This is a genomic window from Allofournierella sp. CML151, assembly GCF_027853465.1.
Lineage (GTDB): Bacteria > Bacillota > Clostridia > Oscillospirales > Ruminococcaceae > Allofournierella.
Map to the genome: position 1 here is coordinate 1 of NZ_JAPNNW010000024.1, position 48,471 is coordinate 48,471.

Consider the following 48,471-nt stretch of genomic DNA (forward strand, 5'->3'; position numbering starts at 1 on the left):
AAACAGCAGCCCCCTGCCGTGCAGGGGGCTGCTGTTTTGTGTTTCTTTACTTGCTCTCTTCGGTCTTGGGTCCGAGACGGCGGCGGATGTCGTCGATGATCTCGGGGCAAACGAACTCGGAGATATCGCCGCCCATGGTGGCCACCTCCCGCACGATGGAGGAGGAAAGATACATGTACTTGATATCGGTGGTCATGAACATGGTCTCCAGGGTGGGGCAGAGCTTTTTATTGGTGAGCGCCATCTGGAACTCGTATTCAAAATCGCTCACCGCCCGCAGGCCCTTGATGAGGGTGCAGGCACCCACGTGGGAGGCGTAATCTGCCAGCAGACCGCCGAAGAAGTCCACCCGCACATTGGGCATATCCTTGGTGACGCGGCGGGCCAGCTTCACCCGCTCGGCGGGGGTGAAGGCGGTGTTGCTCTTGGAGTAATTCACCAGGATCAGCACGATCACCTCGTCAAACAGGCTCGAGGCCCGGCGGATGATGTCCAAGTGGCCCTTGGTGATGGGGTCAAAGCTGCCGGGGCAGATGGCGATGCGTTTTTCCATAAAGCGTTTTCCTTTCCGCTGGGGCCGCTGGGCCCGCTGTTGGCTGTTTTCCCGCCGCAGTGCACGGCGGGCGCCATTAAGTATACCCCCCAAAAAGCAGCCTTGTCAATTGCATTTTGCCGACTGTCAGTCCTGCTCGCACAGCTCGCAGAGCTTCTGGTAGAAGGGGGTGTTGTCCAGTGTGGCGAAGTAATCCATGGGGGTTTCGGCCCGGCGGATTACCTCATGGCTGCCGTCCTCGTGCAGCAGCACCTCGGCGCTGCGCAGCTTGCCATTGTAGTTGTAGCCCATGGAGAAGCCGTGGGCGCCGGTGTCATGAATGACCAGCACGTCGCCGATGCCGGTCTCGGGCAGAGCCCGGTTGATGGCGAACTTGTCATTGTTCTCGCACAGACCGCCGGTCACATCGTACACATGGTCGCAGGGCTCGTTTTCCTTGCCCAGCACGGTGATGTGATGGTACGCGCCGTACATGGCCGGGCGCATCAGGTTGGCGGCGCAGGCATCCAGGCCCAGGTAATCCTTCTGGATGTGCTTTTCGTGGAGCACAGTGGCCACCAGATGGCCGTAGGGGGCCAGCATGAACCGGCCCAGCTCGGTGAAGATGGACACATCGCCCATGCCTGCGGGCACCAGAATCTCCTCGAACTTTTTGCGCACGCCCTCACCGATGGCGGCAATGTCGCTGGCGGGCTCCTCGGGGCGGTAGTCCACGCCCACGCCGCCGGACAGGTTGATGAACTTGATCTTCGCGCCGGTGGCCTTGTTCAGCCGCACCGCCAGCCGGAACAGAATCTCGGCCAGGGCCGGATAATAGTCGTTGCTGGTGGTGTTGCTGGCCAGGAAGGCATGGATGCCGAACTGCTTTGCGCCCTTCTTCATCAGCTTTTCAAAGGCGGAGGCCATCTGCTCCTCGGTCATGCCGTACTTGGCCTCGCCGGGGTTGTCCATGATGTCGTTGCCCATGCTGAACACGCCGCCCGGATTGTAGCGGCAGAACACGGTCTCCGGCACGCCGGCCACCCGCTCCAGAAATTCCACATGGGTGTAGTCGTCCAGGTTGATGTAAGCGCCCATCTGGCTGGCCTTTTTCATATCCTGGGCGGGGGTCACATTGGAAGAGAACATCACGTCCTGGCCGGTAAAGCCGCAGGCCTCGCTGAGCAGCAGCTCGGTATAGGTGGAGCAGTCCACCCCGCAGCCCTCCTCCTGCAGGATTTTCAGCAGCGCCGGGGTGGGCGTGGCCTTCACCGCGAAGTATTCCTTGTAGCCCTCGTTCCAGGCAAAGGCCTCGTTCAGGCGGCGGGCATTTTCCCGAATGCCCTTTTCGTCGTAGATATGAAAAGGCGTGGGCACGTCCTCGATGATCCTCTGGGCCTGCTCCAGGCTGACGAACGGATGCTTTTGCATGGTGATCTTGTCTCCCTTTCCCGCGGGGCTTGATTCGCCCGGTTTGCTTGCGCAGCGTTTATTTTAGCACAGTATAACACAAAAGGGACCCACTGCGCAACGACATGTTTTGCAGGCAGCAAAAAAGCCCTTCAAACGAACTGTTTGAAGGGCTTTGACCATGGAGCTGCTAAGCAGATTTGAACTGCTGACCTCATCCTTACCAAGGATGCGCTCTACCGACTGAGCTATAGCAGCAAGATGGCGACCCGGATGGGGCTCGAACCCACGACCTCTAGCGTGACAGGCTAGCGTTCTAACCAGCTGAACTACCGGGCCATCTTTTGCGTTGCCTTGTGGCGACTCTTAGTATTATACAGACAGTTTCCCGAATTGTCAACCACTTTTTTAAAAAATTTCAAACTTTTTTTACGCCGATTTTTTGCCCCCAAAAACCGGCGGCGGGCGGGGTGTTTGAGCCCCTCGCCCGCCGCACGGAGCAGAGCGTTTACCGCACGGTTTCCAGCAAACCGCACCCGGCCAGCAACCTCTGGTACTCCAGCAACATGGCCTTGTTTCCGCCGCCCAGCTCGGCGATCACCTGGTCCGCCACCCGGCCGCAGCTGCGCACCCCGTCAATATAATAGACGCACAGCGCCTCCTGCATCTCCTTATCCGGCTCGGCCTCATGGCGGCGGTTATACTCCCGCACCAGGGCCAGCTTGTCCGGCTCGTCCAGCATCCGCTTTTCCAGCGACTCCAGCGGGTCGCCGAAGAGGCGGCGGTACACCGGCCCCTCCTCGGCCCACTGCACCCTGCCGGGCAGCAGAGCGTTCAGCCTTGCCAGCGGCTTTGCCGGGTCCAGCCCCGCCTGCTCGCACAGCCGCCGGGCGGCTTCGGTGTAGAACTCCTTCAATGCGCCCAGCTGGGCTGCCAGCTCCCTGGGGTCACTGTGCGCCAGCATGGCCCGCCGGGTGATGGCCTCCATCCGGGCCATGAGCCGGGTGCACTGATGGTTCAGAATCAGCCGGGCATCCCGCTTATGCAGGTCGCACAGAGTATACACGTACACCGCAGCCAGCAGGGTGGAGAATTTCAGCACGTTCATATCCAGCCGCTCGATGGTGTCGGCGCTGGTGTGGTAGTATTTGTCCGGCCACTGGCCCAGCATAATGCTGGGGATGCCCACCTGCGGGTCGCTGAGAATGAAGTGGTCACTGCCCAGGCCGAAGGGCACCGCATCGGTGCGCACATTCTGCAGCAGCAGGTCCTCCCGGCTGTTCACCTCCTGCTTGAGCTCCTGCAGCAGCAGCGTGGCCAGATCCCCCTCAAAGCTTGGCATGGCGAAGGGCAGGCCTGTCACGGTGATGGGGCCGGTGGTGTCCTCCTGTTTGGCGCCGATCATGTCCAGATTGATGCCCGCGGTATAAAGGGTTTTGTCCCGCCCGTCGTTCAGATAATTGTAGGTGCCGGTGAACTCGGGCACCAGAATCATCCGGATGGTTTTCTTCAGCGGCGGCAGCTGGCCCGCCTCCACCGCTGCGTGGATGGCTGCCATCAGGGTCATGGCTCCGGCCACACCGGAGGCGTTGTCGTTGGCACTGGCGCAGGGGTGGCACAGATGGGCGCAGACCAGCACGCTCTCCTCGCTCTCGCCGGGCAGCACCGCCTCCACCACCTCGCTGGTACCGTTTTCCAGCGTGGCCTCCACATAGGCGTTCAGTGCAAGATAGGGGCTTTCGCACTCCCCTTTTTCAAAGGCCTGCCGCCGCTGGCGGCACAGCTTCTGCAGCCGCAGCGAGGTGCGGGGCGATACCACAAACCCGAAGGCCTGCCGCTCACCGGGGGTATGTTCCCACCAGAAGGAGGTGTAGTTCAGCGCATCCAGCAGCTCCTCCGGGATGCGCACGTGGGGCGTTTCGTTCAGATAATCCGAAACAATGCCCAGCACGCCCCGCTTCTGGATGGCCCAGCTGAACTTGTTGATGTGCTGGTGGGTAAACAGCACCTTGCCCTCCAGGTCCCAGCCCTCGTAGGCTTCTTCCTCGCAGCCCTCGGTCATCTCCACCAGGTCCAGCGTTTGCTCCCGCCAGTCGCAGGCGCAGCTTTTCTGGATCAGCGAGATGGGCTCCACCGAATAGTCCGCCAGCACAAAGCCCTCCGGCCCGGCCAGGCGGCACCAGCCCGCGGCGCAGTTCCATTCCTGGAACAGCCGGTAGCTGCCCGCATAGCCCCCCGCCGGAGCGGGATAATGGAGCACCCTGGCCTGCACGCCCCGGCTGTTCAGCCAGTCGCAGCACCAGTTGGCCGCAGCCCGGAAGCCGCCGCTGGCCTGGATGCGGTGGAAGCTGCTCACCTCTTTCACAATCTGATACAGCCCCCGGGTCTGTATCCGCTCCTTCATTACATTAATCGTCTGTTGCATCATCTGCCGCGCACCCCGTTTCGTTTTTTGTTCCATTATACCACCCTGCCGGGACAATTTCATCCGCTATCGCAAAAAAGTGTTTTGTGCAAAAGCAAAGCCCCCGAAGCGGTACCTCGGAGGCTTTGGAAAGAGCGTTGAAAAACGGCTCAGTTGAAGCCGAAGATCTTCTGGCTGATCTTGTAGGCGGTCACCGCGAAGGCGCGGCCCACACGGCTGTTCCAGTTCATGGCCTGGCCCATGATACCCCGGCGCAGCCGGTAGTAGGCCCAGGGGTCGTTGGCCTTGATGTGGTCCCACAGCTCCTGCTTCTTGGCCAGGTTTTCGGCGGTGCCGCTGCGGATCAGCAGAATGGAGGACACCACGGTGATGATCTCCAGATAATTGTACAGGTACTGGCGCAGGCGGGCATTTTTGATGCCCTGCAGCCGCACCTGCTGCAGCATCAGCTTGTTCACCTTGATCTGCTGGTCGATGCGCTTGATCATCACGCTCTCGTTCACCGACTGATCGTCACGGCCGATGAAGTAGTGGTAGAAGTCCACATTGATGTAGTAGATACTCTTCACGCACTGCATGGGCACATACACAAACAGGTTATCCACATAGAAGGTGTGGCGGGGCAGATCCAGGCCGCTGTCGATCAGCAGCTGAGTGCGGTAGATCACCGAGTGCATCAGGATGTACTGACCCTTGTGGAAGCGGCCCACCTGATCCCAGCCGATCACCTGCTCTTCGGGCAGGGCATTGCCGTAGCTCATCACCTTTTTGTGGCGGGCGCCCACCTTGTCGTACACAAAGTTGCTCACCACCAGGTCCACCTCCTGCTCCGACTGCACGAAGCCGCGCAGGGCGCACAGGATCTTGGCATAGGCCTCTTCATCCACCCAGTCGTCGCTGTCCACAACCTTGAAGTAACGGCCCTTCGCATTCTTCAGCCCGGCCATTACCGCCGCGCCGTGGCCGCCGTTCTCCTGGTGCACCGCACGCACGATGCCGGGATACAGCCGTTCGTATTCGTCGGCAATGACTGCGGTATTGTCCTTGGAGCCGTCGTTTACAATCAGGATCTCCACCTCATTGCCGCCGGTGAGCAGAGTATCCACGCAATGGCGCATGTAGTCCTGCGAGTTGAAGCAGGGCACTGCGATTGATAACAGTTTCATGATTCACACACCTTTATATTGATTTGCCACCCGCCACCCAAACGGGAGGAATCGGGCCGGTCCGCAAGTTACTTTGGGCCAGTAAATTGACACAATGTTACTCGTATATCATCGCGCGAACAATGTTCAAAGTCAAGTTAATCCCACAAATTTATGCGACTTTTCTCCATTTTTTTCAACTTTTACACCAAAACGGCGCATCCCGGCAAAGGGATGCGCCGTTTTTCAATCCATTTTCAGAAGGAAAGCTCCCCTGCCCGGTCAGCAGGTGGCGCCGCCCTTCATGTGCTTCTGGGCGGCCAGATTCTCCTGCTTGCGGGCCAGCAGACCGCTGTCCAGCAGCTGGCGCTGCACCTCCTCGAAGCCGATGCGGGCCACGGTGTCGGCAAAGCGCTCGCCGGTGATGCCCTGCTCACGGAACAGCAGAATGGCCTTTTCGATCACATCCAGCACCTCCTGGCGGTCGGTGAAGACCTTGTCCAGGTAACGGCCCTGGGCAACCTTCTTGCCCCAGCGGCCGCCGATGTAGATGCGGTAACCGTCAATGTGGTCCTCCACAGCCTTGAAGGGGCACTTGCCCACGCAGCGGCCGCAGTGATTGCAGGCCTCGGGGTCAATGTGGATTTTACCGTTCTCCATCTTTGCCACGTGGATGGGGCAGGTTTCCTCGATCTGGCAGACCTTGCAGCCGCGGCACTTGTCCAGCTGAATCTGGGGAATGCGCTGGCCGATCACGCCCAGGTCGTTCAGGTCCGGCTTGACGCAGTTGTTGGGGCAGCCGCCCACGGCGATCTTGAACTTGTGGGGCAGCTTGACCTCGTGGTAGCCCTTATAGAACCGCTCGTGAATCTCCTGAGAGAGATCGAAGGTGTCGATCAGGCCGTACTGGCAGGTGGTGCCCTTGCAGGAAACCACCGGGCGCACCTTGCTGCCGGTGCCGCCCATTTCCAGGCCGGCGTTCAGCAGGTACTCCCGCAGCGGCTCGATGTTGGCAAAGGGCACACCCTGAATCTCCAGGGTCAGACGGCTGGTCATGGTCACCTCGCCGCTGCCGAACTTCTCGGCGGCCTGCGCCACTGCCATCTGCTCGGCAGCGGTGAGCTTGCCGTTGCGGGTGATCACGCGGCCGTTGAACTTATCCGGGGTTCGCTTGTCCCACAAGAAGCCCAGAGCCTTCACCCGGGTGACCTCAGCGGGAGACACCTTCGCGCCCACAGACTCCACCCGCACGTCGTTGAAGAAGGTAGCGCCCTCCAGCACCAGGGTGTTGGTGTAGCCGTAGCTGCGCAGCCGGTTCTGCATGAAGTAGGCCCGCTTGCCCTTGCTGCACACGATCAGCAGCTTGTCGTCCTTGTCCAGACCTTCCACCGGACCGTTCAGGGTCTCCAGCTGCACAAAGGTGGCGCCGTGAACCGCGGGAGCCGGGGCGGCGTCCACCACCCGGTAGCCCTTGGCCGCGCCCGCCTGATACTCGGCGGGGGTGATGCTGGCGATCTTGCCCTCCAGCTTGTTCTCCAGCAGATACACCGCCTGCACAAAGGGATGGATGGCGGTGGAGAAGGGCGGCGCATAGGCCAGGTCCAGATTGTCGAAGTCCTCCAGGGCTGCGCCCATGGAGATGCCGGTCACCGCGATATCCACCATCTTGTCCACCGCGCCGGGGCCCAGCACCTGGATACCCAGCAGCTTGTGGGTGGCCTTGTCGGCGATGAGCTTGGTGGCAAACCAGGCGGAATCCGGGTAGTAGTGAGCCTTGTCGTCGCTGACCATCAGGGCGGTGACCACGTCATAGCCCGCCTGACGGGCGGCGGCCTCGGTCAGGCCGGTGCGGCCGCAGTTCAGGCCGGGCAGCTTGACCACGCCGGTGCCCAGCACGCCGGGATAACGCTTGTTCTCGCCGGTCAGGGCCAGAGCCAGGGTGCGGCCCTCCATGTTGGCGGAGGAGCCCATGGGCGACCACTGGGCCGCGCCGGTGAGCCGGTTGGTCACCAGGGCGCAATCGCCCGCGGCGTACACATCCGGCAGGTTGGTGCGCAGCTGGCCGTCCACCGGGATGGTGCCCTTGACCATCTCCAGGCCGCTGCCCTCCAGGAAGGCAGTGTTGGGGCGGATGCCCGCGCTCACCACCACCACGTCGGCAGGCAGGGTGCCCGCCTCGGTCTTGACGGCGGTGACCCGGCCGTCGCCCAGAATGGCCTGGGCCGCGGTGCCGGTCATCACCCGGATACCGGCTGCCTGCAGCTTCTTACGGGCAAAGCCGGCCATTTCCTCGTCCAGCACGCCGGGCATGATCTGGCCCGCCACGTCCAGCACGGTTACATTCAGGCCCTGGGCCAGCAGGTTCTCCGCTGCCTCCAGGCCGATGAAGCCGCCGCCGATGACCACCGCGTTCTTGGCGGCGTTCTGCTCCAGATAGCCGCGCAGGGCGATGGCGTCGTCCGGGGTGCGCAGCTTGAACACGCCCTGCTGGGCTGCGCCCTCAATGGGCGGAATCACGCTGGACGCACCGGTGGCGATGATCAGAGAATCGTATTCGTAGGTTTCGGTCTCGCCGCTGGTCAGGTTCTTGGCGGTCACGGTCTTGGCGGCCGCGTTCAGGCCCACGGCCTCCCGGCCGGTGAGCACCTTGGCCCCGGTGAGGGCGGTGTATTTCTGGGGAGTATTCACGATCAGCTCGTCGCGAGTTTCGATCAGGCCGCCCACATAATAGGGCAGACCGCAGCCCGCATAGGAGATGTCCCGGTCCTTGACCAGAATGGTCACATCCGCGGACTGGTCCTGCCGCTTGATCTTGGCGGCAGCCTTGGTACCGGCGGCAACGCCGCCCAGAATCAATACCTTCATTGTTCTTCCTCCTTGTTTCTCAAGCCGTTCGTATGCTCAGCTGTGGCAATGGCCGCCGCAGCTGTGGGAAGCGCCGTGGCTGCCGCAGTCGTGGCCTTCGCCCTCCTCATGATGATGGTTGCAGGTCACATCGCCGTTCTGGGGCAGAGCGCCCTGCAGCAGCTGTTCCACCGCCGCGTCGGTGCTGCCCGCCGCGCCCGCGTACACCGCGATGCCCGCCTGGGCCAGCGCCTGGCGCGCGCCGCCGCCGATGCCGCCGCAGATCAGCACCTGCACGCCCTGGGCCTGCAGAAAGCCCGCCAGAGCGCCGTGGCCCTGGCTGTTGGTGCTCACCACCTGGCTGCCGGTAATCTGCTTGCCCTCGGCCTCATACAGCTTGAACTGCTCAGTGTGGCCAAAGTGCTGGAATACATTGCCGTTTTCATAAGTAACCGCGATCTTCATTCTTCTTCAACCTCTTTTACGCAAAGAAACGGCCGCCCGCGGGCAGCCAAAAGCCCCGGTCCGACCGCGCTTTGATAATTTTATATTTCTATATTACGCCTTTCGGGGCAGCTTTTGCAATTGACAAAGTCACAAAAGCTGCCCCGAATCGCTTTATTTGTGCGCAGGCGTAAAATAATATTCCCCCGCTTCATCCCGGTGGCCGCGCACGCCGAACACCCGGTCGATGCGGCCGGAGCGGAACATCTGCTCCGGCGTTTCAAAGGCCACCAGCTGCCCGGCTTCCATCAGCGCGATGTGATGGCTCACCCGCAGCGCCTGGGCCAGGTCGTGCAGCACCATTACAATGGTCTTTCCCTGCTCGTTCAGCCGCTGGAGAAGGCTCAGAATCTCGAACTGGACGCCCAGGTCCAGATAGGTGGTGGGCTCGTCCAGCAGGATGATCTGGGTATCCTGCGCCAGAGCCATGGCGATGTAGGCCCGCTGGCGCTCGCCGCCGGAAAGCTCCCGCAGGTCCCGCCCGCGCCATTGCTCCACTCCGGCGGCCTGCATGGCTCCGGCCACCTTCTGCCGGTCCTCCGGGCGCATGCGGCGGGAAAGGCCCAGATAGGGAAACCGCCCGTGGGCCACCAGGCTTTCCACCGTGATGGCAGGCACGTCCCGCACCTGGGGCATCAGGGAGGCAAACCGGGCAAACTCCCGGCGGTCGTAATCCTCCGCCGGGCGGCCCGCCGCCAGTACCTGACCAGTGGAAGGAGTCAGCTGCCGGGCCGCCACCCGCAGCAGGGTGGTCTTGCCGCAGCCGTTGGGGCCGATCAGGGTGGTGATGCGCCCTGCGGGAATGGTGAGCGATACATCCCGCAGGACCACGCCGCCCTGATACCCGGCGGTGATGTGCTTCAATTCAATCATAGACCCGGCTCCTTTTCTGACGCAGCAGCAAAAACAGGAAAAACGGCCCGCCCAGGAAGGACATGAGGATGCCCACCGGCAGCTCGAAGGGGGCAAACAGCACCCGGCCCAGGCTGTCGCACGCCAGCACAAAGGCCATTCCCAGCAGCGCCGAGGCGGGCAGCAGAAACCGGTTTTCGCCGCCCACCAGCCGCCGGGCCGCATGGGGCACCAGCAGGCCCACGAAGCCCAGCAGGCCCGCAAAGCTCACCGCCGCGCCTGCCAGCAGGCTGGAGGCCAGAATACACAGAAAGCGCACCAGGCCCACCCGCATGCCCAGCGAGGAGGCAGTCTCCTCCCCCAGCTGCAAAAGGTCCAAGTCCGCCGCCAGAAACAGTGCCAGCACAAAGCCCACGCCGATGTAGGCCGCCGCGGGCCACAGAGAGCTGAGGGCCACGCCGGAAAAGCTGCCGGTCATAAAGCCGGTGGCTCCCACCACCTGGTCCGGATAGAGCAGGGTGATGGTGTCGATTCCGGCGGAGAGGATGCCGCTCACCGCGATGCCCGCCAGCACCAGCGTCACCCGGGAAAGCCCCGCCTTTGCCGCCAGGCCGTAGATGAACAGGGTGGTGAGCAGCGCCCCCAGAAAGGCGGCCGCCGCCATGATTCCCGGCGCGCCGGGCAATAAAGTGGCCGCCGCGATGGCGAAAAAGCCTGCACCGGAGTTCACGCCGATCACGTTGGGGCTGGCCATGGCGTTGTTCAGCACCCCTTGAATGAGGGCACCCGCCACCGCCAGCGCAAGACCCGCCAGCATGCAGGCCAAAGTACGGGGCAGGCGCACATACACAAAGATGCGCCAGGTGGTGGAGCCGGTGTCGCCGGTGCGCAGCACCTGCCACAGCTGGCCCAGCGAAAGGGCCTGGCTGCCGCTGCACAGGCTGATGGCCGCAGCAACGACCGCAGCCACCGCCAGCACGGCCAGCACCGTCAGCTTGCCTTTAGCCGATCTGGCCGGCAAACTCCGGGTAAAGGATCTTGGCAAGATATTCATAGCTCTCCCCCCAGCGTGCATTGGGCTTGTAGTGGAACAGGTCCTTGGGCAGGGTCAGGCAGCGGTCGTTCTGCACCGCGGTCAGCTGCTGCCAGGCCGGATTGTTCTCCACATTCTGGGCCATGTAGTCCATGGCCTGCTGTTCCGAGCCCATGGTGGTGATGAAGATGTAGTCCGGGTCCTCGGCGATGATCTCCTCCAGGTTGATGTCCTCCAGAAGCGACTCATGCCGGGCAACCATGTTGTCCGCACCCAGGTCCTCCAGCATATAGCCCACCATGTTATCGGCGCCCTTGGCCTTCACACCGGTGGAGTAGGCCCGCAGCAGCAATACCGTGGGACTTTCCTCGTCCTTTACCAGCTCACGGATCTGATCGATCTGTTCTTTGACTGCCAGTCCGTTCTGCTCGTACAGGTCCTGACGGCCGGTGAACTGACACAGCTGGGCCAGCATATCCAGGTATTCCTCAAAGGAATCCACCCGGTAGTAGGCATGGGTGATGCCCGCCTGGGTGAGCGCCTGGTCCATGTCCACCTGGCTGGAGGTGTCCGCGTTCATAATCACGAAGTCCGGGTCGGCGGCGATGATCTCCTCCAGATTGGGCTCCTTCACAGTGCCAATGATGGCCACCTCCTCGCCCAGGTCCATGCCCCGTTCCTCAATGGCATCCTGGGTGGCGCCCACCAGGGTACCGCCCGCCAGGGTCCAGGTCTCGGCGTAGCTGCCGTAGGTGGCCACCACCCGTTCGGTACTCTCCACCGTGACCGTGTTGCCCACCGCATCGGTGAAGGTGTAAGCCCCGTCGCTCTGGCTGGTGCTGCCCGGCTGAGCCTGCTGGGAGGCCGCACTGGCCGCCGCGCTGCTGGCCGTACTGCTGCCGCTGCTCTGGGCCGTGCCGCAGCCCGCAAGCAGGGCGGCGGAAAGAGCCGCAGCCAGCACAGCCGCGCCGATCTGTTTGCCTGTTTTCATGTTTGATTCTCCTTTGTGCGTGGCAATAAGCTTAGTCAAAAATCTGCCGGGCCACGTCCGCCGAGCATTTGGCATCCTTCACGTAGTAATCCGCACCGATCATTTTAGCGTAGTCCGGCGTGAGCACCGCGCCGCCCACCATGATCTTGCAGTCCACTCCGGCCGCGCGCAGCGCCTCGATGGTCTGCTGCATGGCGGGCAGGGTGGTGGTCATCAGGGCGCTCAGGCCCACCAGCTTTGCGCCGTGGCGGCTGGCCGCCTCCACCACCGCTTCCGGCGGCACGTCCCGGCCCAGGTCGATCACCCGGTAGCCGTAGTTTTCCAGAATCACCTTTACGATGTTCTTGCCGATATCGTGGATGTCCCCCTTCACAGTGGCCACCACAATGGGGCCCTTCTTTTCGCCGGAAACGCCCTGCTTTTCGATGGCGGTTTTCACCTCGTCAAAAGCAACCTGGGCCGCCGCCGCGCTCTGCAGCAGCTGGGGCAGGAAACAAGTTCCCTTTTCAAAGGCGTCGCCCACCTGGTCCAGCGCCGGGATCAGCACCCCGTTCACCAGCTCCTGGGGATCGGTGGTCTCCAGCGCCAGCCGGGCTGCTTCGCCCGCCTGGGCCTTCAGACCCAGAACCACTGCGTCCTTCAGGTCCACCGGCGCACCGGGCTGGGCCGCAGTCTGCACCGGGGCGGCGGTCTGGCCGCCGTAGGCCGCGATGTACTCCGCCGCGCCCTCGTCCTGCGCGGTGAACACCCGGAAGGAGCGCACCGCCGCCATCATGGAGGGCTCGTTGGGATTCATGATGGGCAGGTCCAGCCCGTGGGCCAGGGCCATGCCCAGGAAGGCCGTATTCAGCTGGGGCCGCACCGGCAGGCCGAAGGACACATTGGAAACGCCCAGCACGGTCTTCAAACCCAGCTCCTCCTTTACGGTGCGCACCGCCCGCAGGGTGTCCCACACGTCCTGCTGCTGGGCGCTGGCGGTCAGGGTCAGGCAGTCGATGTACACATCCTCCTTGGGGATGCCCGCAGCCAGCGCCGCGTCCAGGATGCGGCGGGCCATCTCCACCCGGTCCTCCGCCCTGGCGGGGATGCCGCTATCGTTGAGGGTCAGGCCAACCACCGCCGCGCCGTACTTTTTGCACAGGGGCAGCACCGCCGCCAGCACCGCGGGCTCGGCGTTCACCGAGTTCACGATAGGCTTGCCGTTGTAGACCCGCAGGCCTGCCTCCAGCACCTCGGGGCGGGTGGAGTCCAGCTGCAGGGGCAGCTCAGTCACGCCCTGGATGGCGGTTACCGCCCGGCGCATCATCTCCGCCTCGTCAATCTCGGGCAGGCCCACGTTCACATCCAGAATCTGTGCGCCCGCCTGGGCCTGCTCCACTGCCTGGCCCAGCAGGTAGTCCATGTCACCGGCCCGCAGAGCTTCCTTCATCTTCTTTTTGCCGGTGGGGTTGATGCGCTCGCCGATCACGGTGCCGGGGCGCACCTTCACCGCCTGCATGGCCGAGCAGACCCAGCTTTCCGGCTGGTAGGCCGCCCGTTTGGGGGCACAGCCCGCAAAGCATTCGGCCAGTTCTTTCAGATAGGCCGGGCTGGTGCCGCAGCAGCCGCCCACCGCGGCCACGCCCAGGCGTTTGTACTGGTCCATCTGCTCCCGGAAATCCGCCGGGTGCAGGTCGTACAGGCCGGTGGCCGGGTCGGGCAGGCCCGCGTTGGGCTTTGCAAACACCGGCAGACGGCAGGCGGCGCAGAGCCGCTCCACCAGAGGCATGATCTCGGCGGGGCCCAGCGAGCAGTTGATGCCCACCGCGTCCGCGCCCAGGCCCTGGGCGGTCACCGCGAAGCTTTCCACCTGGCAGCCGGTGAAAGTACGGCCGGTGGACTCAAAGGTCATGGAGGCCATCACCGGCAGCTCGCAGGTTTCCTTGGCGGCCAGAATGCCCGCCTTCACCTCCAGCAGGTCGGTCATGGTCTCGAAGTACACCGCGTCCGCACCGGCGGCAGCGCCCGCCGCCACCACCTCCTTGAACAGGTCACAGGCCTGCTCGAAGGGCAGGGTGCCCATGGGCTGGAGCATCTCGCCCAGAGGGCCGATGTCCAGCAGGATTTTCGCATCGGTGCCCTCGGCGGCCTTTTTCGCGCACTGCACCGCAGCAGTGACCACTTGGGCCACCGTGTAGCCGCAGCCCGCCAGCTTTTTGCCGTTGGCTCCGAAGGTGTTGGTGCTGATGAAGTTGGAGCCCGCTTCCAGATAGGCCTTGTGGATGCCGGTCACCACCTCCGGATGGGTCACGCTCCACACATCCGGGATCTCGCCGGGAGCCAGACCCGCCTGCTGCAGCATGGTTCCCATGGCCCCGTCCAGAATCCAGACGCGGCTCTCGTCAAACAATTTATTGGGCACAGGGTTTGCCCTCCTTTCGTTTTGTGCAGGTATCCCGCAATGCGCAGGTGGCGCAGCCCGCCAGCTTTCCCTTCACCGGGTGGTCCGCCGCGCCGCACAGGGCGGTGATGCTTTTGCCCGGGGTGAGCACACAGCTGGCGGTGGAGCAGATCCCCGCCTGACGGCCCGCGTCCAGCCACTGCACAAAAGCAGGCTGCACCGTGATGGGCCAGTCGCCGTAGCCGGGGGAAAACCGGCCGGTCAGGTAGCGTCCCTCAGACTCCAGCAGCGCCCGCTGTTCATTTTCCAGATCGTTTGCCAGCTGCTCCACCAGGGTACTTGCGGCGGCATCTAAAACCACGCCGTAGGCCATATCGGTGGCCATGGCCCGGCGCAGGGCGCTGTCCACCCCGGCGCCCAGGGTCACCGCCAGCAGAAGGCCCTCGTCGCAGCCCTTCAGATGGGCGGCAATGTCCCGCCCGGCCAGCAGGGGGGCCAGCTTGTCCGCGCTCACCCGGCGCACAGCAGCCCGGGGCGCGGCGGTGCGCCACAGCTCGGCAACGGCTTTGTCCAACAGAGCATCCACCGCCGGGGGAACCTCTTTGCCCGCGCCGCCCAGGTACCGCAGCGCTTCGGCCCGGTCCAGCGCCGGGGGCAGCGGCCGGATCACGCCTTTGCCTCCGGCAGCAGGTCCCGGATGCCCTCATACACCCGGCGTGCCACCTCGGGGTTGTTCATGGCGTACAGGTGCACGCCGTCCGCGCCGCCCTCGATCAGGTCCCGCAGCTGCTCGATGGCATAGTCGATACCCGCGTCGAACAGGGCGGCCTCGTCGCCGTCGTACCGGCTGATCATCTTGGTGAACCGGGGCGGCAGGCTGGCACTGCTCAGGGCCACGGTGCGCTGCACCTGCCGGGCGGACACAATGGGCATGACGCCCGCCTGCACCGGGGCCTGGATGCCCGCCTTGCGCACCAGATTCATAAAGCGATAGTAGCGGGCGTTGTCAAAGAACAGCTGGGTGACCAGATGCTCCACCCCTGCGTCCAGTTTATATTTCAGGTTCTCCACGTCCTGGCGCAGGTTCTCACTTTCCACATGGCCCTCCGGGTAGCAGGCACCCGCCAGGTAGAAATCGCCCTTGCTCTTTACAAAGGTGGCCAGGTCGCTGGCATGGAAAAAGTCCTTGCTGCGGGGAGCGTCGGGGCAGATGTCGCCCCGCAGGGTGAGCACGTTCTCAACGCCTGCATCCTGCAGTGCCTGCACGGTTTCGGCCACCTGCTCGCAGGTGGAGTTAATGCCGGTCAGATGGGCCAGCGGCTCCACCCCCAGCTCCTGCTTCAGGTGCTTGGCGATCTGCACGGTGGACAGGCCCGCCTTGCCGCCGCCCGCGCCGTAGGTCACGCTGATGTAATCCGGCGAGAAGCCGGCCAGCTTCTCCAGCGTGGGATACAGGCTTTCGGGTGTGGCCCCGTTCTTTTTGGGTGGAAACACCTCGATGGAAAATACACATTCTTTTTGCCGGAACACCTGCGACAGACGCATAGCGCTAGCCCTCCCCTTCTATTTGCTTTGGTTTTGTATTGCATTAGCAGTAACAATTGTTCTATTATAGCATAGATGCCCGGTCGGAAAAAGCGGCCGCAGGATTTTTTCTTCCCGTGTGCAATAATCCGGCCCACCCGTGCGTATTCCGTGCAGCAGGCGCAACAAACCGCCCCCGCCCGGGCATACTAGGCAGTGCGGCGGCCCGGCGGCCTGCATTGGTTCAACACAAGGCAGCACCGCACAATTTCAGACGGTGGAGCGCGCCGGAAATTTTTTGTGAGATGAAGCAAAAAGCGCAGCCAATCCTTGGTGGATTGGCGAGCATTTTTGAAAAATATCACGGAAAATTCTGGTGCGATACGCCGCCTGAGCAGTTAGGCGTAAATTGTGCGGTGTTGGCAAAAGAAAAAGGAGTTATTTTTATGAAAAAGCTTGCAATCACCCTTACCGCCCTGACCCTGGCCCTGGCTCTGGCCGCCTGCGGTTCCACCGCCGGCAGCTCCTCCAGCACCGCCTCCTCCAGCGCGGCTTCCTCTTCCGCTTCCTCCTCTGCCTCCTCCGAGAGCAGCTCCACTGCCGCTGTGGACACCAGCGACCTGACGGCTGTGATGGACGCTCTGTTCAGCGGCATCGCCGAGGACCAGATGCCCATGCTCATGCCCCAGGAGGACGGCAGCAAGTACGCTCCCCTCACCGAGGAGAATTCTGAGTACAACACCGGCGTTGCCCTGAGCGCCTATAAAGAGGGCATCTGCGCCGAGGCCGCCATGAGCGCCCAGGCCCACTCCATCTGCCTGCTGAAGGCCAACAGCGCCGAAGAGGCTGCCCAGCTGGCCGAGGACGTGGCCGCCAATGCCAACCCCAACAAGTGGATCTGCGTAAGCGCCGAGCGCACCATCGTTGCCTACTCCGGCGACACCGTGCTGCTGGCCATGAGCTTCAACGATCTGGCCCAGACCGTTCTGGACAACTTCACCGCTCAGTTCGGCGCGGAGAACGTGACCGTTGTGAAGGACGAGACCGGCGCCGACATGGCCATGCCCGAGGGCGGCGACGTGACCTCCGACCCCGTGGCCGCTATGCCCGAGGATGCTTCCGGTGCGCTGTAAGCCGGTTGCGGTAAGCTGCGCGGCGGCCGCCCTGCTGCTGGCCGCCGTGCTGGCCCTTCCGCTGGCTGCCCAGCACCGCCAGCCGGACGAAAACGGCATGTATCAGCAGGAGGGCTACTGGGTGCAGTATCTGGGCGAGCGCAACGAAAAGAGCGCCGATTCCTTTGTAAAAAAGGTAAACAGCCTGTGCGACGCCCTGCTCACCAAGGAGAATAACGTCTACTGCGCCATCGTGCCGGATAAATCCCACTACCTGCCGGACGAGGGCTGGCCGGTACTGGACTACGATGCCATGGCCAGCCAGGTGCAGGCCGGGCTGGATGATTCCATCACCTGGGTCAGCCTTGCGGACCGCCTCACTTTGGCAGACTACTACAAAACCGACGCCCACTGGCGGCAGGAAAAGCTGCAGCCGGTGGTAAATGCGCTGGGCGAAGCCATGGGCTTTTCCCAGGATCTTTCCGGCTGGGAGCAGAATGTGTTTGACGGCTTTGTGGGCAGCTACGGCAAGTACATCCCTGACGGGGCCGAGCCGGAAACGCTGGTTTATCTGACCAGCCCGGCCACCGAAGCCGCCCGGGTGGACAACTTCCAGTACCCGGACGCCACCGCCGTTTACGATGTTTCCAAGCTCAGCGGCGTGGGCAGCTACGATGTATTTCTGAACGGGGCCACCCCGCTGCAGACCATCGAGAACCCCAACGCCGCCACCGACCGGGAGCTGGTGATCTTCCGGGATTCCTTTGCCAGCAGCCTGGCCCCGCTTCTGTGCGAACAGTACCGCACCATCACCCTGATCGACCTTCGCTACATGGTCAGCGGTCTGGTGCCTCAATACGTGACCTTCACCGACCAGGATGTGCTGTTTTTGTTCAGCAGCTGGGTGGTGAACGAGAGCGCCATGCTGCGCTGAAACAAGGCCGCTTTTCCGCCCCGGGAAGCCCCGGAACGGAGGGCGGCCTTTTGTGCGCCCGGTTTGCAAAAGAGGATGGATTATGGTAGGATATCCATAAGAGAATTTTCGCCCGGAAAGGGGGCTTTTGCCATGAAGATCATGGAATCCGCCGAGGATTATCTGGAGACCATCCTGGTGCTTCTGCACCGGAAGGGCCATGTGCGCTCCATCGACATCGCCAACGAGATGTCCTATTCCAAGCCCAGCGTTTCCACTGCCATGAAAAAGCTGCGGGAAAACGGTTACATCCATGTGGACGAGATCGGCCTGATCACCTTGACCGACGAGGGCCGCGCCATCGCCGAGAGCGTGTATGAGCGGCACACCCTGCTCAGCCAGGTGCTCATCGACCTGGGCGTTCCCGAGGACATCGCCCGCGAGGACGCCTGCCGTTTGGAGCACGACCTGCATCCGATCAGCTTCGAGCGGATCAAGGAATGCTATCACCGCCACAAAAAGGAGGCCTGAACAGGGCCATGCCGCGGGCAGCCCATCACTCACCGGGCTGCCCGTCTTATTTCAATTAATACCACAGATACGAGGTGTTGTTTGCATGAATTACGAAGAAATCTGCGCCCAGAGCGCACAGGCCGTTCGGGAGCTGCTGGCCGCCGCCAAGCTGCGGCCGGGCAGCATTCTGGTGGTGGGCTGCTCCTCCAGCGAGATCGTGGGCAGCCAGATTGGCTACGGCTCCAGCCTGGAGGCCGCTCAGGCCGTGTATGAGGGCATTGCGCCGGTGCTGCGCGAGGCCGGGGTCTTTCTGGCCGCCCAGTGCTGCGAGCATCTGAACCGGGCCATCATTCTGGAAGCGGAGGCCCTGCCCGCCGGGGCCGAGCCGGTGAACGTGATTCCCCAGCCCAAGGCAGGCGGCAGCTTTGCCACCACCTGCTGGCAGCGGTTTGCCCATCCGGTGGCGCTGGAGGCCATCCGGGCGGACGCGGGCATGGACATCGGCGACACCCTGATCGGCATGCATCTGAAGGCGGTGGCGGTACCGGTTCGTCTGAGCTTGCGCCGCATCGGCGAGGCCAATCTGGTGTGCGCCCGCACCCGTCCCAAATACATTGGCGGCAGCCGGGCTGCCTACGCCGAAGCGTAAAGGAGGCCGCCGCAATGAACGAACTGCATGAACAACTGGCCCAGCGCACCGCCCAGGTGCGCCGCCGCATGGAGGAAGCCTGCCGTGCCGCCGGGCGTGCGCCCGAATCGGTGCAGCTGTGCGCCGCCAGCAAGACCCAGACCGCAGACACCGTGCGCGCCGCCTGGGACGCAGGCATTGACGTATTCGGCGAAAACCGGGTGCAGGAGCTGGTGGAAAAGCGGGCCGCCGGGGCCTACGGCTCTACCCCGCTGCATTTCATCGGCCATCTGCAGACCAACAAGGTGCGCCAGGTGGTGGGCGCGGCGGATCTGATCGAGTCGGTGGATTCCGAGCATCTGCTGCTGGCCGTCCAGAAGGAGGCCGCCCGCCAGGGCATCGTGCAGCCGGTGCTGCTGCAGGTGAACATCGGCGCGGAGGCCAGCAAGGGCGGCGTTGCCCCCGAGGGGCTGACCGCACTTTTAAACCAGGCGGACGGGATGGAGAACATTCTGGTCAAGGGCCTGATGTGTATTCCTCCGAAGGAGACCGACCCTGCCGCCCAGCGCCGCTGGTTCGCCGCCATGCGCGCGCTCTTTGATGAGGCCGCCGCCCGCAGCTGGACCCGCACCCGCATGGAGATTCTGTCCATGGGCATGAGCGGTGATTTCGAGGCCGCCATCCAGGAGGGCGCCACCCTGGTCCGGGTGGGCACCGCCATCTTCGGGCCAAGGGCCTATCCGCTGCCCGCCGAGTCCTGAACCCGCACCTCTTTCCCTTGCAAAACAGCCTTTCGCCCCGGCCGGTTGCCGGGGCTTTTTTGCGCCCGTCTCCCCCACCGCAATCTGGCAATATACCACAATAAAGTGGTAGCAAAACGCACTATTCTTCCGCTTTTTCCACAAAACAGGGGCAATTTTCTGCATCTTTTCACCAAGCTTTTTGCCATGGATTTGCCCCCACCGCACACAATTGCCGAACCTTGCCCCAAACCCTTGCAATGCAGCCAAAGCGTTGTATACTTTTATTTATATTGCAAAATCGTTCTGTCCTTTTGAACAAAGGCGTTTGGGAGCGATGGGAAAGGCGGTCGTTTTGGATGAAACAGTTTAAGGTGCCGCGCAGGCTGAGGAACCTGCTGCTGGTGCTGGCGGGCAACGCCCTTTACGCCCTGGCGGTGGACATGTTTGTGCTCCCCTGCGGGCTGATTACCGGCGGTACCACCGGCCTGGCCCTGATCGGCCAGCACTGGCTGGGCATTTCCATCTCCACCTTCGTGATGATCTCCAACGTGATTATGTTCATTCTGGGCGCGGCGGTCATGGGCCGCTGGTTTGCCTTCAACACGGCGGTGTCCACCTTCTGCTACCCCATCTTTCTGGAGCTATTCAGCTGGATTCCCGGCATCGGCGACATGACCCGCGACCCCATGCTGGCCACCGTGTTCGCCGGTGTGATGATCGGTGCGGCCATCGGCCTGGTGATCGGCGCGGGCGCTTCCAGTGGCGGTATGGACATTCCGCCCATTGTGGCCAACAAGTTCTGGGGTGTGCCCATCTCGGTGGTCATGTACGGGCTGGACTTTGCCATCCTCATCGGGCAGATGTTCTTCGCCGAGAACCGGGAGCAGATTCTCTACGGCATCCTGCTGGTGCTGCTCTACACCATCGTGCTGGACAAGGTGGTGCTGATGGGCCACTCCAAGATCCAGGTGAAGATCCTCAGCGAAAAGAGCAACGAGATTCGCCAGCTGATTCTGAAGGTACTGGACCGGGGCTGCACCCTGCTGCACGCCCAGACCGGCTACGCCCGCAACGAGTGGGACATGGTGCTCACCGTCATCACCAACCGGGAGCTGGCCAAGCTGAACCATCTGGTGCAGGAGGTGGACCCCCAGGCCTTCATCATCATCGACTCGGTGAACGAGGTGCACGGCCGCGGCTTCACCCTGCGCAAACAATATAAATAACGCTTTTGGATGCGTCCCGTTTGGGGCGCATCTTTTTTGCTTTTTTCTGAGCAAAACTTTATTATCTTGCATTTTTTTGCTTGTTATCTTGACATTTTGCTCCGGGTATGGTAAAAAGAATCAGGCGTTTGTTAGTCAAAGCTAACCAAATGCAGTTTAAACTAACCACATACAGTCGCGGCTAACCGCCGCGTGACCACTATCACCAGGAGGACACACTGCCTTGATGATCAACAAACGGCTGATCGGGATGGTCAGCGATTCCAAACAGCACATTGCAAAAAACGTGGCGTTCCAGTGGGCGGCGCTTGCGGCGAACATCGCCATGCTGCTCACCATCGCCCGGTATCTTTCCCGGCTGCTGGCCGGGCAGCCCGCCTCGCTGGCGGCCACCCTGCTGGTGGCGGCAGCGGCCGCGGCGGTCCGCTTTGTCTGCGCAAGGCAGGCGGCGGTCTGCTCCTACCGGGCCAGCCGCAGCGCAAAGCAGGCACTGCGCCGCACCATTCTGGAAAAGCTTTTGCGGCTGGGGCCGGGCTATTCCAGCCGGGTCTCCACCTCCGAAGTGGTGCAGGTGACGGTGGAGGGCGCCGAGCAGCTGGAAAGCTACTTCGGCGCATATCTGCCCCAGTTCTTCTACAGCCTGCTGGCCCCACTGACATTGTTCTGCGTGCTGGCCCCTATCAGCCTTTCGGCGGCGGTTGTGCTGCTGATCTGCGTGCCGCTGATTCCGGTTTCCATTGCGCTGGTGCAGACCTTTGCCAAAAAGCTGCTGGCCCGCTACTGGGGTCAGTACACAGCCCTGGGCGACAGCTTTCTGGAAAACCTGCAGGGCCTGACCACCCTGAAAATCTATCAGGCGGACGAGGAGCGCCACCGGCGGATGAACGAGGAGGCCGAGCGCTTCCGGCGCATCACCATGAAGGTGCTCACCATGCAGCTGAACTCCATCACCATCATGGATCTGGTGGCCTACGGCGGTGCGGCGCTGGGCATCATCGTGGCCGCCCGGCAGTTCGCCGCCGGACAGATCGGCCTGTTCGGCTGCTTTGCCATCATCATGCTCTCGGCGGACTTCTTTCTGCCCATGCGTCTGCTGGGCTCCTACTTCCACATTGCCATGAACGGCATGGCCGCCTCCGAGAAGATCTTCAAGCTGCTGGATCTGCCGGAGCCCCAGGCCAAAACCGGCGTGATCGACCCCGCCGACTGCACCCTGCGCTGTGAGGATGTGCGCTTTGCCTACGATGCCGAGCGCCCCATTCTGAAGGGCGTGGATCTGGAGTTGCCCCGCACCGGCCTGGTGGCCCTGGTGGGCGAATCCGGCTGCGGCAAGTCCACCCTGGCGGGCCTGCTGGCCGGCCGGCTGGAGGGCTATGCGGGCAGCATCACAGTGGGTGGTCAGCCCCTGAGCGAGATCAGCCTGGAAAGCCGGATGAAGCAGATCACCACCGTGGGCTTTGCCGCCCGGCTGTTCAAGGGCACCGTGGCCGAAAACCTGCGCATGGCGAAGCCCGATGCCAGCGACGAAGCCCTGTGGCAGGCGCTGGAGCAGGTGAAGCTGGCGGATTTCCTGCGCAGCGAACAGGGGCTGGAGACCCCGGTGGCCGAAAAGGGCGCCAACTTCTCCGGCGGTCAGTGCCAGCGGCTTGCCCTGGCCCGTGCCCTTCTGCACGACAGCCCCATCTATATTCTGGACGAAGCCACCTCCAACATCGACGTGGAGAGTGAAAATCAAATCATGGCCCTGGTGCACCGGCTGGCCGAGACCAAGGCGGTGCTGCTCATCTCCCACCGGCTGGCCAACGTGACCGGCGCACAGCGCATCTACGCGCTGGAGGAGGGCCGGGTGGCAGGCTGCGGCACTCATGCCCAGCTGCTGGCCGCCAGCCCCTGCTATCAGCGGCTGTGGAACAGTCAGCAGGCGCTGGAACACTACACCCCCGACACCCAACAGGAGGCTCTTGCATGAAAAAACGTTCTGATCTGGCGGTAATACTCCGGCTCGTGGGGCTGGTCAAGCCGCTGATGGGCTTCATGGCCCTTGCCATCGCCATGGGCGTGGCGGGCTTTCTGTGCGCCCAGTTCATCCCCATCTTCGGCGGCTTCGCCATCGTGAAGGCGCTGGGCGGCACCGGCCTGCCCGCCCTGGGCGTGCTGTTCACCTGCATGGGCGTATTCGCTCTGGCCCGCGGCGTGCTGCGCTACGCCGAGCAGGCCTGCAACCACTACATTGCCTTCAAGCTGCTGGCCCTCATCCGGGACAAGGTTTTCGGCGCGCTGCGCCGCCTGGCCCCCGCCAAGCTGGACGGCCGGGACAAGGGTGATCTGATCGCGGTGATCACCTCGGACATCGAGCTGCTGGAGGTCTTTTACGCCCACACCCTCTCCCCCATCGCCATCGCGGCCATCATGTCGGTGATCATGACCGTTTTCATCGGCAGTTATCACTGGCTGCTGGGTCTTGTCGCCGCTCTGGGCTTTTTCGCCGTGGGCGTGGTGGTGCCGGTGCTGGCCGCCCGCTTCGGCGGCAGCCGGGGTCTGGAATACCGTACTCAGGCCGGTGCGCTGAGCGCCTTTGTGCTGGACAGCCTGCGCGGCCTGGGCGAGCTGCTGCAGTACGACGCGGGCCAGCGCCGTCTGGACGAGCTGGATGCGCGCACCGGCAGCCTGCTGGCCACTGAGAAAAAGATGAAAACCGCGCTGGGCACCGCCACTGCCTGCACCGGCGCGCTGATCTGGCTGTTTTCGCTGGCCATGCTGGCGGCGGGCAGCCTGCTCTACACCAATGGTCTGATTGGCTTTGACGGGGTGCTGATTCCTCTGATCGCCATTCTCAGCTCCTTCGGGCCGGTGGTGGCGCTGGCCAATCTGGGCAGCACCCTGCAGCAGACCTTTGCCGCCGCCAACCGGGTGCTGGACATTCTGGACGAGGAGCCGGTGGTGGCGGAAAACACCACCGGGCGCACCATCCCCTTCACCGGCGCGGCCTGCGACAATGTGAGCTTCACCTACGAGGCCGAGCCGATTCTGAAGAATGTGAGCCTGACCCTGCCGGAAAACAAAATCATCGGCATCACCGGCCGCAGCGGCAGTGGCAAGTCCACCCTGCTCAAGCTGCTCATGCGCTTCTGGGACGTGGGCGACGGCCAGGTTGCCATTTCCGGCGAAAACGTGAAAAACATCCGCACCGCCAGCCTGCGCAACCTGCAGAGCTACGTGACCCAGGAAACCTACCTGTTCCACGACAGCATTGAGGAGAACGTGAAGCTGGCCAAGCCCGACGCCACCCATGAAGAGGTGGTGGAGGCCTGCAAAAAGGCCTCGGTGCACGACTTCATCATGAGCCTGCCCAACGGCTACGACACCAACGTGGGCGAGCTGGGCGACACCCTCTCCGGCGGCGAGCGGCAGCGGCTGGGCATCGCCCGGGCCTTCCTGCACGATGCGCCCCTCATCCTGCTGGATGAGCCAACCAGTAACCTGGACAGCCTGAACGAAGCGGTGATCCTGCAAAGCCTGCACCGCCAGCGCAAGGGCAAGACGGTGGTGCTGGTCAGCCACCGGGCATCCACCATGCGCATTGCCGACACCACCTACAGCGTGGAGCACGGGCGGCTCAGCTGAGCCGCTCCACTCCGGCGCCACACAGAAAGGATTGTTTGTTTATGAAATACCTCTACATTGCATTGGGTCTTGTCTGCCTGGCGCTGGGCGCCGTGGGTGCGGTGCTTCCCCTGCTGCCCGCCACTCCCTTTCTGCTGGGCACCTGCTTCTTCTTCGCCAAGGGCAGCGACCGGCTGAACCGGTGGTTTCTGTCCACCAAGCTGTACCAGGAGAACTTCAAAAGCTTCCGGGAGCAGCGGGCCATGACCTGGCGCACCAAGATCGGCATCATGGTCACCGTGACCCTGACCATGAGCATCGGCTTTGTGATGATGCACGAGGTGCTCATCGGCCGCATTGTGCTGGGCTGCGTGTGGCTGTTCCATGTGTATTACTTCATCTTCCGCATCCGTACCCTGGACGCGGAGTAAACAAAAAACGAGTGAGTTCACCGCGGGTACTCACTCGTTTTTCTGTATTCAAAGGCTGCAATCAGCCCAGCTCTTTTTTCACCAGCTCGGCCAGATGGTCGGCAATGGCCTGGATCTCGCTCTCGTCCTGGCCCTCCACCATCACGCGGATCAGCGGCTCGGTGCCGCTGACCCGAACCAGCACCCGGCCGGTATCACCCAGGGCCTCCTTCTGCTGGCGGATGGCCTCCTTGATCACGTCGTTGTTGTAGAATTCCAGCTTGCCCTCGGCGCTCACGGTCACATTCACCATCACCTGAGGCAGGCGGGTCATCACCTTGGCCAGCTCGGACAGGGGCTTTTTGCACCGCTTGAGCAGGCACAGCAGCTGGATGGCGGTGAGCTGGCCGTCGCCGGTGGTGGCAAAATCCCGGAAGATGATGTGGCCGCTCTGTTCGCCGCCCAGGGTGTAGCCCTCCAGCTCCATCTCCTCCAGCACGTAGCGGTCGCCCACCTTGGTGGCGGCAAACTTCATGCCGTTGGCCTCGCAGAAGCGGGCAAAGCCCAGGTTGGTGAGCACGGTGCCCACGATGGTGGACCGGCGCAGCTTGCCCCGCTGCTGCATATCCAGGCCGCAGATGGCCATGATGTAGTCGCCGTCCACCACTTCGCCGGTCTCATCCACGAACAGGCAGCGGTCCGCGTCGCCGTCAAAGGCAACGCCCGCGTCCACCTTGTGGGTGCGCACGTAGTCCTGCAGCTGCTCCAGATGGGTGGAGCCGCAGCCCTCGTTGATGTTCACGCCATCCGGCGCATCGTGCAGAATCACCGCATTGGCCCCCAGCTCCTCAAACAGGGTGCGGGCGGTGGCGCTGGCGGAGCCGTTGGCGCAGTCCACCACGATGTTCATGCCCTCCAGCGAATAAGGGATGGTGCTTTTCAGGTGCTCGATGTAATCCCGGGCAGCGGTGGTGCAGTGGCTGATCTGACCCAGATTCTCGCCCTTGGCGTAGGTGAAGTCGTTTTTCTCGATCAGGTGCTCGATCTGCTCCTCCAGCTCATCCGGCAGCTTGAAGCCGTCGCCGTTGAAGATCTTGATGCCGTTGAAGGCGTAGGGGTTATGGCTGGCGGAGATCATCACGCCCGCGTCCGCCTTGTACTTGCCCACCAGGTAGGCCACCGCCGGGGTGGAGATCACGCCCAGGTCGATCACGTCCGCGCCCACCGAGCACAGGCCCGCGGCCAGTGCAGCGCCCAGCATGTCGCTGGAGATGCGGGTGTCCTTGCCCATCACCACCAAAGGACGGCGGCGGCGGCCATAGGCCAGCACGGTGGCGGCGGCACGGCCGATGGCCATTGCCAGCTCACAGGTCATATCCTCACCGGCAATGCCGCGCACGCCGTCGGTTCCAAACAGTCTGCCCATATTCCAAACACTCCTCTGTTTCTTTGTTATGTACGGGGTACGATGTGCTGCGCGTCCTTATAGATATGGCCCGGGGCCACCACGCCCCGCACACAGCTGGTGGGATAAATCTGGCAGCGGCGGCCCAGCACCGAGCCGGGGCACAGCACACTGTTGCAGCCCACCTCGGCCTCATCGCCCACCAGAGCGCCCAGCTTCTTGCGGCCGGTTACCAGAATCTCGTCCTCCTGGCGGATGCACACCAGGGATTTGTCGCTCTTCAGGTTGCTAGTCACAGCGCCCGCGCCCATGTGGGCTTTGTAACCCAGGATAGAATCGCCCACGTAGTTAAAGTGGGGCACCTGCGCGCCGTCGAACAGAATGCAGTTCTTCAGCTCCACGCTGTTGCCCACCACGGCGCCCGCGCCCACCAGGGCGCTGCCCCGGATAAAAGCGCAATGGCGCACCTCGGCCTCCGGGCCGATGATGCAGGGCCCGGCCAGCGATGCACTGGGGGCCACCTTTGCGGTTTTCGCCACCCACACACCGGGGGCGGGCTGGTCATATTCCTCGCTGGGCAGGCTTTTTCCCAGCTGCTCAATAAATCCTTTCAGTTCGTCCAGCACCTCCCAGGGGCGCTCCTTCCCCTCAAACAGGGGCGCGGCCAGGGTGTGGGAAAGATCGAACAACGCTTCGGTACGGCAGACATCCATACAACAGATGCTCCTTTCAAAAATTCACTTGAGTAAATTATAAGCATCGGATTTTCAAAATACAACCCGAAAATATAAAAAACGCGGACGAAAAAGCAAATTCGGTGGAAGTTACGAAATTTTCGGCGAAGACGCGCCCAAAATTGTCACAAAAATCCTCATAATTTTAACAATCAGACACTTGCTTGCACAAAAAGAGCCCCACATTTTTGCGCAAATGCAGGGCTTCTTTTATGACATTGAAGTCGGAATTCTTATTTCTGCGGAGCTTTTGCCCCGGCAGCCAGCCAGCGCATCCGGCTGAGATAGACCACCAGGCTGGCCAGAGGGCCCAGGATATCCGAGATGGGCTCGGCATAGAAGGCTGCCATACCCCCAAACAGCGCAGGCAGAATGAACAGCGGCACAAAGTAGGCCAGCTTGCGGAAGAAGGAAAGAGGCAGCGAATAGCGCATCATCCCCATGCCGGTGAAGCCGTCGATGATGGTGTACTGCAGCCCCAGCGGGACCACTGCCAGCGTGCAGATGCGGATGGCCCGCACAGCCAGAGGCAGTACCTGGGCATCCTGAGTGAAGATGGAGGCAAAGGCCCCGGGCAGCAGCTGGCCCGCCGCGCAGAGCAGCGCCGTATAGGCGAGGCTCAACGCCAGGATGAATTTCTGTGCCTGGAGGATGCGGTCCGGGCGTCCCGCACCGTAGTTGAAGCCCAGGATCGAGCCGGTACCGCCGGTGATGCCGCCCAGCGGCATGGTGACCACCAGCATGAAGCTCTGGGAGATGGTAGCTGCCGCCACCATCAGGTCACCCTCGGTGGGGCCGCCGTACTTCTGCAGCAGAGCGTTCAGGGCAATGATCATCACATTGTCGAAGGCGATGATGGCAAAGGGGGTGAAACCGGTGGCCAGTACCCGCCCCATCACCCGCAGGTCATAGCCACCGAAGGTGATGCGGATGGGCGGTGTTTTGCTGAACAGAAAACGCAGCACGAACAGACAGCTGCCCAGCTGGCTGAGAATGGTGGCCAGCGCCGCGCCGGTCACGCCCATATCCAGTACAAAGATGAACACCGGGTCCAGCAGAATGTTCAGCACCGCGCCCAGCATCACCGACTGCATGCCTTTTTTGGCAAAGCCCTGACAGATGATGAACTGGTTCATGCCGGTGGAAAGCAATGCAAAGGGGGTACCCAGCAGATATACAGTGTAATATGCCATGGCGTAAGGCAGCGTGGAGCCGCTGGCGCCGAAGAGCAGCAGGGTCTGTTCCCGGGTGGCCAGAGCCAGCGCCATGAGCACCACCGAAAGGCCGCAGAGCATTAGAAAGCAGTTGGCCAGAATCTTCCGGGCGGCTTTCTGATCGCCCGCGCCCATGCGGATGCTCATCAGGGGCGAACCGCCCACGCCCACCAGGAAGGCCACCGAGCCGATCATGGTCACGATAGGCCCGCAGACGCCCGCGCCTGCCAGGGCCAGCTTGCCCACCTCGGCGATATTGCCGATGTACATCCGGTCCACCACGCTGTACAATACGCTCACAAACTGCGCCAGCATGCTGGGGATGGCAATGCGCAGCACCAGCTGCGGAATGGGGTCCCGCCCCAGATCGTTTTCCAGTTTTGCGGCCTGTTTCGCCATGGGTTTTTCCACTCCTGTTTTGCTATACTTGCCTGCGCAGTCAAGCGCCGCCCGGCTATTATAGCACTCCCCCCAATGAAAGTAAAGGCGCCGCCGCGCAATTCGTGGGAAACACCTAAAACGGGCCGCCGCCGGGAAAATCCGGCAGCGGCCCGCTTGATTTTTCTTTTGCTATATTACAGGTTTTGCAGGATGGCGTCGCCCATTTCCGAGCAGCTGACCAGAGTGCAGCCCTCGGCCATCATGTCACCGGTGCGCAGGCCCTCATCCAGCGCCTTATTGACCGCGGCTTCGATGGCGGCGGCCTCCTCGTCCAGATCGAAGCTGTATTTCAGCATCATGGCGGCGGACAGGATGGTGCCGATGGGATTGGCCTTGTTCTGGCCCGCAATGTCCGGCGCGGAACCGTGGATGGGCTCGTACAGTCCCCGGCTGCCCTCGCCCAGGCTGGAGGAGGGAATCATGCCGATGGAACCGGTAATCATGCTGGCCTCGTCGGACAGAATGTCGCCGAACATGTTCTCGGTGACCACCACGTCGAACTGGCTGGGGTCCTTCACGATCTGCATGGCGGTGTTGTCCACCAGCATGTCGGCATACTCCACGTCCGGGTATTCCTCGGCCAGCCGGTGCATCACCTTACGCCACAAACGGCTGGTGTCCAGCACGTTGGCCTTGTCCACACTGGTCACCTTGTTCCGGCGCTTGCGGGCGGTCTCAAAGGCGATGCGGCCGATGCGCTCGATCTCGTGCTCGGCGTAGCTCATCACGTCGGTGGCCTTCTGCTCACCGCCGCATTCCGCGGTGGTGTGGCTGCCAAAGTAGACGCCGCCGATCAGCTCCCGCACCACGATGAAGTCGATGCCCTTTTCCACGATCTCCGGCTTCAGGGGGCTGGCGGCCGCCAGCTGGGGCCAGAGCTTGGCCGGCCGGTTGTTGGCATACAGGCCCATGCCCGCGCGCAGGGCAAGCAGGCCCTTCTCCGGGCGCTTGTCGCCGGGCAGGCCGTCCCACTTGGGGCCGCCCACCGCGCCCAGCAGCACGCTGTCCGCCGCGAGGCACTTGTCCAGCATGGCGGCGGGCAGCGGCTCGCCCCATTTGTCGATGGCGATGCCGCCCATATCCACGTCGGTATAAGTAAAGGTGTGGCCGTATTTTTCGGCCACCGCATCCAGCACCCGCAGGGCCTGGTCCACGATCTCAGGGCCGATGCCGTCGCCCCGGATCACTGCGATTTGTTTTTCCATGGGAATCGTTCCTTTCTTTCCTCTTGCTCACTGCCTGATGCTGTTCATCAGCCCGCCTGCCTTGATGATCTCCTGGATGAAGGGCGGGAAGGGCTGGGCCTGGAAGGTCTGGCCGGTGGTCTCGTCGGTGATGACGCCGGTGTCGAAATCCACATGCACCTTGTCCCCCGCCTGGATGGCCTCGCTTGCCGCCGGGCATTCCAGAATGGGCAGGCCGATGTTGATGGCGTTGCGGTAGAAGATGCGGGCGAAGGTGGCCGCAATCACGCAGGAGACCCCCGCTGTTTTGATGGCCAGGGGCGCGTGCTCCCGGCTGGAGCCGCAGCCGAAGTTGGCGCCGCCCACCATGATGTCGCCGGGCTGGACCTTCTTCACGAAATCGGGGTCGATGTCCTCCATGCAGTGAGCCGCCAGCTCCTTTGCGTCGGGGGTGTTCAGGTACCGGGCCGGGATGATCACGTCGGTGTCCACATTGTCCGGATATTTATGTACAAAACCGTTTGCCTGCATTGGTGATTCCTGCCTTTCTTATTCCGCAATGGTGCGGGGGTCGGTGATATAACCGGTGAGGGCGCTGGCCGCCGCGGTGGCGGGGCTGGCCAGATAAACCTCACTCTCCACATGGCCCATGCGGCCCACAAAGTTCCGGTTGGTGGTGGAGATGCAGCGCTCGCCCTGGGCCAGAATGCCCATGTAGCCGCCCAGGCAGGGGCCGCAGGTGGGGGTGGAGACCACGCATCCCGCGTCGATGAAATCGGTGGTCCAGCCCCGCAGGATGCACTCTTTATAAATGGCCATGGTGGCGGGGATGATGATGGCGCGCACGCCTGGGGCGATGTGCTTGCCCTTCAATACCTTCCAGGCGGCCTCCATATCCTCTAAACGGCCGTTGGTGCAGCTGCCGATGACCACCTGGTCGATCTTCACATCCTTGCCGTCGGCGGCGGGCTTGGTGTTTTCGGGCAGGTGGGGCCAGGCCACAGTGGGCTCCAGAGCGGCCAGGTTGATCTCGATGGTCTGCTCGTACTCCGCGTCCTCGTCCGCCTCGTACACGGTCCAGGGGCGCTGGCTGCGGCCGGTAAGGTATTGGATGGTCACCTCATCCACCGGGAAGATGCCGTTCTTCGCGCCCGCCTCAATGGCCATGTTGCAGATGCAAAGCCGGTCGTCCATGGTGAGACTGGCCACGCCGGGGCCGGTGAACTCCATGCTCTTATACAGCGCACCGTCCACGCCGATCATTCCAATGATGTGCAAAATCAGATCCTTGCCGCTCACCGGGGGCTGCAGCTGACCTTTCAGCACAAAGCGGATGGCGGCGGGGACTTTAAACCAGCATTTGCCGGTGGCCATTCCCGCGGCCATATCGGTGCTGCCCACACCGGTGGAGAAGGCGCCCACCGCACCGTAGGTGCAGGTGTGGCTGTCCGCGCCGATGATGCAGTCACCGGCGGTCACGATGCCTTTTTCCGGCAGCAGGGCATGTTCAATGCCCATCTGGCCCACATCGTAGAAGTTCAGAATGTCGTATTTGTTGGCAAAGTCCCGGCACTGCTTGGACTGCTGGGCGGCCTTGATGTCCTTGTTGGGCACGAAGTGGTCCAGCACGATGTTGATGCGGGTCTTGTCGAACACACTGGTGAAGCCCGCCTTGTTGAACTCGTTGATGGCCACCGGGGTGGTGATGTCGTTGCCCAGCACCTCGTCCAGCCGGGCGCTGATCAGCTGGCCCGCCTCCACCTTGTCCAGCCCGGCGTGGGCGGCCAGAATCTTCTGCGTCATTGTCATTCCCATGATTGTTTCTTCCCCTTTATTTGTTGTTGGCCGCGCTGACCATTGCCTTGATGCCCGCGCGGATGATGTCGGTGTCGGTTCCGGCGCCCCAGGTCACGGTGCCGTCGCCCCAGCGCAGGCCCACATAGGCCGCTGCTTCACTGGTTGAGCCATGCTGCAGGCTGTGCTCGGAGTAGGTCTCGATGGTGAAATCCTGGCCGGTGGCCGCCTTCAATGCGTTGCACACCGCGTCCAAGCGGCCGTTGCCCTGGGCACTGCTCTCTTTGGTGGAGCCGTCCGGCATGGTGACGGTAATGGCCGCGAAGATACCGTTTTTCTGGATGAAGTGAGCGTCCGGGATGTCAACCGGGGTGCATTTGTTCAAATAGGTATCGTAGAACACCTGGGCCACCTCGTCGGGCGAGAGCTCCTTGTGGGCGTGGTCCGAGATGGATTTGACCGTGTAGCCGAAATGCTCCCGCATCTTTGGGGGCAGATCGTAGCCGAACTTCTGCTGCAAGAGGAAGCCGATGCCGCCCTTGCCGCTCTGGCTGTTGATGCGGATCACGTCGCCGTCGTAAGTACGGCCGATGTCGGTGGGGTCGATGGGGATGTAGGGCACGTTCCACTGATGCAGGCCCTTTTCCTTGCGCCAGTTCATGCCCTTGGCGATGGCGTCCTGATGGCTGCCGCTGAAGGCTGCAAAGACCAGTGCGCCTGCGTAGGGGGTGCGCTCGTACACATGCATCCGGGTCACCCGCTCATACAGCTCCACGATGGCGGGCATGTCGCTGAAATCCAGCTTGGGGTCCACGCCATGGGTGTACAGGTTCATGGCCAGGGTGATCAGGTCCACATTGCCGGTGCGCTCGCCGTTGCCGAACAGGGTGCCCTCCACCCGGTCCGCGCCGGCCAGCAGGGCCAGCTCGGTATCGGCCACGCCGCAGCCCCGGTCGTTGTGGGGGTGCAGGCTGAGCACCACACTGTCCCGGTATTTCAGGTTGTCGCTCATGTATTCAATCTGGTTGGCGTAGATGTGACTCATGCTCATGGCCACGGTCACCGGCAGGTTGATGATCATGGGCTTTTCCGGGGTGGGCTGCATGATGTCCAGCACCGCGTTGCAGACCTCCAGAGCGTATTCCGGCTCGGTGCCGGTGAAGCTTTCCGGGCTGTATTCGAACCGGAAGTTGCCCGGATACTCGGCGGCCAGCTGCTTGACCAGGGTCGCGCCGTCGGTGGCGATCTTCTTGATCTCCTCCTTGCTCTTTTTGAACACCTGTTCCCGCTGGGCCACGCTGGTGGAATTGTAGAAATGGATCACCGCACTGGGCGCGCCCTGCACCGCCTCGAAGGTCTTGCGGATGATGTGGTCCCGGCACTGGGTGAGCACCTGTACGGTCACATCCTCGGGGATCATGTTCTGCTCGATCAGGGTGCGCAGGAATTCATATTCCGTCTCGCTGGCGGCGGGGAAGCCCACCTCAATCTCCTTGAAGCCGATCTTCACCAGCAGCTGGAAGAACTCCAGCTTTTCCTCCAGGCTCATGGGCACGATCAGGCTCTGGTTGCCGTCCCGCAGGTCCACGCTGCACCAGGCCGGGGCCTTTTCGATGTGATCCTTGTGCACCCAGCGGTACTCGGTCTTGGGCGGGTTGTAGTAACCGATCTGATACTTGGTAACGTCCATCATAAAACAATCGCTCCTTATTTTGTTTTGTCTGCGGGGCGAATGCAGACAAAAAGGCCCTCGTCTCTCAAGGGTCTTTGCCCCTGAGAGACGAGGGCCACATCGTTCATGTAAGCTCCCGCGGTACCACTCTCGTTGCTGTGTGTCAGCCGCTCTGTACGGTCGGCGGGCAATGCCGCGAACCGCGCCCCGGATAACGGTGGGGTTCCGCCCTGACCTACTGACCGTCTCCTAAAACGGGGTTCCGCCGGGTGCTCAGGGGCCAGTATACAGATTCCGCGCCGCTGCCTTGCACCGACCGGCAGCTCTCTGAAGGCGTATGGGCTCTGCTTTTTCCCCGTCCACGCATTCGGATTTTTATCTTGGTAGTAGTTTAACGCATTAAATCCAGTTTGTCAACCCTGTTTTTCGCCGCCCAGCATCCATTTTACCAGCTCCACCGCCGGAATCACCGCTGCAGCCAGCGCCAGACTCAGACCGTACTGGGCCGGACGCAGGGCTGCAAAGCCGAAGGCAGCTGCTGCCGGAGGCCAGAGCAGCACCCCGGTGGTGAGGGCCAGACTTCCCGCCAGCGCTGCCCAAAGATAGGGGTTCTCGCCCTGCTGATTAAAAATGCTGCCCCGTCGGCTGCGCAGGTTAAAGCTGTGGAAAAGCTCGGCCATGCTCATGGTGAGAAAAGCCATGGTCCCCCCCAGCTGGCTTTGCGCCACCTGCCAGAGGCCGGTCTCCAGCCGCGTCCCCGCAAAGTATGCCCCCAGCGTAAGCGCCGTGACCAATGCCCCCTGCCACAGCACATCCACGCCCAGGCCCCCGGCAAAGATGCCCTGCCCCCGGGGGCGGGGCGGCCGGTGCATGCTGCCCGGCTCCGCCTGCTCCATGCCCAGCGCCAGCGCCGGGAAGCAGTCGGTGATCAGATTGATCCAGAGCAGGTGCACCGGCTCCAGCAGCCGGATGCCCAGCAGGGTGGCCAGAAAGATGCTGGCCACCTCGCTCATGTTGGAGGCCAGCAGAAACTGAATGGCCTTGCGGATGTTTTCGTAAATGCGCCGCCCCTCGGCCACCGCCGCGGCGATGGTGGCGAAGTTGTCGTCCGCCAGCACCATATCCGCCACATTCTTGGTCACGTCGGTGCCGGTGACGCCCATGCCCACGCCGATGTCCGCCGCCTTCACCGCCGGGGCGTCGTTCACCCCGTCGCCGGTCATGGCGGTCACACAGCCCCGCTGCTGCCAGGCCCGCACGATGCGCGCCTTGTGCTGGGGCTGCACCCGGGCGTACACCGAAAACTCCGGTGCTCTGCGCCGCAGCTCCTCGTCGCTCATGGCATCCAGCGCCGCACCGGTGACCACCTGCCCCGCGCTGCTTACCAGCCCCAGCGTGCGGCCGATGGCGGCGGCGGTATCCGGATGGTCGCCGGTGATCATCACGGTGCGGATGCCCGCCGACCGGCAGGCCCGCACCGCCCCCGGCACCTGGGGCCGCACCGGGTCCAGCATGCCCACCAGCCCCAGAAACACCAGCTGATTTTCCGCCGCGGCGGGCGTTAAGGGCGCGGGCAGTTTTTCCCACCGGCGGCAGGCCGCCGCCAGCACCCGCAGCGCCTGCGCCGCCATCCGCCGGTTCTCCGCCAGAATTCGGGCACGGTCCGCCTGGGTCAGGGGACGGGGCTGGCCGTCCTGCATCCAGTGGGTACATTTTTGCAGCAGCACATCCGGCGCACCCTTGGTGTACTGGACGATTCCTCCCCCCTGCCTGTGAAAGGTGCTCATACACTTGCGCTCGCTGTCAAAGGGCAACTCGGCCACCCGGGGCTGGGCCGCTGCCAGGGCCGCCTTGCGCAGCCCCAGACGGGCGGCGTATTCCACCAGTGCACATTCGGTGGCCTCCCCCTGTGCCGTGCCGTCCGGCAGAAGCTCCGCGTCGGTACACAGGGCCAGCGCGGTGGCCAGCGGCTTCTGTTGGCCGTGGCAGCTCTGCACCTCCATCCGGTTCTGGGTGAGGGTCCCGGTCTTGTCGGTGCAGATCACCTGAGCACAGCCCAGCGTCTCCACCGCCGTCAGCCGCCGGATCACCGCTCCCTGGCGGCTCATGCGGGTCACCCCCACCGAAAGCACGATGGTCACCACCGCGGCCAGGCCCTCCGGCACTGCGGCCACCGCCAGACTCACTGCCACCAGAAAAGTGTCCAGCACGGTGGGAAGATCCACACTGCCATTTCGCCACAGGCTGAACCCGAACAAAAACACACAGATGGCCAGCACCAGCGCGCTCAGGGTCCGGCTCAGGCCCGCCAGCGTCTGCTGCAGAGGCGTTTTGCCCTGGGCGGTCTCGGCCAGGGCTCCGGCAATGCGGCCCATCTCGGTGTTCATGCCGGTGGCGGTGACCAGCAGCTTGCCCCGGCCATACCGCACCGTGCTGCCCAGATAGGCCATGCACCGGCGCTCGGCCAGCGGGGTGTTTGCCGCCGCCGGGCGGGTGTTCTTTTCCACCGGCAGACTCTCGCCGGTGAGGGCCGCCTCCTCGGTGCGCAGGCACACGCATTCCAGCAGCCGCCCGTCCGCCGGGACCGCGTCCCCCGCCTCCAGTAATACCACATCCCCCGGCACCAGCTCCTCGCTGGCCACCTCCAGCGGACGGCCGCCCCGCAGCACCCGGCTATGGGCCGCCGTCAGCTTCTGCAGCGCCTGGATGGCCTGCTCGGCCTTGTGCTCCTGATAAACGCCCAGCACCCCATTGATGACCACCACCGCCAGGATGATGAACACATCTGCGAAGCTCTCCCCTGCCACGGCCGCCGCCCCGCCGGACACCGCCGCCGCGGCCAGCAGCACCACGATCATGGGGTCGGCCATCTGCTGCAAAAACCGCTGGAACAGCCCGGCCTGCTTTTGCTCCTTCAGGCGGTTGGGGCCGCACTCGGTCAGACGGCGGGCGGCCTCTGTTCCGCTCAGCCCCTGACGGCTGCTTTTTGCCCGCCCCAGCGCGGCCTCGGTCTCCAGCTGATACCATTCCATTCCCTCGTCCTCCTTTTTCCGCAACCGGTTCCTTTCAGTGTATGCAGCAAAAAGACGGGGCATGAATGGGGAAAAGCGCCCATTTTTGATATATTCTAATCAATTTATACAATCCGTATACCGAATAAGCAAAAGAAAACCGCCCCGGCCTTAGCCGGGGCGGCAAAAATGCAAAGCTTATTTGATGCGCAGAATGCTCTGGATGAGCAACACGCCCACCAGGATGGGCAGCACGAAGGTCACATAGCCGCGCACCCAATTGGGCACCTTGGGACCAACGCCCTGGTTGGCCTCCTCCTGGTAGTTCTTGAAGCCCCAGCCAATGCGGCTGACGCAGAACAGCAGGTAGACCAGCGAGCCGCCGGGCAGCAGGATGTTGCTGACCAGATAGTCCTCCAGATCCAGCACCGCGGTACCGGCCTCAAAGGGCACGAAGCCGCTCCACACATTGTAGCCCAGGATGCAGGGCATGGAAATGATGGCCACGATGATGCCATTCACCAGCGCGGCCTTTTTGCGGCTCCAGCCGGAAAGGTCGATGGTGCAGGCCAGAATGTTCTCGAACACCGCCACGACGGTGGAGAAGGAGGCGAAGCTCATGAACAGGAAGAACAGAGTGCCCCACACACGGCCCGCCGCCATGGAGTTGAACACGTTGGGCAGGGTCATGAAGATCAGCGGAGGGCCGCTGTCCACCGGAACGTCGTAGGCAAAGCAGGCCGGGAAGATGATCAGACCGGACACAAAGGCCACGAAGGTATCCAGAATGGCAATGTTGATGGACTCGCCCAGCAGCCGCCGCTCCCGGCCCAGATAGCTGCCGAAGATCAGCATGGCGCCGATGCCCAGGCTCAACGTAAAGAAGCTCTGGTTCATGGCGGCGGTGATGGTGCCCAGAATGCCGGTCTCCTGCACCTTGCTCAGATCCGGCACCAGATAAAAGCGGATGCCCTCGGAAGCGCCGGGCAAAAACAGGCTATTCACCGCCAGCACCACCATGATGACCAGCAGGGCCACCATCATCCATTTGGTGATGCGCTCCACGCCCTTCTGCAGGCCGAAGGAGCAGATCACAAAGCCCAGCACCACGATGATGAGCATCCACACGGTCATGGTCACCGGCTGGCCCAGCATGCCGGAAAAAGCATCGTCAATGCCGGCCTTGTCCAGCCCGCTCATCTCGCCGATGAGGAACCGGTAGAAGTAATAAAGCATCCAGCCCGCCACAGTGGTGTAAAAGGCCATGAGCACATAGTTGCCCAGCATGGCGAAGATGCCGTGCCAGTGCCACTTGGACCCCTTGGGCTCCAGCTCCTGATAGGCCTTGATGCAGCTTTTGCGGCTGGCCCGGCCGATGGCAAACTCCATGGTCAGCACGGGAATGCCCACCACTGCCAGGAAAAACACATACAGCAGTACAAACAGGCCGCCGCCATTCTGGCCGACCACATAGGGGAAGCGCCACACGTTGCCGATGCCGATGGCGCACCCGGCACTGAGCAGCAGAAAGCCCAGTCGGGAACCGAATTTTTCACGTTGCATAATTCTCTTCCTCTCGCCGTTCGTTGATCCGCACCGGGCGTCGCGCTCCGCAATCACTTTGCCGCAGTACCTCTTTATTATACATTCACAGTACAGTGACTACAAGCCGTCCACCGTATTTTGTGACTTTTTGTGACAAACAAAAATCGCCGTGCCCGCCCGGGCAAAATGCCCAAAGCAGGCACGGCGCGCGGCAGGTTCAGTTCAGCTCGAACATGCCGTGATACAGCTGATAGTATTCGCCCTTCTGGTCCAGCAGCTCCTGATGGCTGCCCCGCTCCACGATCTGCCCCTGCTCCAGCACGATGATGGCATCCGCGTTGCGCACGGTGGACAGGCGGTGGGCGATCACAAACACGGTGCGGCCCTCCATCAGCCGGTCCATGCCCTTTTCAATCAAGGCCTCGGTGCGGGTATCGATGCTGCTGGTGGCTTCGTCCAGAATCAGCACCGGCGGGTCCGCAATGGCCGCCCGGGCGATGGCCAGCAGCTGCCGCTGCCCCTGAGAAAGATTCTTGCCGTCGCCGGTGACCGGGGTGTCATACCCCTTGGGCAGGCGTCGAATGAAAGAGTGGGCGTTGGCCAGCTTGGCCGCAGCCACCACCTCCTCATCGGTGGCGTCCAACTTGCCGAAGCGGATGTTGTCCGCAATGGTGCCGGTGAACAGGTGGGTATCCTGCAAAACCACCGCCAGCGACCGGCGCAGGTCCGGCTTCTGGATGCGGCGCACATCAATGCCGTCGTAGGTGATGCGCCCGTCGGTCACGTCGTAGAACCGGTTGATCAGGTTGGTTACGGTGGTCTTGCCCGCGCCGGTGGAGCCCACAAAGGCAATCTTCTGGCCGGGTTTTGCATAAAGGCTGATATCCTTCAGAATCAGGCGGGAGCTCTCGTAGCCAAAGCTCACATGCTCAAAGCGCACATCGCCCCGCAGCGGAGTCTGATTGCCGTTGGCCTTATCTTTCCAGACCCAGGCGCCCTGTGTACCGGTCAGCTCCACGCTGCCCTTATCCACCTCCGGGGTCTCCTCCATGGCGTTGAAGATGCGCTCCGCGCCTGCCAGCGCCGCCAGCAGAAAGTTGGACTGCTGGGTGAACTGGTTGATGGGCATGGCCGCCTGGCGCACAAACACCAGATAGCTGGTCAGGCTGCCCACGTCGGTCATGCCGTGAATGGCCATCAGGCCACCCAGCACCGCCACAATGGCGTAGTTCACATAGGAGATGCTCACCACGGTGGGCACCATGGTGGCCGCGTAGCCCTGGGCGTTGGTGGCCGCCTGGCGCAGCGCCTCGTTCTGGGCGCAGAAGGCCTCCACATTCTGGCGCTCATGGTTGAACACTTTGATCACCTTCTGGCCGCTGATCATCTCCTCAATGGTGCCGTTCAGCTTGCCCAGCACCTGCTGCTGGCTCTGGAAATATCGCTTGCTGCGCTGGCCGCTGTAGCGCACGGTGGCGAACATGGCAATATAGCCCAGCACCACCACCAGCGAAAGCTGCCAGTTCAGCACAAACAGTAGTGTCAGGGTGCCCACGATCTGGATAAAGCTCTGGATCACCATGGCAAAGCTGTTGTTCAGCGCGTCGGCAATGGTGTCCACGTCGTTGGTGAAGCGGCTCATAATGTCGCCGTGGCTGCGGGTATCGAAGTAACGCAGCGGCAGGGTCTGCACATGGCCGAACAGGTCCCGTCGGATTTCATACACGATCTTCTGGGCCGCCTTCACCATCAGCTGGGTATAGCCGAAGGCGGACACCACGCCCACCGCATAGATGGCCGCCACGATGCCCACCGCTGCCAGCAGGCCGTTTGTATTGGCGGGCAGGATGTAGCGGTTCACCAGAGGCTTGAGCATAAAGGTACCCAGCAGATTGGCGGCGGCGCTCAGGCTCACCAGTACCGCAACCAGCGCCATGATCAGCTTATGGTGGCCCATGTAGGCCAGCAGTACCTTCAGGGTATGGCCCAGGTCGTTGGGCCGCCGGGCCGTAAACTGCCGTCTGCTCATTCTTCGCCGCCTCCTTTCATCTGGGATTCATAGATCTCCCGGTAGATGGCATTCTCCTCCAGCAGCTGGATGTGGGTGCCAATGCCGTTCACCCTGCCGTCCTCCAGCACCAGAATCTGGTCCGCCTCCATCACCGAGGTCACCCGCTGGGCAATGATGATCTTGGTGGTATCCTTCAGCGCCGCCAGCCCTGCCCGGATGCGGGCCTCGGTGGCGGTGTCCACCGCGCTGGTGGAATCGTCGAAGATCAGCACCTTGGGCCGCTTGAGCAGGGTGCGGGCAATGCAGAGACGCTGCTTCTGGCCGCCGGACACGTTCACGCCGCCCTGACCCAATTCGGTGTCCAACCCTTTGGGCATCCGGCTCAAAAATTCATCGGCACAGGCGGTGCGGCAGGCCCAGTCCAGCTCCTCGTCGCTGGCCTGCTCGTTGCCCCAGAGCAGATTTTCCCGGATGGTTCCGCTGAACAGCACATTCTTCTGCAGTACGATGCCCACGGCATCCCGCAAGGCCTCCAGCCGGTACTCCCGCACATCCCGGCCGCCCACCTTGACGCAGCCGCCGGTCACATCATACAGGCGGGGGATCAGCTGCACCAGCGAGGTCTTGGCCGAGCCGGTACCGCCCAGAATACCCAGAGTCTGCCCCGCCGGGATATTCAGGCAGATGTCCTCCAGCACATTTTCCCGGGCCGCGGCGCTGTATTTAAAGTCCACATGGCAGAATTCCACGCTGCCGTCCGCGATTTCTTCCTGGGCCTCGGCCCCGTCGGTCAGGCTGGGGGAATGGTCCAGCACCTCCATCACACGGGCCGCGCTGGCCAGCGAACGGGTGAGCATCAGAAACACGTTGGAGATCATCATCAGCGAGTTCATGATCTGCAGCACATAACTCAGAAAGCCGGTGAGCTTGCCCACCTGCATACTTCCCGCAATGACCATATTACCGCCGAACCAGAGCAGCAGCGTCACCGCCGCATACATGGTGAACTGGAAGGCGGGCAGGTTCATCACCGCATAATGGAAGGTGCGCTGGCTGGTCTGCATCAGGCCGCTGTTTACCCGCTCGAACTTCTTCTCCTCATACTCGCCCCGCACGAAGGCCTTTACCGCCCGGATGGCGGTCAGATTCTCCTCCACGATCACATTCACCCGGTCCACAGCCGCCTGCAGCCGGCTGTACATGGGCGCCACCTTATATACGATAAAGGCCAGCACCGCCGCCAGCACCGGCACGCAGCACAGAAAGATCAGGCTCAGCCTGGCGTTCATGAAGAAGGCCAGCCCCACGCCCATGATCAGCATGGAGGGACCGCGCACCATGGGCCGCAGCCCGCCGCTCACCGCATTCTGCAGTACCGTGATGTCGGTGGTCATGCGGGTGATCAAAGAGGATGTCTCGAACCGGTCCAGATCCGAGAAGGAATACTCCTGGATTTTTTGGTACTGCTCCTGACGCAGAATCGCGCCGAAACCACAGGCTGCCCGGGCCATGTAACGGGCATAGAGCATGCCGGTCACCAGCGAGAGCAGGGCGCACACCCCCATCTGCACGCCTTTGATGAGGATGTAATTCACATCCCGGTTGGCCACGCCCACGTCGATGGTGTCAGCCATAATCACCGGAATGAACATTTCCAGGCCGGTTTCCAGCACCACAAACAGCACTGCCAGAATAAATTCCTTTTTATAGCGGCCCAGATGCGCAAAAACACGCTTCAGCTGTTCCATTCGCAGCTCCTCCTTTTTCTTATTTACCGGGGAACAAAACGGCCCCCCGGGCAGATTCCGGTCAGGCCGGAATCGCCCAGGGGGATTTTGTCTTTGGGCGATCAGCCCAGCTTGCTTACGTTCATATCGGTGGGTTTGGGGATACCGGGCACCGAGCCGGTGCTGCTGTACTGCCAGATATCGTAGTTGTAATCGAAGGACAGCTCATTCCGATACTGAGCAATCCAGATGCTGTAAGGCGAGAGGCTGGCCATGTTCAGCTGATTGTAGAACCAGCTGGCATAGCTGTAAACGCCCGCCTTGTAGCCGGAGTTGCGAATGGTCTCGCAGAAGGCCACCGCATTGGCGGTGCGCTGGGCACGGCTGATATTATCGGCCCGGCCGGTGTCCCCCGCCACCTTCTCGGTATCGAAGTAGATGGGGTAGCTGATGTTGTAGCCCTGGCACAGGCTGATCACCATGCTGGCCTCCTCTACGGCCTCAGTCTCATTGATGGCCTGGCTGTAGAAGTACAGGCCCACCTTCAGGCCCGCGGCCGTAGCGCCCTTGATGTTCTGACGGAAGGTGGAGTCCTCAACCAGAACGCCGGTGCCGTAACCGCGATAGCCCACGCGGATGATGGCAAACTCGATGCCAGAGGCCTTTACCTGGTTCCAGTCGATGTTGCCCTGATACTTGGACACATCCACGCCCTTCACCCAGGTGGTACCGCCACTGCCGCCGCTGCTTCCGCTGCTGCCGCTGTCACCGGTATTTTCACTGCCGCTGCTTTCGCTGCCGCCGGTCTCCTCCTTCACGAGGGTACCGTTCTCATCAAAGGTATATGTAGTGCCTGCGATCACCTTGCTGCCGGTCACCTTCTGATGGGTGCTGGGATCGTAGTAGGCCTGCTTGTCCGAAGTACTGGGGTACCAGCCGGAATACAGGGTTACGATCACCTTTTCCACCGCCGTCATGGCAAAACCGTCATGGGCAATGCCCTGCATGGAGCTCTCGTCATAGAACTGCAGCGTGGACTCCAGCGACAGGGTGCTCACACCGTCAGCCGCACCGGCTGCCAGCAGGCCACCCCGGGCCCATATCCCCAGATCCAGCCCCAATACTTTGCCCGCCGCCGTCTGCAGCGAGGCAGAGGCGGAAGTGGGTTCGGAATTGGAGGTACTGTCCGCCGGGGCCTGTGTGGGTTCCGGAACCGCTGTGGGTTCAGCAGTGGGTTCCGGCGTAGGCTCCGCAGTGGGCACAGGCGTGGGTGTGGGAACCATACCTGCATCCAGGGTAGCTTCCACCAGGAACTCAGTGCCGTCCTCAGCGGTGGCAGTCTTGCTCACATAATAGGGACTGATGCTGCCATCCGCGTATTTCAGGTACTTGCGGCCGTTCTGCTCTGCCACGTCCGGAATATAAACCGTAGTCTTGTGCTCCTCGGTCGAGGATTCGTCGTAGTCATAGTCGTTGCCGGAAGGTTCCGGAGTGGGTACCGCGGTGGGTTCCGGCAGGGTGGGGTCCTGACCGCTTCCGGTACCTGCGCCCACATGACTGGCGTTTCCATTGTCCTCCTCGGCCTCGTTGACCTCGCTGGACTGCTTGATCTGATCCTTGACCGCTTCCACATCGGCCTTATACTGGACCTTCTCCTTCACCGCCAGGGTCACCGGCTCGGGAGTCACAAACCCTTCCCGCTCGGCCACCGAAACGGTGTACTCACCGATGTCCACCTGCTTGATGAGCAGAGTGCCGGTTTCCGGGTCCACGGTATAGGTGCTCGCCTTACCGGACTTCGGAGTCAGCTGCACCTCGAAATCCTGGCCCAGCACCGGCAGACCGCTGTCGGCGTCCATCACGGTAACGCCCACACTCTGCTGCACGGCGGTGGCTTCGATTTCCAGCTGAATGGGAGCCTGGGTGGGCTCCGGTGTGGCGGTAGCCTCCGGCTTGTTCTGTGCCTGGCTGGATGCCACCTGCACAACGCTCACCGGCACCGACGAGCTGTTGTTGGCCGCGTTCACTGCAGTGAACGCAATGCCTGCACCGCAGCTCACGGTAACAGCCAGTGCACAGCTCAGCGCCACCAGCGCTTTGCCCAGCGGCATGCGGGAAAACTTACTGCCTGAAAAATAGCGGGAAAGATCCCGTTTGTTCATAGGACGAGCTTCCTTTCTCTGTCTGTTTTATCGATCAACTTTTTCGTGCTGCAACGAAAAAGGCTATAATCATGTATAAGTATATCATATTTTTTCCGTGGGGAAACAGTCTTTCCCGCTTCTTCCCTCTTTTTCAGAACTTTGCACGAATTCCGAAGTGGCTTCTTGTTATCTTTTCCTCTCTTTTCCCGATCTGATTCTTCTTTCTTTAACCCCTACTGGAATTTTCCCCCTGCATGTTGTAAGATGTAAGTAAAATAGAGGCAATGCCGTATCCCTTCAGGTGGCAGAACCCGCCGAAAAATTTGGCGGGCTGCCACGCCTGCACTTTGGTGCAGGCATCGCGCGGTGCTGCCCAAAGCTTCGTATTCTGCACACCCCATTCAAACAAAGGAGTTTTCCCATGGATCTTCCCATGCTTCCCACCGAATTCCATACCGGTCTGTGCTTCGACGCACACCACATGCTGGGTGCACACCCCGCTCCGGATCAGGGTCCCGACACCTGGCTGTTCCGCCTCTGGGCGCCTGGCGCCCAGAGAGTCCAGGTCTGCGGCGATTTCAACGGCTGGTCCGGCCAGGATCTCACCCGGGATGCCGCAGGCGTGTGGAACGGTTATGTGCCAAAGGCACATCAGGGCCAGTTCTATAAATTCAACATCCAGAAGCAGGACGGCGGCTGGGCCCTGCATACCGATCCCTACGGCTTTTACACTGAGCTGCGCCCTGGCAGCGCCAGCGTTCTGTGGGGCATGCCCGCCCACAAATTCAAGGACGAGGCCTGGATTGCCGGACGCAGTGCCCGCTACGACCAACCTCTGAACATCTATGAACTGCACGCGGGCAGCTGGAAACGTCACCCGGATGGCCGGTGGTATACCTACCGCCAGCTGGCCGGGGCGCTGATCCCCTGGCTGCGGGAACAGGGCTACAACTTCATCGAGCTGCTGCCGCTGGCGGAACATCCCTTCGACGGCAGCTGGGGCTACCAGTGCACCGGCTATTTCAGCGTGACCAGCCGCTACGGTACGCCCGAGGAATTTGCTGCTTTTGTGGATGCCTGCCACCAGGCGGGCATCGGCGTGCTGATGGATTTCGTTCCGGTGCATTTCGCCTGCAACGGCGATGCTCTGGCCCGGCTGGACGGCGGTCATCTTTATGAATACGACAGTGATGTGGGCCTGAGCGAGTGGGGCAGTTATAACTTCAATCTGTACCGGGGCGAGGTGCGCAGCTTTTTGAGCAGCGCCGCCGCCTTCTGGCTGGAGGCCTATCACTGTGATGGCCTGCGCATGGACGCGGTGAGTCGTGCGCTCTACTGGCAGGGCGACGATGCCCGGGGTGTAAATCAGGGCGCGGTGAAGTTCCTGCAAACCATGAATCAGGGTCTGCATCAGCGTTTCCCCGGCGTAATCCTGGCCGCGGAAGACAGCACCAACTACCTGAAGGTCACTGCTCCGGTGCAGTACGAAGGCCTTGGCTTCGACTATAAATGGGATATGGGCTGGATGAACGACACCCTGCGCTACTTCTCTGCCCCCTTTGATCAGCGTCCCGGCCTCTACCACACCATCACATTCTCCATGGAGTATTTTTACAACGAATTATACCTTCTGGCGTTATCTCACGATGAGGTGGTACATGGCAAACATACCCTGATCGACAAGATGTGGGGCAGCTATGAGGAAAAATTCGACCAGGCCCGGCTGCTGCAGTTCTATTTCATGTTGCACCCCGGCAAAAAGCTCAGCTTCATGGGTACGGAACTGGCCCATTTCCGGGAATGGGACGAAGGCCGCGCCATGGACTGGTGCCTTCTGGAATATCCCATGCACCAGGCATTCCTCCGCCTGGCCCGGGATCTGAACCGGCTGTATCTGCAAGAGCCCGCGCTGTACAGTGGCGAATACCACAGTGGCCGTTTCCGGTGGGTCACCTGCGAGGCAGTGGAGGACGGCGTGTTTGCTTTCACCCGTACCAGTGCAGACGGCTCCACCTTCCTGATTGTACTCAACACGCAGGATAAAGCGCACGATCAATACCCGCTGTATTTCGACAATGCCTGTCACGCCCGCCTGGTCCTCTGCACCAATGCCCCGCAGTATGGCGGAGACGGCTGCCCCGCTGCCGAATGCTGGGCAACACCGGGCGGCGTGCTGGGCAAAAGCCACACCCTTCGTCTGGACCTGCCCGCGCTCAGCGGCAGTCTGTACCGGCTGTAAGCCACTGTGCTTCACCAGATTGACAGCCCTTTCCTTTCCCGCTACAATGAAGGCAACAGGAATCCTTGGGGCAAACACCGATTGTCCCTATCATAACTTAGGAGGTACGTTCTTATGCTGCGCATCCTAACTGACTCCACCGCCGATTTGCCGGTGGCACTGGCACAACGTATGCAGGTGGAGGTCATTCCCCTGCAGGTAACCTTTGAGAACGGCGACACCTACCGGGACGGACTGGATCTTCCGCCCGAAGAATTTTACCAGCGGCTGAGCGAGTGCCACAAGCTGCCCAGCACCAGTCAGCCCAGCCCGGAGGCTTTTGAAAAGGCGTTCAACGATGCCCGGGAGGCTGGCGATGAGCTGATTGCTGTCTTGCTTTCCAGCAAAATCTCCGGCACCTATCAGTCCGCACAGATTGCCGCATCTCTGGTGGATTACGACAAGATTTATCTGATCGACGGTCTCAGCGCTACGCTGGGCAATCAGCTGCTGGTACGTCTTGCAGTGGAGCTGCGGGATGAGGGCCGCACAGCGGGCGAGATCGTAAGCATTCTGGAAGAGGAAAAGCACAAGGTCCGGCTGCTGGCCGTTGTGGATGATCTGAAGTATTTCCGCAAGGGCGGGCGGCTTACCGGCGCGGAGGCCTTTGCCGGTGCCGTACTGGGCATCAAACCGGTAGTCGGCATGAAGGATGGCCATGTAGCTCTGGTGGGCAAAGCCCGTGGCCTGCCCGGCGCCTACGTTGCGCTCTTCAAGCAGTTGGATCAGGACGGCGGGCTGGACCCGGACAAGCGGTATCTGGTGGGCTACACTGCCCATCACCGGGCCATGGAACCCATCCAGAAATATCTGATTGGCAATCTTCATCTCCCGGCTGCCGAAGTTTTCCACATCGGACCTGTGATCGGTACCCACGCCGGACCCGGTGCAGCAGGCATCGCTTACTTTGCCAAAGGCGAGGATTAAACCATTTTAAAACGCAAAAAAGACCTCTGCGCCAGTTCACTGACGCAGAGGTCTTTTTTATACTTTTATTCGGGCTGCTGCAGATCAATGCATACGATCTCCGGCGGAGACAGCAGCCGGAGCGGCAACCGTGTGGTCCCGATGCCGCTGCTCACATAAACCCGGGCGGATTCCGCCGATTCATCCAGCGCATACATCCCGCGCACGAGGCCGCCCGAACCAGGAGGCAGAATCTGACGGGCAATCCAGGAGATTCCGATCTGCCCACCGTGGGTATGACCGGACAGCATCAACGCCCGCTCCGGCAGATCCGAAAGCAGTTGGGCTGAATCAGCAGAGGGAAGGCATCTTCTGCAAAGGTGGGCAGCTGACCTTCCAGATCACCGGTCAGGTAATCGTCATAGCCCAGCAGCTGGATTCGATAATTCTCCAGAAACAGACTCTCATTTTTCAGCACCTGAAATCCGCAGGATTTCATAAACTCCTGATAGATGCGCGCTGCGCCGCCGCCCCAGTCATGATTGCCCCAGACCGCGTATTTTCCACCAGGAGCCTGGACTGTTCAGCTGTTCCCGCAGCAGCTCCAGGTCCAGCTGTTCCCGGTCACGGGCGTAGTTGTCCAGCAGGTCTCCACCAAAGATCACCAGATCCGGTTCCAGCCGATTGATGCGCTCCGCCAGCTGCTTTGCCGAATCAACAGATTTGTCCTCACCGAAATGCGTATCGGTAAAAAAGACAACACGGCAGTCAGCTGCAATACCCTGTGCCGGGAAGGAAAACCGTCGCACTACCAGAAGGTTCGGTTCCACAAACCGGGCATACACTCCTGCCAGCAGAGCAGCAAGCACCATCCAGAACAGCGCCCAAATCCAGCGCCGTTTTCTTTTTGTTTGTTTCTGTTTCATTGATTTATTTTATATTTAAGCAGGCCCCACCACAATTGCGTCACCTCTTGTGGTTCTTGCCTGAGAGAAAATTGTGAATAATTCGAGGAAAGCTCAGCCATTTGGCTGTTTTTTGAACGGAATGCAGTCCATTCTGCCGGGGTGCCCGTCGGCCTCCGGCAGTGGAGCCCCCGCAAAAATTTGTCTTGCAAAGTTTTGTGGGGTTAAGGAGGAATGACGGAATGATATGAGAAAAGCCCCAGCCATTCGGCTCGCTTTTTGAACAGAATGCAGTCCATTCTGCCGGGGTGTCCGTCGGCCTCCGGCAGTGGGGCCCCCGCAAAAATTTGTTTTGCAAAGTTTTGTGGGGTTAAGGAGGAATGACGAAATGGTATGAGAAAAGCCCAGCCGAGTGGCTGGGCTTTTTGAATGGAATGTAGTCCATTCCGACGTGGTGACCCGTGGGAGAATCGAACTCCCGTTTGCGGCGTGAGAGGCCGCCGTCTTGACCGCTTGACCAACGGGCCATGTGAAAGTAAAGAGAAGAGAAAAGCCGGCGCCTACCTATTTTCCCAGGTCGTCTCCAACCAAGTATTTTCGGCACAACAGAGCTTAACTTCTGTGTTCGGAATGGGAACAGGTGGGACCTCTGCGTCATCGGCACCGGCCATATGTTCAGCATACTGGCCTTACATATTCTCTTTACTTCGAT

At 61.8% G+C, this 48,471-nt stretch carries 38 protein-coding genes, 3 tRNA genes and 1 rRNA gene; 11 read left to right on the forward strand and 31 right to left on the reverse strand.

Features of this window, described 5'->3' with window-relative positions:
- Nucleotides 1–46 precede the first annotated feature (46 nt).
- From coaD to PH256_RS13530, 14 genes are all read right to left on the reverse strand, one after another.
- Nucleotides 47–553 (reverse strand): pantetheine-phosphate adenylyltransferase, encoded by a 507-nt coding sequence (coaD, locus tag PH256_RS13465; protein ID WP_087184444.1) that lies wholly within the window; start codon nt 551–553, stop codon nt 47–49.
- 126 nt (nt 554–679) lie between these two features.
- The gene (locus tag PH256_RS13470; protein ID WP_270914582.1) at nt 680–1,963 is read right to left on the reverse strand and encodes a diaminopimelate decarboxylase; all 1,284 of its coding nucleotides are present in this window, start codon (nt 1,961–1,963) and stop codon (nt 680–682) included.
- 161 nt (nt 1,964–2,124) lie between these two features.
- Nucleotides 2,125–2,200, reverse strand: a tRNA-Thr gene (locus tag PH256_RS13475).
- A 4-nt stretch (nt 2,201–2,204) separates the two neighbouring features.
- Nucleotides 2,205–2,281, reverse strand: a tRNA-Asp gene (locus PH256_RS13480).
- A gap of 169 nt (nt 2,282–2,450) precedes the next feature.
- Nucleotides 2,451–4,370: a DUF4910 domain-containing protein gene (locus PH256_RS13485; protein WP_270914583.1), complete on the reverse strand. Its 1,920-nt coding sequence runs from the start codon at nt 4,368–4,370 to the stop codon at nt 2,451–2,453.
- A gap of 146 nt (nt 4,371–4,516) precedes the next feature.
- The gene (locus PH256_RS13490; protein ID WP_270914584.1) at nt 4,517–5,533 is read right to left on the reverse strand and encodes a glycosyltransferase family 2 protein; all 1,017 of its coding nucleotides are present in this window, start codon (nt 5,531–5,533) and stop codon (nt 4,517–4,519) included.
- A 261-nt stretch (nt 5,534–5,794) separates the two neighbouring features.
- Nucleotides 5,795–8,377 (reverse strand): FAD-dependent oxidoreductase, encoded by a 2,583-nt coding sequence (locus tag PH256_RS13495; RefSeq protein ID WP_270914585.1) that lies wholly within the window; start codon nt 8,375–8,377, stop codon nt 5,795–5,797.
- Nucleotides 8,378–8,413: 36 nt separating this feature from the next.
- Nucleotides 8,414–8,821: a NifB/NifX family molybdenum-iron cluster-binding protein gene (locus PH256_RS13500; RefSeq protein WP_270914586.1), complete on the reverse strand. Its 408-nt coding sequence runs from the start codon at nt 8,819–8,821 to the stop codon at nt 8,414–8,416.
- 153 nt (nt 8,822–8,974) lie between these two features.
- A complete protein-coding gene (locus PH256_RS13505) occupies nt 8,975–9,733 on the reverse strand; it encodes an ABC transporter ATP-binding protein (protein ID WP_270914587.1) in 759 nt (252 codons plus the stop codon).
- A complete protein-coding gene (locus PH256_RS13510) occupies nt 9,726–10,733 on the reverse strand; it encodes a FecCD family ABC transporter permease (protein ID WP_270914588.1) in 1,008 nt (335 codons plus the stop codon). The genes PH256_RS13505 and PH256_RS13510 overlap by 8 nt, the downstream gene beginning before the upstream one ends.
- On the reverse strand, nt 10,714–11,736 hold the full coding sequence (locus PH256_RS13515) for an ABC transporter substrate-binding protein (protein ID WP_270914589.1): 1,023 nt from the start codon (nt 11,734–11,736) through the stop codon (nt 10,714–10,716). Before PH256_RS13515 ends, PH256_RS13510 begins: the two co-directional genes overlap by 20 nt.
- Nucleotides 11,737–11,767: 31 nt before the next feature.
- Nucleotides 11,768–14,137 (reverse strand): homocysteine S-methyltransferase family protein, encoded by a 2,370-nt coding sequence (locus PH256_RS13520; protein WP_270914590.1) that lies wholly within the window; start codon nt 14,135–14,137, stop codon nt 11,768–11,770.
- A complete protein-coding gene (locus tag PH256_RS13525) occupies nt 14,127–14,786 on the reverse strand; it encodes a hypothetical protein (protein WP_087184453.1) in 660 nt (219 codons plus the stop codon). Before PH256_RS13525 ends, PH256_RS13520 begins: the two co-directional genes overlap by 11 nt.
- Nucleotides 14,783–15,661 (reverse strand): methylenetetrahydrofolate reductase, encoded by an 879-nt coding sequence (locus PH256_RS13530; protein WP_270914591.1) that lies wholly within the window; start codon nt 15,659–15,661, stop codon nt 14,783–14,785. The genes PH256_RS13525 and PH256_RS13530 overlap by 4 nt, the downstream gene beginning before the upstream one ends.
- A 425-nt stretch (nt 15,662–16,086) precedes the next feature.
- Between PH256_RS13530 and PH256_RS13535 the strand changes: the two genes are divergently transcribed.
- The 9 genes from PH256_RS13535 to PH256_RS13575 all read left to right on the forward strand — a co-directional run bounded on the left by PH256_RS13535 (nt 16,087) and on the right by PH256_RS13575 (nt 24,809).
- On the forward strand, nt 16,087–16,773 hold the full coding sequence (locus tag PH256_RS13535; protein WP_270914592.1) for a hypothetical protein: 687 nt from the start codon (nt 16,087–16,089) through the stop codon (nt 16,771–16,773).
- Nucleotides 16,763–17,686: a DHHW family protein gene (locus tag PH256_RS13540; RefSeq protein WP_270914593.1), complete on the forward strand. Its 924-nt coding sequence runs from the start codon at nt 16,763–16,765 to the stop codon at nt 17,684–17,686. Before PH256_RS13535 ends, PH256_RS13540 begins: the two co-directional genes overlap by 11 nt.
- Before the next feature lie 132 nt (nt 17,687–17,818).
- Nucleotides 17,819–18,196, forward strand: coding sequence for a metal-dependent transcriptional regulator (locus tag PH256_RS13545; protein ID WP_087182009.1), 378 nt, complete (start codon nt 17,819–17,821; stop codon nt 18,194–18,196).
- 85 nt (nt 18,197–18,281) lie between these two features.
- On the forward strand, nt 18,282–18,827 hold the full coding sequence (locus tag PH256_RS13550; RefSeq protein WP_270914594.1) for a TIGR01440 family protein: 546 nt from the start codon (nt 18,282–18,284) through the stop codon (nt 18,825–18,827).
- A gap of 14 nt (nt 18,828–18,841) precedes the next feature.
- Nucleotides 18,842–19,567: a YggS family pyridoxal phosphate-dependent enzyme gene (locus tag PH256_RS13555; RefSeq protein ID WP_270914595.1), complete on the forward strand. Its 726-nt coding sequence runs from the start codon at nt 18,842–18,844 to the stop codon at nt 19,565–19,567.
- Between the two features lie 338 nt (nt 19,568–19,905).
- Nucleotides 19,906–20,775 carry a YitT family protein gene (locus PH256_RS13560; RefSeq protein WP_087184459.1) on the forward strand — a complete coding sequence of 290 codons (870 nt, stop codon included), beginning with the start codon at nt 19,906–19,908 and terminating at the stop codon, nt 20,773–20,775.
- Nucleotides 20,776–21,001: 226 nt separating this feature from the next.
- On the forward strand, nt 21,002–22,744 hold the full coding sequence (locus PH256_RS13565) for an ABC transporter ATP-binding protein/permease (RefSeq protein WP_333766443.1): 1,743 nt from the start codon (nt 21,002–21,004) through the stop codon (nt 22,742–22,744).
- Nucleotides 22,741–24,399: a thiol reductant ABC exporter subunit CydC gene (gene cydC / locus PH256_RS13570; RefSeq protein WP_270914597.1), complete on the forward strand. Its 1,659-nt coding sequence runs from the start codon at nt 22,741–22,743 to the stop codon at nt 24,397–24,399. Before PH256_RS13565 ends, cydC begins: the two co-directional genes overlap by 4 nt.
- A gap of 41 nt (nt 24,400–24,440) precedes the next feature.
- Nucleotides 24,441–24,809 (forward strand): YbaN family protein, encoded by a 369-nt coding sequence (locus PH256_RS13575; RefSeq protein WP_270914598.1) that lies wholly within the window; start codon nt 24,441–24,443, stop codon nt 24,807–24,809.
- A gap of 61 nt (nt 24,810–24,870) precedes the next feature.
- Here the strand turns inward: PH256_RS13575 and glmM are convergent, their stop codons facing one another.
- The 12 genes from glmM to PH256_RS13635 all read right to left on the reverse strand — a co-directional run bounded on the left by glmM (nt 24,871) and on the right by PH256_RS13635 (nt 43,688).
- On the reverse strand, nt 24,871–26,214 hold the full coding sequence (gene glmM, locus PH256_RS13580) for a phosphoglucosamine mutase (protein ID WP_087184462.1): 1,344 nt from the start codon (nt 26,212–26,214) through the stop codon (nt 24,871–24,873).
- 26 nt (nt 26,215–26,240) lie between these two features.
- Nucleotides 26,241–26,906: an acyltransferase gene (locus tag PH256_RS13585; protein WP_087184463.1), complete on the reverse strand. Its 666-nt coding sequence runs from the start codon at nt 26,904–26,906 to the stop codon at nt 26,241–26,243.
- Between the two features lie 254 nt (nt 26,907–27,160).
- Nucleotides 27,161–28,540, reverse strand: coding sequence for an MATE family efflux transporter (locus PH256_RS13590; RefSeq protein WP_270914599.1), 1,380 nt, complete (start codon nt 28,538–28,540; stop codon nt 27,161–27,163).
- A 176-nt stretch (nt 28,541–28,716) separates the two neighbouring features.
- Nucleotides 28,717–29,787 (reverse strand): 3-isopropylmalate dehydrogenase, encoded by a 1,071-nt coding sequence (gene leuB / locus PH256_RS13595; RefSeq protein ID WP_270914600.1) that lies wholly within the window; start codon nt 29,785–29,787, stop codon nt 28,717–28,719.
- Between the two features lie 27 nt (nt 29,788–29,814).
- Nucleotides 29,815–30,297 carry a 3-isopropylmalate dehydratase small subunit gene (gene leuD / locus PH256_RS13600; RefSeq protein WP_058967195.1) on the reverse strand — a complete coding sequence of 161 codons (483 nt, stop codon included), beginning with the start codon at nt 30,295–30,297 and terminating at the stop codon, nt 29,815–29,817.
- Between the two features lie 18 nt (nt 30,298–30,315).
- The gene (leuC, locus tag PH256_RS13605; RefSeq protein WP_270914601.1) at nt 30,316–31,581 is read right to left on the reverse strand and encodes a 3-isopropylmalate dehydratase large subunit; all 1,266 of its coding nucleotides are present in this window, start codon (nt 31,579–31,581) and stop codon (nt 30,316–30,318) included.
- Nucleotides 31,582–31,597: 16 nt separating this feature from the next.
- Nucleotides 31,598–33,253 carry a 2-isopropylmalate synthase gene (locus PH256_RS13610; protein WP_270914602.1) on the reverse strand — a complete coding sequence of 552 codons (1,656 nt, stop codon included), beginning with the start codon at nt 33,251–33,253 and terminating at the stop codon, nt 31,598–31,600.
- A 392-nt stretch (nt 33,254–33,645) separates the two neighbouring features.
- Entirely contained in the window at nt 33,646–36,264 is a 2,619-nt protein-coding gene (locus PH256_RS13615) for a cation-translocating P-type ATPase (RefSeq protein ID WP_270914603.1), read from the reverse strand.
- A 177-nt stretch (nt 36,265–36,441) separates the two neighbouring features.
- Nucleotides 36,442–37,806: a sodium-dependent transporter gene (locus PH256_RS13620; RefSeq protein ID WP_087184470.1), complete on the reverse strand. Its 1,365-nt coding sequence runs from the start codon at nt 37,804–37,806 to the stop codon at nt 36,442–36,444.
- Nucleotides 37,807–38,005: 199 nt separating this feature from the next.
- Nucleotides 38,006–39,817: an ABC transporter ATP-binding protein gene (locus PH256_RS13625; protein ID WP_270914604.1), complete on the reverse strand. Its 1,812-nt coding sequence runs from the start codon at nt 39,815–39,817 to the stop codon at nt 38,006–38,008.
- Entirely contained in the window at nt 39,814–41,547 is a 1,734-nt protein-coding gene (locus tag PH256_RS13630) for an ABC transporter ATP-binding protein (RefSeq protein WP_270914605.1), read from the reverse strand. Before PH256_RS13630 ends, PH256_RS13625 begins: the two co-directional genes overlap by 4 nt.
- Before the next feature lie 101 nt (nt 41,548–41,648).
- Complete coding sequence (locus tag PH256_RS13635) at nt 41,649–43,688, reverse strand: GH25 family lysozyme (protein WP_270914606.1); 2,040 nt, start codon at nt 43,686–43,688, stop codon at nt 41,649–41,651.
- Nucleotides 43,689–44,091: 403 nt separating this feature from the next.
- On the opposite strand from PH256_RS13635, the gene glgB reads away from it, so the two are divergent.
- Both glgB and PH256_RS13645 read left to right on the forward strand, forming a co-directional pair.
- Nucleotides 44,092–45,909: a 1,4-alpha-glucan branching protein GlgB gene (glgB, locus tag PH256_RS13640; RefSeq protein ID WP_270914607.1), complete on the forward strand. Its 1,818-nt coding sequence runs from the start codon at nt 44,092–44,094 to the stop codon at nt 45,907–45,909.
- A gap of 114 nt (nt 45,910–46,023) precedes the next feature.
- The gene (locus PH256_RS13645; RefSeq protein WP_270914608.1) at nt 46,024–46,875 is read left to right on the forward strand and encodes a DegV family protein; all 852 of its coding nucleotides are present in this window, start codon (nt 46,024–46,026) and stop codon (nt 46,873–46,875) included.
- 65 nt (nt 46,876–46,940) lie between these two features.
- On the opposite strand, the gene PH256_RS13650 is transcribed toward PH256_RS13645, so the two are convergent.
- The 5 genes from PH256_RS13650 to rrf form a co-directional block, all read right to left on the reverse strand.
- Nucleotides 46,941–47,165, reverse strand: coding sequence for a hypothetical protein (locus tag PH256_RS13650; RefSeq protein ID WP_270914609.1), 225 nt, complete (start codon nt 47,163–47,165; stop codon nt 46,941–46,943).
- Entirely contained in the window at nt 47,165–47,353 is a 189-nt protein-coding gene (locus tag PH256_RS13655; protein WP_270914610.1) for a hypothetical protein, read from the reverse strand. Before PH256_RS13655 ends, PH256_RS13650 begins: the two co-directional genes overlap by 1 nt.
- 37 nt (nt 47,354–47,390) lie before the next feature.
- Nucleotides 47,391–47,780 carry a metallophosphoesterase gene (locus PH256_RS13660; RefSeq protein WP_270914611.1) on the reverse strand — a complete coding sequence of 130 codons (390 nt, stop codon included), beginning with the start codon at nt 47,778–47,780 and terminating at the stop codon, nt 47,391–47,393.
- Between the two features lie 431 nt (nt 47,781–48,211).
- Nucleotides 48,212–48,286, reverse strand: a tRNA-Glu gene (locus PH256_RS13665).
- 24 nt (nt 48,287–48,310) lie between these two features.
- A 5S ribosomal RNA gene (gene rrf, locus PH256_RS13670) occupies nt 48,311–48,427 on the reverse strand.
- Between the last annotated feature and the right edge of the window lie 44 nt (nt 48,428–48,471).

Bases quoted from the DNA above. Each gene is read 5' to 3' on its own strand.
- PH256_RS13610 (WP_270914602.1), bottom strand. From the start codon at position 33,253: ATGATGGACGTTACCAAGTATCAGATCGGTTACTACAACCCGCCCAAG.
- PH256_RS13490 (WP_270914584.1), bottom strand. From the start codon at position 5,533: ATGAAACTGTTATCAATCGCAGTGCCCTGCTTCAACTCGCAGGACTAC.
- PH256_RS13620 (WP_087184470.1), bottom strand. From the start codon at position 37,806: ATGCAACGTGAAAAATTCGGTTCCCGACTGGGCTTTCTGCTGCTCAGT.
- PH256_RS13470 (WP_270914582.1), bottom strand. From the start codon at position 1,963: ATGCAAAAGCATCCGTTCGTCAGCCTGGAGCAGGCCCAGAGGATCATC.
- PH256_RS13535 (WP_270914592.1), top strand. From the start codon at position 16,087: ATGAAAAAGCTTGCAATCACCCTTACCGCCCTGACCCTGGCCCTGGCT.
- PH256_RS13645 (WP_270914608.1), top strand. From the start codon at position 46,024: ATGCTGCGCATCCTAACTGACTCCACCGCCGATTTGCCGGTGGCACTG.
- PH256_RS13560 (WP_087184459.1), top strand. From the start codon at position 19,906: ATGAAACAGTTTAAGGTGCCGCGCAGGCTGAGGAACCTGCTGCTGGTG.
- PH256_RS13590 (WP_270914599.1), bottom strand. From the start codon at position 28,540: ATGGCGAAACAGGCCGCAAAACTGGAAAACGATCTGGGGCGGGACCCC.
- cydC (WP_270914597.1), top strand. From the start codon at position 22,741: ATGAAAAAACGTTCTGATCTGGCGGTAATACTCCGGCTCGTGGGGCTG.
- PH256_RS13515 (WP_270914589.1), bottom strand. From the start codon at position 11,736: ATGAAAACAGGCAAACAGATCGGCGCGGCTGTGCTGGCTGCGGCTCTT.
- glmM (WP_087184462.1), bottom strand. From the start codon at position 26,214: ATGGGCAGACTGTTTGGAACCGACGGCGTGCGCGGCATTGCCGGTGAG.
- PH256_RS13530 (WP_270914591.1), bottom strand. From the start codon at position 15,661: ATGCGTCTGTCGCAGGTGTTCCGGCAAAAAGAATGTGTATTTTCCATC.
- PH256_RS13615 (WP_270914603.1), bottom strand. From the start codon at position 36,264: ATGGAATGGTATCAGCTGGAGACCGAGGCCGCGCTGGGGCGGGCAAAA.
- PH256_RS13565 (WP_333766443.1), top strand. From the start codon at position 21,002: ATGATCAACAAACGGCTGATCGGGATGGTCAGCGATTCCAAACAGCAC.
- PH256_RS13485 (WP_270914583.1), bottom strand. From the start codon at position 4,370: ATGATGCAACAGACGATTAATGTAATGAAGGAGCGGATACAGACCCGG.
- coaD (WP_087184444.1), bottom strand. From the start codon at position 553: ATGGAAAAACGCATCGCCATCTGCCCCGGCAGCTTTGACCCCATCACC.
- PH256_RS13630 (WP_270914605.1), bottom strand. From the start codon at position 41,547: ATGGAACAGCTGAAGCGTGTTTTTGCGCATCTGGGCCGCTATAAAAAG.
- PH256_RS13505 (WP_270914587.1), bottom strand. From the start codon at position 9,733: ATGATTGAATTGAAGCACATCACCGCCGGGTATCAGGGCGGCGTGGTC.
- PH256_RS13625 (WP_270914604.1), bottom strand. From the start codon at position 39,817: ATGAGCAGACGGCAGTTTACGGCCCGGCGGCCCAACGACCTGGGCCAT.
- PH256_RS13635 (WP_270914606.1), bottom strand. From the start codon at position 43,688: ATGAACAAACGGGATCTTTCCCGCTATTTTTCAGGCAGTAAGTTTTCC.
- PH256_RS13550 (WP_270914594.1), top strand. From the start codon at position 18,282: ATGAATTACGAAGAAATCTGCGCCCAGAGCGCACAGGCCGTTCGGGAG.
- PH256_RS13585 (WP_087184463.1), bottom strand. From the start codon at position 26,906: ATGGATGTCTGCCGTACCGAAGCGTTGTTCGATCTTTCCCACACCCTG.
- PH256_RS13650 (WP_270914609.1), bottom strand. From the start codon at position 47,165: ATGCTGTCCGGTCATACCCACGGTGGGCAGATCGGAATCTCCTGGATT.
- leuC (WP_270914601.1), bottom strand. From the start codon at position 31,581: ATGGGAATGACAATGACGCAGAAGATTCTGGCCGCCCACGCCGGGCTG.
- leuD (WP_058967195.1), bottom strand. From the start codon at position 30,297: ATGCAGGCAAACGGTTTTGTACATAAATATCCGGACAATGTGGACACC.
- glgB (WP_270914607.1), top strand. From the start codon at position 44,092: ATGGATCTTCCCATGCTTCCCACCGAATTCCATACCGGTCTGTGCTTC.
- PH256_RS13545 (WP_087182009.1), top strand. From the start codon at position 17,819: ATGAAGATCATGGAATCCGCCGAGGATTATCTGGAGACCATCCTGGTG.
- PH256_RS13575 (WP_270914598.1), top strand. From the start codon at position 24,441: ATGAAATACCTCTACATTGCATTGGGTCTTGTCTGCCTGGCGCTGGGC.
- PH256_RS13655 (WP_270914610.1), bottom strand. From the start codon at position 47,353: ATGAAATCCTGCGGATTTCAGGTGCTGAAAAATGAGAGTCTGTTTCTG.
- leuB (WP_270914600.1), bottom strand. From the start codon at position 29,787: ATGGAAAAACAAATCGCAGTGATCCGGGGCGACGGCATCGGCCCTGAG.
- PH256_RS13495 (WP_270914585.1), bottom strand. From the start codon at position 8,377: ATGAAGGTATTGATTCTGGGCGGCGTTGCCGCCGGTACCAAGGCTGCC.
- PH256_RS13660 (WP_270914611.1), bottom strand. From the start codon at position 47,780: ATGAAACAGAAACAAACAAAAAGAAAACGGCGCTGGATTTGGGCGCTG.
- PH256_RS13500 (WP_270914586.1), bottom strand. From the start codon at position 8,821: ATGAAGATCGCGGTTACTTATGAAAACGGCAATGTATTCCAGCACTTT.
- PH256_RS13555 (WP_270914595.1), top strand. From the start codon at position 18,842: ATGAACGAACTGCATGAACAACTGGCCCAGCGCACCGCCCAGGTGCGC.